The organism is Streptococcus pseudopneumoniae (assembly GCF_001074565.1).
GTDB lineage: Bacteria > Bacillota > Bacilli > Lactobacillales > Streptococcaceae > Streptococcus > Streptococcus pseudopneumoniae_J.
The window spans coordinates 1-57,671 of record NZ_JUQX01000018.1; the positions used below are offsets into that span (position 1 = coordinate 1).

Annotated in this window: 57 protein-coding genes and 2 pseudogenes (1 of these 59 running past the window's edge); 14 read left to right on the forward strand and 45 right to left on the reverse strand. The window is 42.0% G+C overall.

Going from position 1 to position 57,671, the window contains the following annotated elements; translation table 11 throughout:
• Nucleotides 1–26: 26 nt before the first annotated feature.
• The 8 genes and pseudogenes from ADI74_RS01700 to ADI74_RS01735 form a co-directional block, all read right to left on the reverse strand.
• A complete protein-coding gene (locus ADI74_RS01700; protein WP_049536644.1) occupies nt 27–431 on the reverse strand; it encodes a YbgA family protein in 405 nt (134 codons plus the stop codon).
• Nucleotides 432–744: 313 nt separating this feature from the next.
• A complete protein-coding gene (locus ADI74_RS01705) occupies nt 745–1,515 on the reverse strand; it encodes a Fic family protein (RefSeq protein ID WP_049536645.1) in 771 nt (256 codons plus the stop codon).
• A 165-nt stretch (nt 1,516–1,680) separates the two neighbouring features.
• Nucleotides 1,681–1,956 (reverse strand): annotated as a pseudogene (locus ADI74_RS01710) (HigA family addiction module antitoxin); the annotation flags it as partial.
• A gap of 88 nt (nt 1,957–2,044) precedes the next feature.
• Nucleotides 2,045–3,046, reverse strand: a complete 1,002-nt coding sequence (locus ADI74_RS01715) for a hypothetical protein (protein ID WP_049536649.1) — start codon at nt 3,044–3,046, stop codon at nt 2,045–2,047.
• Nucleotides 3,039–3,668, reverse strand: a complete 630-nt coding sequence (locus ADI74_RS01720; RefSeq protein ID WP_049536651.1) for a hypothetical protein — start codon at nt 3,666–3,668, stop codon at nt 3,039–3,041. Before ADI74_RS01720 ends, ADI74_RS01715 begins: the two co-directional genes overlap by 8 nt.
• A gap of 19 nt (nt 3,669–3,687) precedes the next feature.
• Nucleotides 3,688–4,896: a restriction endonuclease subunit S gene (locus tag ADI74_RS01725; protein WP_080980330.1), complete on the reverse strand. Its 1,209-nt coding sequence runs from the start codon at nt 4,894–4,896 to the stop codon at nt 3,688–3,690.
• A pseudogene (locus ADI74_RS01730) lies at nt 4,889–6,493 on the reverse strand (HsdM family class I SAM-dependent methyltransferase). The gene ADI74_RS01725 and the pseudogene ADI74_RS01730 overlap by 8 nt, the downstream one beginning before the upstream one ends.
• Nucleotides 6,493–9,555, reverse strand: a complete 3,063-nt coding sequence (locus ADI74_RS01735) for a DEAD/DEAH box helicase family protein (protein WP_049536652.1) — start codon at nt 9,553–9,555, stop codon at nt 6,493–6,495. Before ADI74_RS01735 ends, ADI74_RS01730 begins: the two are co-directional and overlap by 1 nt.
• A gap of 211 nt (nt 9,556–9,766) precedes the next feature.
• Here ADI74_RS01735 and ADI74_RS01740 point away from each other — a divergent pair, with 211 nt between their 5' ends.
• Nucleotides 9,767–10,384: a TVP38/TMEM64 family protein gene (locus tag ADI74_RS01740; RefSeq protein ID WP_000076172.1), complete on the forward strand. Its 618-nt coding sequence runs from the start codon at nt 9,767–9,769 to the stop codon at nt 10,382–10,384.
• 41 nt (nt 10,385–10,425) lie between these two features.
• Here the strand turns inward: ADI74_RS01740 and scrK are convergent, their stop codons facing one another.
• Together scrK and ADI74_RS01750 are read right to left on the reverse strand one after the other, a co-directional pair.
• Nucleotides 10,426–11,313, reverse strand: coding sequence for a fructokinase ScrK (gene scrK / locus ADI74_RS01745; RefSeq protein ID WP_049536653.1), 888 nt, complete (start codon nt 11,311–11,313; stop codon nt 10,426–10,428).
• A gap of 158 nt (nt 11,314–11,471) precedes the next feature.
• Nucleotides 11,472–13,358, reverse strand: coding sequence for a sucrose-specific PTS transporter subunit IIBC (locus ADI74_RS01750; protein ID WP_049536655.1), 1,887 nt, complete (start codon nt 13,356–13,358; stop codon nt 11,472–11,474).
• 381 nt (nt 13,359–13,739) lie between these two features.
• Between ADI74_RS01750 and ADI74_RS01755 the strand changes: the two genes are divergently transcribed.
• Together ADI74_RS01755 and ADI74_RS01760 are read left to right on the forward strand one after the other, a co-directional pair.
• Nucleotides 13,740–15,194, forward strand: a complete 1,455-nt coding sequence (locus ADI74_RS01755) for a sucrose-6-phosphate hydrolase (protein ID WP_049536656.1) — start codon at nt 13,740–13,742, stop codon at nt 15,192–15,194.
• Nucleotides 15,175–16,140, forward strand: a complete 966-nt coding sequence (locus ADI74_RS01760) for a LacI family DNA-binding transcriptional regulator (RefSeq protein ID WP_049536657.1) — start codon at nt 15,175–15,177, stop codon at nt 16,138–16,140. The genes ADI74_RS01755 and ADI74_RS01760 overlap by 20 nt, the downstream gene beginning before the upstream one ends.
• A gap of 34 nt (nt 16,141–16,174) precedes the next feature.
• Here ADI74_RS01760 and ADI74_RS01765 read toward each other — a convergent pair whose 3' ends face one another.
• The 25 genes from ADI74_RS01765 to ADI74_RS01885 form a co-directional block, all read right to left on the reverse strand.
• Nucleotides 16,175–17,449: a hydroxymethylglutaryl-CoA reductase, degradative gene (locus ADI74_RS01765; RefSeq protein ID WP_049536658.1), complete on the reverse strand. Its 1,275-nt coding sequence runs from the start codon at nt 17,447–17,449 to the stop codon at nt 16,175–16,177.
• The gene (locus tag ADI74_RS01770; RefSeq protein WP_009729851.1) at nt 17,449–18,621 is read right to left on the reverse strand and encodes a hydroxymethylglutaryl-CoA synthase; all 1,173 of its coding nucleotides are present in this window, start codon (nt 18,619–18,621) and stop codon (nt 17,449–17,451) included. Before ADI74_RS01770 ends, ADI74_RS01765 begins: the two co-directional genes overlap by 1 nt.
• 118 nt (nt 18,622–18,739) lie before the next feature.
• The gene (locus tag ADI74_RS01775) at nt 18,740–19,195 is read right to left on the reverse strand and encodes a threonine/serine exporter family protein (RefSeq protein ID WP_000176910.1); all 456 of its coding nucleotides are present in this window, start codon (nt 19,193–19,195) and stop codon (nt 18,740–18,742) included.
• A gap of 1 nt (nt 19,196) precedes the next feature.
• A complete protein-coding gene (locus tag ADI74_RS01780) occupies nt 19,197–19,955 on the reverse strand; it encodes a threonine/serine exporter family protein (protein ID WP_000344546.1) in 759 nt (252 codons plus the stop codon).
• An 85-nt stretch (nt 19,956–20,040) separates the two neighbouring features.
• Nucleotides 20,041–21,930 (reverse strand): Stk1 family PASTA domain-containing Ser/Thr kinase, encoded by a 1,890-nt coding sequence (pknB, locus tag ADI74_RS01785; protein WP_049536661.1) that lies wholly within the window; start codon nt 21,928–21,930, stop codon nt 20,041–20,043.
• Nucleotides 21,927–22,667, reverse strand: coding sequence for a Stp1/IreP family PP2C-type Ser/Thr phosphatase (locus tag ADI74_RS01790; protein WP_000401533.1), 741 nt, complete (start codon nt 22,665–22,667; stop codon nt 21,927–21,929). Before ADI74_RS01790 ends, pknB begins: the two co-directional genes overlap by 4 nt.
• Nucleotides 22,668–22,682: 15 nt before the next feature.
• Nucleotides 22,683–23,996: a 16S rRNA (cytosine(967)-C(5))-methyltransferase RsmB gene (gene rsmB / locus ADI74_RS01795; RefSeq protein ID WP_049536833.1), complete on the reverse strand. Its 1,314-nt coding sequence runs from the start codon at nt 23,994–23,996 to the stop codon at nt 22,683–22,685.
• A complete protein-coding gene (gene fmt / locus ADI74_RS01800) occupies nt 23,989–24,924 on the reverse strand; it encodes a methionyl-tRNA formyltransferase (protein ID WP_049536663.1) in 936 nt (311 codons plus the stop codon). Before fmt ends, rsmB begins: the two co-directional genes overlap by 8 nt.
• 12 nt (nt 24,925–24,936) lie before the next feature.
• The gene (locus ADI74_RS01805; RefSeq protein WP_049536665.1) at nt 24,937–27,333 is read right to left on the reverse strand and encodes a primosomal protein N'; all 2,397 of its coding nucleotides are present in this window, start codon (nt 27,331–27,333) and stop codon (nt 24,937–24,939) included.
• Between the two features lie 65 nt (nt 27,334–27,398).
• Entirely contained in the window at nt 27,399–27,713 is a 315-nt protein-coding gene (gene rpoZ / locus ADI74_RS01810; protein ID WP_002874282.1) for a DNA-directed RNA polymerase subunit omega, read from the reverse strand.
• Between the two features lie 24 nt (nt 27,714–27,737).
• Nucleotides 27,738–28,364, reverse strand: coding sequence for a guanylate kinase (gmk, locus tag ADI74_RS01815; RefSeq protein WP_000775041.1), 627 nt, complete (start codon nt 28,362–28,364; stop codon nt 27,738–27,740).
• A 134-nt stretch (nt 28,365–28,498) separates the two neighbouring features.
• Entirely contained in the window at nt 28,499–30,112 is a 1,614-nt protein-coding gene (locus tag ADI74_RS01820) for a ribonuclease Y (RefSeq protein WP_033606008.1), read from the reverse strand.
• 134 nt (nt 30,113–30,246) lie between these two features.
• Complete coding sequence (locus ADI74_RS01825) at nt 30,247–31,932, reverse strand: P-loop NTPase fold protein (protein WP_049536667.1); 1,686 nt, start codon at nt 31,930–31,932, stop codon at nt 30,247–30,249.
• Nucleotides 31,933–32,133: 201 nt separating this feature from the next.
• Nucleotides 32,134–32,388, reverse strand: coding sequence for a Txe/YoeB family addiction module toxin (locus ADI74_RS01830; protein ID WP_049536669.1), 255 nt, complete (start codon nt 32,386–32,388; stop codon nt 32,134–32,136).
• Between the two features lie 3 nt (nt 32,389–32,391).
• Nucleotides 32,392–32,646 (reverse strand): type II toxin-antitoxin system Phd/YefM family antitoxin, encoded by a 255-nt coding sequence (locus tag ADI74_RS01835; protein ID WP_192833023.1) that lies wholly within the window; start codon nt 32,644–32,646, stop codon nt 32,392–32,394.
• 132 nt (nt 32,647–32,778) lie between these two features.
• Nucleotides 32,779–33,876, reverse strand: a complete 1,098-nt coding sequence (locus tag ADI74_RS01840) for a nucleotidyltransferase (RefSeq protein ID WP_049536672.1) — start codon at nt 33,874–33,876, stop codon at nt 32,779–32,781.
• 9 nt (nt 33,877–33,885) lie between these two features.
• On the reverse strand, nt 33,886–34,626 hold the full coding sequence (locus ADI74_RS01845; RefSeq protein ID WP_049536835.1) for a class I SAM-dependent DNA methyltransferase: 741 nt from the start codon (nt 34,624–34,626) through the stop codon (nt 33,886–33,888).
• A gap of 205 nt (nt 34,627–34,831) precedes the next feature.
• Complete coding sequence (rsfS, locus tag ADI74_RS01850) at nt 34,832–35,185, reverse strand: ribosome silencing factor (protein ID WP_049536674.1); 354 nt, start codon at nt 35,183–35,185, stop codon at nt 34,832–34,834.
• Complete coding sequence (gene yqeK / locus ADI74_RS01855; RefSeq protein WP_049536676.1) at nt 35,186–35,779, reverse strand: bis(5'-nucleosyl)-tetraphosphatase (symmetrical) YqeK; 594 nt, start codon at nt 35,777–35,779, stop codon at nt 35,186–35,188. It abuts the gene before it with no gap.
• Entirely contained in the window at nt 35,779–36,408 is a 630-nt protein-coding gene (locus tag ADI74_RS01860) for a nicotinate-nucleotide adenylyltransferase (RefSeq protein WP_049536677.1), read from the reverse strand. The genes yqeK and ADI74_RS01860 overlap by 1 nt, the downstream gene beginning before the upstream one ends.
• Nucleotides 36,409–36,458: 50 nt before the next feature.
• The gene (gene yhbY / locus ADI74_RS01865; protein ID WP_000060169.1) at nt 36,459–36,770 is read right to left on the reverse strand and encodes a ribosome assembly RNA-binding protein YhbY; all 312 of its coding nucleotides are present in this window, start codon (nt 36,768–36,770) and stop codon (nt 36,459–36,461) included.
• Nucleotides 36,771–36,983: 213 nt separating this feature from the next.
• Nucleotides 36,984–38,090: a ribosome biogenesis GTPase YqeH gene (gene yqeH, locus ADI74_RS01870; protein ID WP_049536682.1), complete on the reverse strand. Its 1,107-nt coding sequence runs from the start codon at nt 38,088–38,090 to the stop codon at nt 36,984–36,986.
• A gap of 2 nt (nt 38,091–38,092) precedes the next feature.
• Complete coding sequence (locus ADI74_RS01875; protein ID WP_000963744.1) at nt 38,093–38,620, reverse strand: YqeG family HAD IIIA-type phosphatase; 528 nt, start codon at nt 38,618–38,620, stop codon at nt 38,093–38,095.
• 14 nt (nt 38,621–38,634) lie between these two features.
• Complete coding sequence (locus ADI74_RS01880) at nt 38,635–39,543, reverse strand: magnesium transporter CorA family protein (protein WP_049536684.1); 909 nt, start codon at nt 39,541–39,543, stop codon at nt 38,635–38,637.
• 57 nt (nt 39,544–39,600) lie between these two features.
• A complete protein-coding gene (locus tag ADI74_RS01885; protein ID WP_049536686.1) occupies nt 39,601–40,161 on the reverse strand; it encodes a mechanosensitive ion channel family protein in 561 nt (186 codons plus the stop codon).
• Nucleotides 40,162–40,310: 149 nt separating this feature from the next.
• On the opposite strand from ADI74_RS01885, the gene sstT reads away from it, so the two are divergent.
• The gene (gene sstT / locus ADI74_RS01890) at nt 40,311–41,522 is read left to right on the forward strand and encodes a serine/threonine transporter SstT (protein ID WP_049536687.1); all 1,212 of its coding nucleotides are present in this window, start codon (nt 40,311–40,313) and stop codon (nt 41,520–41,522) included.
• A gap of 49 nt (nt 41,523–41,571) precedes the next feature.
• Nucleotides 41,572–42,525 carry an aromatic acid exporter family protein gene (locus tag ADI74_RS01895; protein WP_049536688.1) on the forward strand — a complete coding sequence of 318 codons (954 nt, stop codon included), beginning with the start codon at nt 41,572–41,574 and terminating at the stop codon, nt 42,523–42,525.
• Nucleotides 42,526–42,755: 230 nt separating this feature from the next.
• On the opposite strand, the gene ADI74_RS01900 is transcribed toward ADI74_RS01895, so the two are convergent.
• Together ADI74_RS01900 and ADI74_RS01905 are read right to left on the reverse strand one after the other, a co-directional pair.
• A complete protein-coding gene (locus ADI74_RS01900; protein ID WP_049536689.1) occupies nt 42,756–44,300 on the reverse strand; it encodes a peptide chain release factor 3 in 1,545 nt (514 codons plus the stop codon).
• 143 nt (nt 44,301–44,443) lie between these two features.
• The gene (locus tag ADI74_RS01905; RefSeq protein WP_049536691.1) at nt 44,444–45,136 is read right to left on the reverse strand and encodes a TIGR02206 family membrane protein; all 693 of its coding nucleotides are present in this window, start codon (nt 45,134–45,136) and stop codon (nt 44,444–44,446) included.
• A gap of 165 nt (nt 45,137–45,301) precedes the next feature.
• Between ADI74_RS01905 and gatC the strand changes: the two genes are divergently transcribed.
• The 9 genes from gatC to nusB all read left to right on the forward strand — a co-directional run bounded on the left by gatC (nt 45,302) and on the right by nusB (nt 52,627).
• On the forward strand, nt 45,302–45,604 hold the full coding sequence (gatC, locus tag ADI74_RS01910; RefSeq protein WP_000705420.1) for an Asp-tRNA(Asn)/Glu-tRNA(Gln) amidotransferase subunit GatC: 303 nt from the start codon (nt 45,302–45,304) through the stop codon (nt 45,602–45,604).
• Nucleotides 45,604–47,070, forward strand: coding sequence for an Asp-tRNA(Asn)/Glu-tRNA(Gln) amidotransferase subunit GatA (gatA, locus tag ADI74_RS01915; RefSeq protein WP_049536692.1), 1,467 nt, complete (start codon nt 45,604–45,606; stop codon nt 47,068–47,070). The genes gatC and gatA overlap by 1 nt, the downstream gene beginning before the upstream one ends.
• Nucleotides 47,070–48,515 (forward strand): Asp-tRNA(Asn)/Glu-tRNA(Gln) amidotransferase subunit GatB, encoded by a 1,446-nt coding sequence (gene gatB, locus ADI74_RS01920; protein WP_001008635.1) that lies wholly within the window; start codon nt 47,070–47,072, stop codon nt 48,513–48,515. Before gatA ends, gatB begins: the two co-directional genes overlap by 1 nt.
• Before the next feature lie 57 nt (nt 48,516–48,572).
• Nucleotides 48,573–48,968, forward strand: a complete 396-nt coding sequence (locus ADI74_RS01925) for a hypothetical protein (RefSeq protein WP_049536694.1) — start codon at nt 48,573–48,575, stop codon at nt 48,966–48,968.
• Between the two features lie 98 nt (nt 48,969–49,066).
• Entirely contained in the window at nt 49,067–50,023 is a 957-nt protein-coding gene (locus ADI74_RS01930) for a zinc-ribbon domain-containing transport protein (RefSeq protein ID WP_049536695.1), read from the forward strand.
• Nucleotides 50,024–50,031: 8 nt separating this feature from the next.
• Nucleotides 50,032–51,159 carry an SPFH domain-containing protein gene (locus ADI74_RS01935; protein WP_049536696.1) on the forward strand — a complete coding sequence of 376 codons (1,128 nt, stop codon included), beginning with the start codon at nt 50,032–50,034 and terminating at the stop codon, nt 51,157–51,159.
• Nucleotides 51,160–51,240: 81 nt separating this feature from the next.
• Nucleotides 51,241–51,801, forward strand: a complete 561-nt coding sequence (gene efp / locus ADI74_RS01940) for an elongation factor P (RefSeq protein WP_000568640.1) — start codon at nt 51,241–51,243, stop codon at nt 51,799–51,801.
• A 21-nt stretch (nt 51,802–51,822) separates the two neighbouring features.
• On the forward strand, nt 51,823–52,212 hold the full coding sequence (locus tag ADI74_RS01945) for an Asp23/Gls24 family envelope stress response protein (protein WP_000510585.1): 390 nt from the start codon (nt 51,823–51,825) through the stop codon (nt 52,210–52,212).
• Complete coding sequence (nusB, locus tag ADI74_RS01950; protein ID WP_000203659.1) at nt 52,205–52,627, forward strand: transcription antitermination factor NusB; 423 nt, start codon at nt 52,205–52,207, stop codon at nt 52,625–52,627. Before ADI74_RS01945 ends, nusB begins: the two co-directional genes overlap by 8 nt.
• Nucleotides 52,628–52,675: 48 nt before the next feature.
• Here the strand turns inward: nusB and ADI74_RS01955 are convergent, their stop codons facing one another.
• The 8 genes from ADI74_RS01955 to accC all read right to left on the reverse strand — a co-directional run.
• Nucleotides 52,676–53,401: a CPBP family intramembrane glutamic endopeptidase gene (locus ADI74_RS01955; RefSeq protein WP_049536698.1), complete on the reverse strand. Its 726-nt coding sequence runs from the start codon at nt 53,399–53,401 to the stop codon at nt 52,676–52,678.
• A gap of 185 nt (nt 53,402–53,586) precedes the next feature.
• The gene (locus ADI74_RS01960; RefSeq protein ID WP_049536700.1) at nt 53,587–54,309 is read right to left on the reverse strand and encodes a CPBP family intramembrane glutamic endopeptidase; all 723 of its coding nucleotides are present in this window, start codon (nt 54,307–54,309) and stop codon (nt 53,587–53,589) included.
• Nucleotides 54,310–54,326: 17 nt separating this feature from the next.
• A complete protein-coding gene (gene briC, locus ADI74_RS01965; RefSeq protein WP_049536836.1) occupies nt 54,327–54,512 on the reverse strand; it encodes a biofilm-regulating peptide BriC in 186 nt (61 codons plus the stop codon).
• Nucleotides 54,513–54,706: 194 nt separating this feature from the next.
• The gene (locus tag ADI74_RS01970; protein WP_049536701.1) at nt 54,707–55,432 is read right to left on the reverse strand and encodes a CPBP family intramembrane glutamic endopeptidase; all 726 of its coding nucleotides are present in this window, start codon (nt 55,430–55,432) and stop codon (nt 54,707–54,709) included.
• A gap of 18 nt (nt 55,433–55,450) precedes the next feature.
• Nucleotides 55,451–55,633, reverse strand: coding sequence for a hypothetical protein (locus ADI74_RS01975; RefSeq protein ID WP_049536703.1), 183 nt, complete (start codon nt 55,631–55,633; stop codon nt 55,451–55,453).
• A gap of 155 nt (nt 55,634–55,788) precedes the next feature.
• Nucleotides 55,789–56,556 carry an acetyl-CoA carboxylase carboxyl transferase subunit alpha gene (locus ADI74_RS01980; RefSeq protein ID WP_049536705.1) on the reverse strand — a complete coding sequence of 256 codons (768 nt, stop codon included), beginning with the start codon at nt 56,554–56,556 and terminating at the stop codon, nt 55,789–55,791.
• A complete protein-coding gene (gene accD, locus ADI74_RS01985) occupies nt 56,553–57,419 on the reverse strand; it encodes an acetyl-CoA carboxylase, carboxyltransferase subunit beta (RefSeq protein WP_049536707.1) in 867 nt (288 codons plus the stop codon). The genes ADI74_RS01980 and accD overlap by 4 nt, the downstream gene beginning before the upstream one ends.
• Nucleotides 57,420–57,454: 35 nt before the next feature.
• On the reverse strand, nt 57,455–57,671 hold the end of the coding sequence (gene accC, locus ADI74_RS01990; RefSeq protein ID WP_049536708.1) for an acetyl-CoA carboxylase biotin carboxylase subunit. The gene runs 1,151 nt beyond the window's last position; the window shows 217 of its 1,368 coding nt (coding positions 1,152–1,368); its start codon lies off the right edge, out of view; its stop codon occupies nt 57,455–57,457.

Consider the following 57,671-nt stretch of genomic DNA (forward strand, 5'->3'; position numbering starts at 1 on the left):
GACGGGGAAGTTGTGAAATCAAAGCCTCATGCCAAAGTCTCATGGGAGTCTCCTTTCAGCAAGGTAGAATTTTGAAGATAGCTATTTGGGTAACGTTCAAGCAACTCTCTCGTCTTAGCAATCAAGTCTTGCTTGGAAGCCTGACCAAAGCGGTAGCGATCCAGCAAGAGCATATAGTCTTTGCGCTCAGTATCTGTCGCTTTCTTTTTGAAGTAGCCCCAAATATGCTGAAAAGCATTGCAAACCTGACCTCTATGCTCTGGGATTTGACAGGCACGGTCAATCAGTTCTTGAACATGACTCACCTCCACCACTTCATTCTTGAGATATTGGCGAATCTCATTGTAAATATTGCTGGAATGGCTCAAAACGAGATATTTATTTCTAGCCCAGAGTTGCTGACATTGGGATTTTTGGTTAGTTTGTTCCATGTTTCTCCTTACTTTCTATCAGTTTCCAGGAAATATGGAAACAAAGTTGTATCTTAAAAATGAGCGAATTATGAGCGAATAAAGAGTGTTTTTTGTAGTTCCTGATTTTTCTAATAAACCTTGATTTACAAATAGTTGGAGATAGCGACGAATGGTTGTTGCACTCAAGCCTGTCAATTCTTGTGCTACTGCATTTATTATCTGGTAATGCTCTACAAGATAAGACTCTAACCCATTCGCCCCATACGACCATTCCCATTTTCAAAAGAGGGAATAATTTCTAACTCAAAATGCACAATAAACCGTTCATCTCTTAGTCTATTTCTAAATCATGTTGGCCACCTAATAAGAGATTTTCAAAAAATCGTTCCAGATATTCTGTTTTTTTCTGGAAAAGCTTCGCGTTATCAAGAACAAGAGCATCTCGAAAATACTTTGCATTTTCTTGGAAGGGTTTGTTGTCTACTTGAAATCCCATAGTTCTAAGGTACTTAATCAAAAATACGGTTATGGTTCGAGTATTTCCTTCTCCAAAAGGATGAATTTGCCAAATACCTGAAATAAAAGTCTTGATATGCTTCACTACTTCAATATCAGATTTTCCTTGATAGTCAAATTGACTTTCCTGCTGAAAATCATAGGCCAAACTATCTGCTACCGTACGAAAATCATCATAAATGACACTGTCTCCATTTAAAACAGCCTCATTTTTTGTAATGTTATAAGAGCGGTATTCTCCCAAGGGAATACCTTGTGGCAGGAGGCCAAAGAAAAGCTCTTTATGAATCAATTTCAATGTTGTTGGAGCAAATTTAAAGGCATTAGAGGACAAGAGTTCCACAATTCTCATGGCAACAAGATCTGCTTCTTTTGTGCTATCATCTATCTCTTGGTGATAAGTCGTCACTTGGTCATAAACTTCTTGATAAGTCAACTTTCCTTGAGAATTTTGCTCTGCTAGCTCTCTCATATACGGCGACGGCTCTAGATTATCTACCTTTTGTAAACCAAATCCCGTTTCCCATAAGTCTAACTTGGTCTGATAAGAGAGGCTGGGATTATCAATTTCATAAGTCGGTGTCATGGTTTTCCTTTCTAGACAAAACTTTAAGTAAAATCTTTATATTCTATTCTACCATATTAGACTAGCTAGATTTTCCTGTAAATTGTCGTTTCTTATAAAACTATCTCTTGATGTGAATAAAAGACTGTATCAGGAATTTATTACTCGGAGTCTTAGACAAGCTCATTTTTGCTTTACAATCTCCGCAATTTTTACATCATAGGCATTTTGAAGATTGAGCCAAGTTATTATCGAAATACTAGTAACCTTTGCTAACTTCCGAGCAATATCATTGCTAATTGATTCCTCACCATTCACTAATTTACCGAGCTTCATTTCAGAAATTCCTAAACGCTCTGCAAATTCTTTTTGCGTTACGTTATACTCTTTAATCAACTCCTCAACATACTGACCTGGATGAAAAGCAATCAGGTCTTTGTATTCAACAATTTTATTAGTCATAGTGATTGCTGACCTCCTCTATTTTTAGGATTTCGATTCTCATTAATTCAAGATAGGACTCTAAAGTTGATTTTGTTGTAGTGTAGAACTAAAAAAAAGGTAGATCAATTTGGTTATTAAGAATTTTTTCTACAATCTGATTATTAAGTAAAGCCACAAATATTTTTATCTGATTTCCTGATACGGTGATCTTGTTATTTTCAAATTTTGGAATATCTTCCAGAATATATTTATTACCTTCATCGCTAACATGATTTTGTAGACTATTTATTGCATCAAGTAATTTCCCACTAGTGATTTTATTTATAGTTTTGTTTCCATGCCCACTATAAAATGATAATGATTTTGATAAAGCATCATTATCAGTAACAATATTCATGATTGAATCAATATCATCTATTTGGACTTCGACTTGATCCGCTGTTAACAATAATTTATTTGAGTCACTGGTATTAAATCTATTGAGAACATTTTTAGCATACTCATTTATGTGTGCCCTAAGTTGAAATTGCTTATCAACTTTAAAAGCATCATAAATCCTAATTGAGTAAGTGTTATTATTTTTCTTAGAAATCATACATATAAAATTCGACATAGGTAATTCCAAACTATCAGAAATTTCATGTATAATCATATCAATGCCATCATTAAAGCCTACTCGTTGTTTAAATTTCAAAAATAATTTATCCTTTACTATTAATTTTTTTACATTTAATGTTGTAATCAAGATAAATTCTTCCCCATTCTCAGTATAATGATACAGAGCAAGAGTAGGTTTGAAGGGGTTCTCAGAGTCTAAATGATTAATATCATCTATACTTTTCAAACGTGAATCTGAGGCTGAATAATCAATATCAAAAAGGTCAACCAGCTTATAGTAGGGACTTTGGCTCGTTAATTCTTCAATGAAGAACCTTTTAGAATTATCAAAAATCCCTAAATCATTTATTTCTTTTAATCTTCTGTTACTTGGAAATTCTATCTTCTCTTCTATTTTTATTAACTCTTCATCTGCAGTATTTAAATACTTCCCGATAACTCTATCTTCAGTTACTTCGGCTAAAACAACTCTTTTTAACACTTTACTCATCTCCAATTTCTTCACCAACAATACCAAGATTACTATCTGTGACTGTTCCTAAATAAACAAAATTTATATTTTTACCTAATAATTTTTTTAAATCTTGTTTTTGAACAAATAGTAGTAAATCTTGATTATCTTTCTTTCCTACAACTAACGAATAACCAAAGAGCATTAGGGGAACATTAACAAATAGTTCATTTGAGTTCCAGAAAAAATAACCCAAAATTATTTGAATCAGTAAAACTCCAATAATTCCTGTTATAGGAGCTTCCGGAACCGAAATTGTCGTAACTACAGGTAATAATACTCCTAAAATGAACTCCCTGCTTCCATTATTATAAGAGTACCCTAATCGACCTTTTTCTGAGTTAATTCTCAAATATCCCCTGCTCTCTGAGATCTTACGTTTTACATAAAATAATGAACTTAGTGAGCAAAAAGAGAATATAATTAATAAAATGAAGGCTATCTTTTTTGTAGTCACTAATACTTGAACATCAGGAAAAAATTTTCCATTTGTCTCTACATATTGAACATACATAATTATAATAAGAAATAAATAGCTTAATAAAAACGATGAGATAAAGTATGCTAATTTAAACTTTTTACTAACATTATCATTAAACATTTAAACCACATCCTTTCCCCTACTCCACCTTCACCTGTCCATTCATCAGCATTGGCAAGAGCCAATCACGCAGTTGGGTAAGTTCTTGATTTTGCACATTATTGTGTAAAACTTGGGTTCTAATGCTATCAGTAATTTCCCCGAATTTTTGTATATACATTTTTTCAAATGGAATCTGGAATCCAACCATTATATCAGGCGACACCCTTTTATGACTATTTGATGTTCCTGTTGCGAATCGTGTGCAATATTCAATAAATCCTTTACTAGTTGCAACTTGGTATAAAAAATTTTTCTCAGATCGATTAAAAGTTTTCCATACAATAAACTCTGTTGATGATATTGCATTTTCTTCTAAGTTATAAACAACTCGATTAAACCATGGGTTAAGTTTTGAAACTAATAAGTCACTTTTTTCAACTATAAATTTATTACTTCTAATAGTTTCTCCAAGCTCATATGAGAAAGAACCTGAAACATCATATTCTGGTATACTATAATATTTAAATTCTTCTTTAGGAGTTTTCATTGGATTTATTGTCTCTCTACCAATTTCAAGCAATGAAGACAACTTCCCCACTCCCCACCCCTCTGGGATTTCGCGTTTGAGCTCTGGGTGATAGACCATCTTTCCGCCTGATGATTTGTAGGGTTTGCCATTCTGGTCTGGGAAATCAAACTGGACAAACCAGTAGTCATAGAGGGCCTTGCCCATGGTTTCCAACTCTTGGTTGATTTGGTTGTTGATTTGGATTTTTTTATCTAAAGCACCCAAAATATCTGTTATTTGATTTTGTTGTTGGATTGAAGGAACATTCGGTATCTTAGTGTCTCTTAAATTATCGTTATATAATCTTTTTATGGTACTTCCATTTGTGGTAATAAAAGGATTTGTTTGTAAAAAATAATAAAGAAACTGATTTGTTACCTTTGATTCATCATTTTCTATCCATACTATATTGGAATCCTGAAAATAAGAATCTTCTCCATCAAATATTACTGTTTTCCCAATTGTTCCTGCAGCAGAAATTAAAATATCACCTTTTTTAGGGTATGAATATTTTTCTTTGTATTCACGATAAATTTTTTCATCAATATAGACTGTCGGAGTACCACCAAACGTTGAGATTTTATAAAAAGGGATTCCTGAAAATTCATTTGTCTGAGATTTCAATATTCTCTTACACATTAAGATTTTTCCAATTTCCCCTAGCCTTATACTACTCATACTTCAACCCCTTCATTTGCTCTGCAATCTCCTGTTCCAATGCATGCGATTGCTGGAAGAGGTCGGTGAGTTTGTTTTGAAAGGCAGTCATCTTAGCTTCAAACTCTTCTGCTGTGATATCCACATAGTCGATTTTGATGTCAAAGTACTGGCCTGCGCTGAGAGAGTAGTTTTTCTCCTTGATGTCCTCATAAGAGACGGTGACAGAAAAGTCCTCGATGGCTTCTTTCTTGATAAAGGTCTCGACGATCTTCTGCTCTTCCTCAGGAGATAGCACAGTCTTTTGATTCTTGCCTTCCTTGACCTTGGTTCCGAGGTTTGAGGCATCGATGAGGACGACATCGCCCTTGTTTTTCTTATCGATAAAGAGGATAGAGACGTTGGTACCTGTCGTCGCAAAGATATTAGACGGCATGGAAACGACACCCGCCAGCATTTGATTGTCCACCAAATGTTGACGGATAGCCTTATCAATCCCTGACTGGGCAGTGATAAATCCTGTCGGCAGGACAACAGCTGCTTGACCATCTGGCTTCAAGGAGTAGATGATATGCTGTACAAAGAGCTCGTAAATCGCCATCTTGTCCTTGGACTTGGCTGGAACCTTTGGCACTCCTGCAAAGAAACGCTCACTGGCTTCTGGCAAGGTCTCTACTTGGTCACGCCACTCTGAAAAGTCCAGCTTAAAAGGAGGGTTGGAAACGATATAGTCCATTTTTTCAGGATGACGGTTGGCGATGATGGTATTTCCCTGTACGATATTATGGATGGAATGTTGCAGTCCATTCAAAATCAGGTTGAGACGGAGGAGATTAGACGATTTTTGCGAGATATCCTGACTATAGACAGTGGTCTTATCCACACCGATACGACTAGCCAGGTTCATGAGCAAGGTTCCAGAACCAGCTGACGGGTCATAGATCCGCACGTTTGATGGTTGGTCATTTCCCACAAGGATATCAGCGATAATCTTAGCCACAGAGTGAGGTGTATAGTACTCAGCATACTTACCACCGCCATCTTTGTTGTAGTCCTTAATCATGTACTCAAAGAGGGTAGAGAAAAAATCGAAACCTTGTGAAAAGATGGTCTCATCGAACTTCACTCGAGTAAGGAGATTGATGATAGCTTTTGCCACCTCATTACGCTTACTACTATCTAAGATGGTATCGGTAATCAGACGCTCATCAAAGAGACGAATGGCCGTATCTCCGTCTGTATGAACAGAGAAAATATCGTTATTATCAATGGCGATTTGGTTGAGGGTATTTTCAAAAGTTTCATAGAAAGTCGCCTCGTTTTGCTGACGGTGAAGCGTTTCGATCAACTGATCTGGCTTGAGCCAAGCCGTACTGGTACCGATATCCTCCAATAGCCAGTCATAGTCATCTTCACTCAAGGTCAACAAGTGCTCATAGGTATTAACTTCATCTAGGCACTTTGCCTGATATAAAAACTTATCATTTAAAAATTTTTAGAGGAAGGACTGGGTGAGGAGTTTATACTCCCCCGCTTCCCCTCCTAGTCCTGCATGGGTAAAGACGGCTTTCAAATCATCTACCAAGTCTTGGACTTGGACCTTGTACGTTTCATTCATTAGTGTTGGTATTCCTCTTCATATCCTTCAAATAGCGATTCAACCAATCTATCAAAATCTTGTTTGGCCATATTGTTAGCTGATTGGTTTTTCTTCATTTCTTTTCGGGCTTGCTCGCGAATCATTCGCTTTAGATATTCCTCATTATCTAGAACCCCTTGATTTTGACCGATTCTATAGTCTAATTTAACCTTAGAACCTTTGATAACATGGTAAATAGCAGGAAATTCACTGACCACAGTCGAGTTGGTCACATGCTTGTAGGAACGAGCTGCCATCTCATCTCCATTAAAGTTCATGGTTAAGCGTCTCATACGAGTATGATAGTCCTCCACGGACTTAAAGAGTTCTTCGTAGTCTTTTTGGGTTTCTTTGATATTTTCCATGGTGAAGCCTTCTTGGCCATGTATCAGGTGTTTTTTCATGATGCGCTGGAATTCTTCGTAGAGAGTGATCCACTCAGGATCCTTTTCATCACGTTGTTTTTTAATCCCACTTGCAACTCGACGTTTCAAATCTTCCAGGTCATTGGCTGCTAGACGAAGTTCTTCTTCTGCAATCTTGACAAAGCTAAAGCTAGTTTCAGACATAGCCAAGTTTAGAAGAGTTCTGCTTGAAAACTCATCTGGTTTGTCAATCAAGGACAAGGTTAGTAAGCGTCTGGAGAGGATATTGAGCAAGGTTGCTATCTGAACGATATCAATCTCTTGAAGCAGATGTTCATAGCCTAGTAAACGAGCGACATTGTAGTACTGCTTGATAGACTCTAGGGCCTTACGAAGGTCATTTAACTGCTTTCTATCCTTAATATCATTGATAACTTGAGAAAAGTATTCCAGATTTCCCGTCGGATAATCGATGAGAATCTGCTCGGTCTTACTTAACTCTTGGGCAATCTCATCCGCTGGAACAAAGAGAGAGCCAAAAACATCCTCGCCATTTTCTCCAGTTAGAGTAATGTCGTATTCTTGATTTAGCTCTTCTAGATAGGCGCGGTTGGTCTTGTCAAACTCCTTGGAAATATCCGCAAAGTCGATGACATAGCCAAAGAGGTAGTCCTTATAAGGACGATTGACACGGGTTAGTGTTTGTAAAAGGTTGTGAGCCTTGATCTTGCGTCCTAGATAGAGGCGCTTGAGACGAGGTGCATCAAAACCTGTCAGGAGCATAGAATAGACGATGATAAGGTCAATTTTACCTTCCTTGTAGGCGTCCACCTTGTCCTTCTTCTCTTCCTTGTCTCCCTCATCATGGAGGATGAGAGCGGAAGTCAGGGTGGTTGTTCCAGCCTTTCGTCTTTCTTCTAGTTGCTTTTCAAGCTCACGCGCCTGCTTGGACGAGTCACAGACAATCATGCCCCCGATGGTCTGGTCATCAAAGATCAAATCACGCGCTCGATTAAAATCTTCAATGATAAAATCAAGCATGGGCTCTACATAATGAGGATGAGCAAAGATATCTTCCTTGGACAGGTCGCCTCGTTGGATTTCTTCATTGATAGATCTGAGATTGTCCTTATAGGAGGTCTCGATATCCTCTCGCATCAGGCGTAGGGTAAAGCCGTCATCGATAGACTGGTTGTAGTAGTATTTGTGGATGTAATCTCCAAAGATATCTCGCGTGGTCGCATGATTTTCCTTGGTCTTGCCATCTTTCTTGTAGGTGATGAGGGGCGTTCCTGTCAAGGCAATCTTAATGGCCTTGGTATCTGCCTGATAGAGATTTGGTAGATAGGAACCTCGTTCATTATAAGAACGGTGGGCTTCATCGATAAAGTAGATATTTTGGCGATTGAGGTCATAGCCCGATCGGTCAGTCAGGTCTGAATCATCCTTAAACTTCTGGATATTAACCACAGCTACGTCATAGCCGTCTTGCTTTTGATTGAGCTCTTGAGGGTTATTGATGCGCTTGACTCTAAGACCTCGTTTGGTAAATTCCTTAAAAGCTTGGTCAGCTAGGTCTAAGCGATCCACGACAAAATAGAACTGAGGTACAATCCCTTGTTTTGAAAAATAATGAGTTAAATAGCGGATATTGAAATACGCCAAGGCAGTCTTACCAGAACCTTGTGTATGCCAAATCATGCCTTTTTTGACGCCTTTTGCGATGGTTTCTTCGATAGCACGTGTCGCGAAATACTGAGGATAGCGCATGACGTGCTTCTGCAGTTGCATCTGACCGTCCTTGCTTTCTTCTTCTACATAGACCAGACCAAAACGAAGCATAAAGAGCAAGCGTTCTTTGCTATACAAAGAAGAGAGAAAGGCATTGCAAGGTGTATCATGGTGCAAGTTTGTTGTAAACTCTGGCTGAGATTTAAGGGCAAAGCGTTTCATATCTTCTAGGACAAAGTCGATTTGGTCCTCTGTTAAGGTTGCAAAAGAACGAATAAAATCTGCTTGTCGTTCTTCTTTAAAAGCATTAAACTTGGTTTTTGAGTAGGCATTTGAACCGTAAAAGGAACCTTGTTTTTGCCGCCCTTGTCCACTGATATAAGGCAAATTATCAGAAAGGGCAATGAGCTGGGTAATATTGTTAAAACGACGGAATTTACGGTTTTCAAAACGGTATCTGGTTCTGTCCTGCTCTGACTGGATGCCTGTCTTACCATCTCGGATCGCATTGGGCTGTTTAACTTCAATATAAGAAAGGGGCAAACCATTGATAAAGATGACAATATCTGGACGGAACTCATCCTGACCATTTTGACAGGTTACTTCCAGTGCCAGATGGAAGGTGTTTGCTTCTGGGTGTTCCCAATCAATATAAATGGCATCTTCCTGACCTTGCAGACGTTTAAAGAAAGAACGTCCCAGATCATTTTGGTCTAGTTCCAACTTGATATTAGCCAGTTCTCTCTCAAAGTCATCCTCTGTCAAGTAGTTGTTAAATTTTAAAAATTGCTCCTTAAAAACAGATACGAGGATATTGGTATCTAGATCTCGTTCTACAATCTCCCTCCCATTACGGGGAAGATAGGTATAGCCCATACGCATGAGATGTAGAGTTGCTGGGATTTGTACCCTGGTTAGTTCAGAAAAATCTTTTCTCTTTGCCATAAAAACTTCCTTTTACTAGTCAGAATTGTCTTTTTTTACCAACAATACCTTTCAGACTATCTCTCCAATTTACCAAACACTTAGTTAGCTATTATTATATCATATTCCAAGCAGAAAACGCCTTCCCAATTCTACTTCCCTCTCAAAATCCATATAGTTTTTCTCCTCAAAATATGGTATAGTAGAATCATACTATCTATGAGGAGTTTACATGTCACAGGATAAGCAAATGAAAGCTGTTTCTCCCCTTCTACAGCAAGTCATCAATATCTCATCTATCGTCGGGGGAGTCGGTACCTTGATTTTCTGTATTTGGGCCTATCAGGCGGGTGTTTTACAGTCCAAGGAAACCCTATCGGCCTTTATCCAGCAAGCTGGGATTTGGGGACCACCTCTCTTTATCTTTTTACAGATCCTACAAACCGTTGTTCCGATTATTCCGGGAGCTTTGACCTCAGTGGCTGGGGTCTTTATTTACGGCCACATTATCGGAACCATCTATAACTATATCGGTATCGTGATTGGCTGTGCCATTATCTTTTACCTCGTCCGTCTCTACGGAGCTGCCTTTGTCCAGTCCGTCGTCAGCAAGCGCACCTATGACAAATACATCGGCTGGCTTGATAAGGGCAATCGCTTCGATCGTTTCTTTATCTTTATGATGATTTGGCCAGTTAGTCCAGCTGACTTTCTCTGTATGCTGGCTGCCCTGACCAAGATGACCTTCAAGCGCTATATGATTATTATCATTTTAACCAAGCCCTTTACCCTAGTGGTTTATACTTATGGTTTGACCTATATCATTGATTTCTTCTGGCAGATGTTTTGAGAATAGAAAAATCCGTTTGGTTACCCAAACGGATGCTTTTTTTATTTTGCGACGCTTTTAGCGAGGACAAAGTTCCCAAGTGTTGCGGAGCCATTTCCTGCGACCGCTGGAGTCACGATATAGTCACGCACGTCTGGTACTGGTAGATAGCCGTTGAGAAGAGCTGTGAATTTCTCACGTACACGGTCCAGCATGTGTTGCTGGGCCATGACGCCACCACCAAAGACGATCACATCTGGGCGGAAAGTCACTGTAGCATTGACCGCAGCTTGAGCGATATAGTAGGCTTGGACATCCCAGACAGAGTTGTTGAGTTCGATGTTTTCACCACGAACACCTGTACGGGCTTCGAGACTTGGACCAGCCGCAAAGCCTTCCAAACAGCCCTTGTGGAAAGGACAAACACCGTTAAATTCCTTCTCCTCGTCCATTGGGTGTTTGGCTACATAGTAGTGACCCATTTCAGGGTGACCTACACCACCGATAAACTCACCACGTTGGATGACACCTGCACCGATTCCTGTACCGATAGTGTAGTAGACCAAGTTTTCGATACGACCCCCAGCATTGTTACGGGCAACTACTTCACCGTAGGCAGAGCTGTTTACGTCTGTGGTGAAATACATGGGTACATTGAGGGCACGGCGGAGAGCTCCAAGCAAGTCTACATTTGCCCAGTTTGGTTTTGGAGTCGTTGTAATAAAGCCATAGGTTTTTGAGTTTTTGTCAATATCGATCGGACCAAATGATCCGACAGCAAGACCTGCAAGATTATCGAATTTTGAAAAGAATTCGATGGTTTTATCGATAGTCTCGATAGGAGTTGTTGTAGGAAATTGTGTTTTTTCTACAATGTTAAAATTTTCATCTCCGACAGCACAGACAAACTTTGTACCGCCTGCTTCTAAGCTTCCGTATAATTTTGTCATGATAAACCTCTTATCTTTATTTTCTCTATTATAGCATATTTTGAAGAGCTACATTTCTCTATATTTTAGATTTTCCTCTGTAAATCTTACCATCTAAGTAAAAACGAACAAACATGACATTTGTTCGTTTTGTTTTTAGATTTGATTTTCGAAGAGGACTAGGCTTTCACTTCTATGATCGCATCGCCCTTGACAACTGAACCAGTTGCAACTGGTGTCACAGAAGCGTAGTCTGCTGTGTTGGTTACGATAACCATTGTCGTATCGTCGAGACCCGCTGCAGCAATTTTAGCAGAGTCAAAAGTTCCAAGAACATCTCCAGCCTTGACTTTATCACCTTGGGCAACTTTTTTGTCAAAACCTTCGCCGTCCATAGACACTGTATCAATACCAACGTGGATCAAGATTTCAGCTCCATTAGCTGTCTTCAAACCGTAAGCATGGCCTGTGGCAAAGGCGATAGATACTTCTGCATCAGCTGGTGCGTAAACCACACCTTGGCTAGGTTTTACAGCGATTCCTTGTCCCATTGCACCACTTGAAAAGACTGGATCATCAACATTCTCAAGAGCAACCACGTCACCAACGATAGGAGTTTGGATTGTTTCATTTTGAGGAGCTACTGGAATGTTACCAGTTGTTTCTTCTTGGACCAAGCGCTCTGTCGCAACTTCAGTAGCAACCTCTTCTTCGTCCTCGTAACCAAACATGTAAGTAAGGGCAAAACCAAGAACGAATGATACAGCTACCATAAGAAGGTATTGAAGCAATTGACCGTTACCAACGTACAACATTGTACCAGGGATGATGGTGATACCATTACCAGTACCAGCAAGTCCAAGGATAGAAGCCAATCCACCACCGATAGCACCAGCAATCAATGAAAGGAAGAATGGTTTACGGAAACGCAAGTTCACCCCGAAGATAGCAGGCTCTGTAATACCGAGGAAGGCAGAAAGAGCAGCTGGGAAAGCAAGTGTTTTCAGTTTAGGATTTTTAGTTTTGACACCAACGGCAACAGTTGCAGCCCCTTGAGCTGTCATAGCTGCAGTGATAATGGCGTTGAATGGGTTGGCATGATCGGCAGCAAGCAATTGCACTTCAAGCAAGTTGAAGATGTGGTGTACACCTGATACGACAATCAATTGGTGAACCCCACCAATCAAGAAACCACCAAGACCAAATGGCAAACCAAGAATCGCTTTTGTACCGATAAGGATGTAGTTCTCAACAACATGGAAGACTGGTCCGATGACAAAGAGTCCAAGGATAGACATAACCAAAAGTGTCACAAATGGTGTCACCAAGAGATCCAAGACATCTGGAACCACCTTGCGAAGTGCTTTTTCAAACTTGGCTCCGACCACCCCGATGATGAAGGCTGGAAGAACGGAACCTTGCAAACCAACAACAGGAATAAAGCCAAAGAAGTTCATAGCTGTTACTTCACCACCTGATGCTACTGCCCAAGCGTTTGGAAGCGAACCAGAAACCAGCATCATACCAAGGACGATACCAACGGCTGGATTTCCACCGAATACACGGAAGGTTGACCATACAACCAAACCTGGCAAGATGATGAAAGCTGTATCTGTGAGGATTTGGCTGTAAATGGTAACATCTTCTGGAAGTGTCATTCCGAGAGCATTCAAGAGACCACGAACACCCATGAAGAGACCAGTTGCCACGATAACTGGGATGATTGGCACGAAAACGTCACCGAAAGTACGGATAGCACGTTGGAACCAGTTTCCTTGTTTAGCAGCCTCTGCCTTCATGTCTTCTTTAGAAGATGTTGGCAAGCCAAGTGCAACCACTTCGTCGTACATCTTGTTTACTGTACCAGTCCCAAAGATGATTTGGTATTGACCTGAGTTAAAGAAAGCTCCTTGAACTTTATCCAAGTTCTCAATCACTTCCTTATTGATTTTCCCTTCATCTTTGACCATGACACGTAGACGGGTCGCACAGTGGGCAACACTGTTGACATTTTCACGTCCGCCAAGGGCTTCGATGACCTTTTTTGCAATATCCTGATTGTTCATTTGCAAAAATCTCCTTATAAAAATTTTGTTCTTGTTTGAAAGCGATTTTATTCGCCCTACGACTATTATTTTATCATCTTTCTAAAATATGTCAAGCGTTTTGCAGAATTTTTTTATTTTCCTTCTCTTCTTTATCTCCGTTTATGATAGTTTTTGACTGAGTTCTTCTATTTACTCATAAAAATATCCTTAAATTAGAGGATTCAAAGCTTTTATTTTTCAATTTCTTTCATTTTTTCGTGAAAATTTGCCCGATTTCTTCCACTTAATTTCTGGCAATCGTTTGACATATTTTTCTCTTTTTTAACATAAAAGGCTTGCTTTTTTTGCCGAAAACGTTTACTATTAATAATAGAATAGAACTTATGGAGGAAAGATAAAATGGAATGGACAACTGAGCGTCGTTATAGACCCTATGAAGATTGGACGCAAGAAGAAATTCAACATATAAAGGAAAAGATGGCACAATCTCCATGGCATACTCATTACCATGTTGAGCCTAAAATGGGGCTTCTCAATGATCCAAATGGCTTTTCTTATTTTGATGGCAAATGGATTCTCTTTTACCAAAACTTCCCCTTTGGTGCAGCCCATGGGTTGAAGTCTTGGGTGCAGCTTGAAAGTGATGATCTAGTGCACTTTAGAGAGACTGGAGTCAAAGTTTTGCCAGATACTCCATTGGATAGCCACGGTGCTTACTCTGGTTCTGCCATGCAATTTGGCGATAACTTGTTCTTGTTTTATACTGGAAATGTCCGTGATGAAAACTGGATCCGTCACCCTTACCAGATTGGTGCTTTGATGGATAATGATGGCAAGATTACAAAGATTGACAAGATCTTGATTGACCAGCCAGCAGACTCTACTGACCACTTCCGCGACCCGCAAATTTTTAACTTTAAAGGTCAATATTATGCTATCGTCGGTGGACAGGACTTGGAGAAAAAAGGCTTCGTCCGTCTCTACAAGGCTGTGGACAATGATTATACAAACTGGCAAGCAGTTGGCGACCTTGACTTTGCTAACGACCGTACTGCCTACATGATGGAATGTCCAAATCTGGTCTTTGTAGGGGAGCACCCTGTCCTTCTCTACTGTCCACAAGGATTGGATAAGGCTGTTCTAAACTATGACAATATCTATCCAAACATGTACAAAATCGGGGCTTCCTTTGATCCTGAAAATGCCAAAATGGTAGATGTGTCTCCATTGCAAAATCTAGACTATGGTTTTGAAGCCTATGCAACGCAAGCCTTCAACGCTCCGGATGGACGTGCACTAGCAGTAAGTTGGCTTGGATTACCAGATGTTTCCTACCCATCTGACCGTTTTGACCACCAAGGAACCTTCTCATTGGTCAAAGAACTCACTATCAAAGATGGCAAACTCTACCAATATCCCGTCTCAGCCGTCAAAGAACTTCGTTCTTCTGAAGAGGTCTTCTCAAATCGTACTCAAACCAATAACACCTATGAACTCGAGCTCAACTTGGAGGCCAATAGCCAAAGCGAGATTGTCTTGCTCGCTGACAAAGAAGGCAAGGGGCTTTCAATCAACTTTGACCTTGTCAATGGACAATTGACAGTGGATCGTAGTCAGGCTGGTGAACAGTACGCCCAAGAATTTGGTACAACTCGTTCTTGTCCTATCGATAACCAAGCTACTACTGCCACTATCTTCATCGACAAGTCAGTCTTTGAAATTTTCATCAATAAAGGAGAAAAAGTATTTTCTGGTCGTGTCTTCCCACATGCGGACCAAAATGGGATCCTCATCAAGTCTGGAAACCCAACTGGAACTTACTATGAATTAGATTATGGTCGCAAAACTAACTGATGTCGCAAAACTTGCAGGCGTCAGCCCTACTACCGTCTCACGGGTCATCAATAAAAAGGGTTATCTATCTGAGAAAACCATTCAAAAGGTTAATGAAGCCATGCGAGAACTAGGCTACAAGCCCAACAATCTGGCTCGAAGTCTCCAAGGCAAATCTGCTAAGTTGATTGGACTCATTTTTCCAAACATTAGTCATGTCTTTTATGCTGAGTTGATTGACAAGTTGGAACACCAGCTCTTCAAAAATGGTTACAAGACCATCATCTGTAACAGCGAACACGATTCTGAAAAGGAAAGGGAATACATCGAAATGCTGGAGGCCAATCAGGTAGACGGTATCATTTCTGGAAGTCACAACTTGGGAATCGAAGACTACAATCGTGTGACAGCACCGATTATTTCCTTTGACCGAAACCTATCGCCAGACATCCCTGTCGTCTCCTCTGATAACTACGGTGGCGGGGTCCTCGCAGCCCAAACTCTGGTCAAGACAGGCGCCCAGTCTATCATCATGATTACAGGAAATGACAACTCGAACTCACCAACTGGGCTGCGCCATGCTGGTTTTGCCTCTGTTCTCCCGAAAGCGCCTATTATCAATGTTTCGAGTGACTTTTCTCCCGTCAGAAAAGAAATGGAAATCAAGAATATCTTGACCCATCAGAAACCAGATGCTATCTTTGCTTCAGATGATCTGACAGCCATTTTGGTTATCAAAATCGCTCAGGAACTGGGAATCTCTGTTCCTGAAGAGCTCAAAGTCATCGGCTATGACGGGACTTACTTTATTGAGAACTACTACCCTCAACTCGCGACCATCAAGCAACCCTTGGAAGAGATTGCCCACCTCACTGTTGATCTTCTCTTGCAGAAGATCGAAGGACAGGAAGTCGCGACAACTGGTTACTTCTTACCAGTCACATTATTACCAGGAAAAAGTATTTAAGTACAAAAAACTCAGACGAATGCGTCTGAGTTTTTTATGATCGTAAATTTTCCAGATAGCGCTGGGCTGTCTCTAAGTTAAAGGTTTTGTCTGCAATAAGGCGCTCAACGAGGGGAGCAACCTCGGACTCACTAGCACCTGCTAGGAGAGCGAGGGATTTGGCCTGTAGTTTCATGTGGCCTTGCTGGATGCCCGTACTGACCAAGGCTTTGAGGGCCGCAAAGTTTTGTGCAAGACCGATGGACACGATAATCTGAGCTAATTCCTTGGCTGAAGGATTTCCCAGTAGTTCATGACTAAGAGCTACACGGGGGTTGAGACCGATAGAGCCACCCTTGGTCGCTACAGGCATAGGTAGAGTCAGCTCACCGACCAATTCTTCTCTTTCCATGTCCAGCGTCCATTGACTAAGACCTTGATAGCGTCCATCTCGACTGGCAAAGGCATGGGCCCCAGCTTCGATGGCACGCCAGTCATTACCAGTGGCAATCAAAATGGCATCAATACCATTAAAAATCCCTTTATTGTGAGTAGCTGCTCGGTAGGGATCAGCCTGTGCAAACTGGCTAGCCAAAGCTATTTTCTCCGCAATTTCTCGTCCTTGGTCCCTTTGAGGGTTCAAATGGCGAAAGGCGATACGACAGCTTGCAGTCACCAGAGAATCGGTCGCGTAGTTGGACAAAATTCCCATAAGACTCTGTCCCTGACTGAGTTCTTCTAAGACTGGTTTCAAGGCTTCCAGCATGGTGTTGAGCATATTGGCTCCCATGGCTTCCTGAGTATCGACATGGAGATAAACAACGAGAAAGTCTGTTTCACCTTTGATCTGCTCTACATGCAAATCACGCGCCCCGCCACCACGTTTGACGATAGAAGGATAGGCTTGATTGGCAAGTTCCAAGAGCTCCGCCTTCTTGCTGGCAATCTTCTCTTGCGCTTGTTCAGGATCAGCAACTTGATAAAGGGCTACCTGACCAATCATCTGACGCTCATGTACTTGAGCAGTAAAGCCACCTGCTCGCTTGATGATTTTACTTGCATAGCTGGCCGCAGCAACCACTGAGGGTTCTTCTGTCACATAGGGAACTGTGTAGTCCTGACCGTTCACCAAAAGCTCTGGAATGATAGAATAAGGCAGAGAAAAAGTTCCCACTACATTCTCACTCAGCTGATCTGCAATTGCCAAGCTGATTTGTTCATCCTGCTCCAGACTGGTTTGCTTTTCAGGACTAAGGAGCGCCTGAGCTTTCAGTAACTCAAGGCGCTCATGGTATGACTTTTTAGAAAATCCATTCCAACTTCTCTTCATTATTTTTCAACCTTGCTATAACGACGTTGGTGGTCGAGAATTTCAACCAAGGCATAGTCTTGATTTTCAAAACCTGCAAACTGGGCTGAACCAGATTCATCCAACTCTACCTCTTCGAAGAAGACTTTTTCATAGTCTTCAACAGACAATGCTGTACGTTGCTTGAGTTTGCTCAAGCGATCCTTATCAAGGTAAGTTTCATAACCTTCTACCAGTTCTCCACTAAAGAACTCTGAAACCGCTCCACTTCCGTAACTGTAGAGGACAATTTTATCTCCAGCCTTCAAATTTTCTGCATTTTCCAAAAGGGAGAGAAGCCCAAGGAAGAGGGAACCTGTGTAGATATTCCCAATCATCTGACTGTAGAGAATGGACTTATCAAAGTTTTCTTGCAGACTATCCTTTTTTTCCTGAGACAAAGTCTTATCCATCATCTTGCGCAAGCCTTTTAGGGCCAACTTAGGATAAGGTAAGTGGAAGCAGATGGCCGAAAAATCATTCATAGTCCAATCATAACGTTTCTTGTATTCATCCCAAGTCGTCGTAAGACTGTCAAGATATTGCTGAGTTGAGTATAAGCCGTTTACATAAGGAGTGGTTGAATAGTTTGGGCGCCAGAAATCCATAATATCACGCGTTTGGGCAACATTATCATTGTTAAAGGCCATGGTACGCGGATTTTGCGTAATCAACATCGCCACACTCCCAGCTCCCTGAGTTGGTTCACCTGGAGCCGCTACACCATACTTGGCAATATCGCTAGCGATGACCAAGACCTTGGACTTTGGAGAATTTTCCACATGCAACTTGGCATAATGGAGGGCAGCTGTTGCTCCGTAACAAGCTTCTTTGATTTCAAAACTGCGAGCGAACGGCTGGATACCTAATAGACCGTGAACAAAGACCGCTGCTGCCTTACTCTGGTCAATTCCTGACTCGGTCGCCACGATGACCATATCGATTTCTTCTTTTTCTTTATCTGTGAGGATAGAGTTGCTTGCACTGGCAGCTAAGGTGACAACATCCTCAGTCAATGGTGCAATGCTAATTTCGTTTAACAAGAGTCCCTTGCTAAATTTTTCGGGGTCAACTCCTCTTGCTTCTGCCAGGTCTTGTAATTTCAAGACATATTGACTGGTCGCAAAACCAATCTTATCAATACCGATTGTCATATTTACCTCTGTTTTTTCATTCATTGTAAAAAATCGTTCTATTCTATTTTATCACAAATAGGAACAAATGAGAGAAAAAAGACCTGATTCAACAAATCAAGTCTTTGCTTTGACAGCATTAGGAGGATATGCCTCGCTGTTTTCGGATATAGTAATAAAGCTTCAGAATCACTGTTCCACTGGCCATCCCGATGGAAATGACCAGAGCCAACATAACTACTAGTGTTGCACTGGTAAGGGCATGACTGTAATCGCCTGTCACAAAGAAGGCTGTCGTTCGATAGGATAGATAACCGGGCACCAAGGGGGCAAGAATGGCCAAGACAAAGACCACTGCTGGCGTCTTATAGACAATACTTAAAATTTGGCTGATACAAGAACCAACCACCGCTGCAATAAAGGTCGCAACAATAACATTGGTTGGTTCTTTGAGCACGAGGTAGAGGAGCCAGACACCCATTCCCAGAACACCACCAGGTAGGAGCATGGAGCGCTGAACATTTAGTACGATTAGAAAGGTGATAATGGCGAGTAAACTCGCCACTGCTTGGAGTAAAATACTTGTTAGAGTCATCTTATGTCATCAAAACCAGGGCGACGGAGGTGCCGGCCCCTAAAGCGAGGGTAATGAGCAAGGATTCAAACATCTTGCTCATACCAGAGTTGATATGGTTGGTCATGATATCCCGAACTGCATTTGTCAGAGCAATCCCTGGAACAAAAGGCATGACGGCTCCCGCTATGATCAAGTCTGCCGTCGAAGGAAATCCTGTATAGCGGGCCCAGAACTGGGCAATCAATCCAAAAACAAAGGCACCCGCAAAGGCGGTTACAAAAGGAATGCGGACAAACTTCTCTACATAGAGAGAAAAAGCAAAACCAAGTAAAGTCGCAATGGCTGCACCAAAAGCATCATAGGTATTCCCCCCGAACATAATCGAGAAAAAAGGGGCACTGAGAGTTGCTGCAATAGTCACTTGGAACTTGGTATAAGGAAGAGCTTGATTTCTGATTTCCTTTAGCCTTTCAAAAGCCGTAGAGAGATCAATCTGCCCTCCGACAAGCTCCCGTGATACTTGGTTCACATCGCAGACTTTTTCGATGTTGTAGGAGGAAGAAGTTACTCGTTTCATACGAGAAATATTGGTATTCTCAATAGAAAAGAAAATAGCTGCTGGCATGGCAAGAACGTTGCAATCCACTATTCCCTGTGAATGAGCGATACGGATCATGGTGTCCTCCACCCGATAAATCTCCGAACCGCTTTTTAAGAGAATAGTTCCAGCTAGCATAATCACATCAATGACGGCATTCAACTCTCTCGATTCGTCCATTTTCTCCTCCTTTTCTGCTTCCTATATTTTATCACAAAAATCAATGAAAAAAAATCTTTGTCATGAAATCATGACAAAGATTCGTTTAATCTCGAGAACTTTCACGGGTTCCTTCACTATTTGATTGACTAGTTGAAGGAGTGTTTCCTTGTTGGTTCCCCTGATTTGGAGTTGTAGAAGAACCTTGGTTTCCACGTTGGGCAGGATTAGAAGATGAAGTTGATGGTGGTGTTTTTGGTTTGTAGATGGAAAGTTTGATACGCGTACTTGCGAGATCAACCAGCTCTCCTGCTCTTGGCGTTTGACTGACAACAGTTCCTTCTGCCGTTCCTTCAGGAGCAGTCGATACTTCTACAACCTCAATATTTGCTTCCTTCACACCGACAATCTGAGTCAAGTTATTCTTTGTAAATTCGAGACTTGAACCGATGTAGTTCGGCATGCTGACACTAGTCACCTTCTTAGCTACTGTTAAGGTAATCGTAGTGGCTTTTGAGAGATCATAAGTCGAACCCGATGCAGGGGTCTGTCTGAGGACGGTTCCAGGTTCGCTTTCATTGGATTCTTCCTCTTCCATCTTGATTAGATTTTCAGGAACCTTCTTCTCCTTGAGTTCAGCTACAACTTCCGTATACTTGCGTCCAACGTAATTGCTCAATTGGAAGGATTGCTTCCCAGAAGAAACGATCAAATTGACCTTGGTTCCTTCTTTTCGGCCGCTACCAGCTTCTGGATCCGTTCGAATAACTCGTCCTTCTGCTACTGTATCGCTGGCCTCTGACTTTTCTTCACCGGCTTCAAACTTGGATTTTTTAAGAGCTTCCTTAGCCTCTGCAACGGTTTGTCCAGCTACGTTAGGAATAGCAATCGTTGCTGGTGTTCTTGACAAAATCCAGACCAAAGAGGCTGCAACCAATAGAAGACTGGCCAAAAGAATCATATAGCGAGCCTTAAACTTCCGTTTCTTGGCTGGCTTTGGCGCTGGAGCCGGCTCTGCCACTGGTTGAGTTGGTTTCTTTGGCTGAGGGCGTTCTTCTTGCACCGGAGCTTTAGGAATCGATGTCAGTGTACTTTGTGGAACTTTAGGTAAAGTCTTCGTGTCTGCCTTACTCGCATCGTCAAAGACCAATTTCGGTTCATTCCGACGATTATAAGACAAGCTAGTTGACAAGTCCACATACATTTCAGAAACAGACTGATAACGGTCTGATAGCTTCTTAGCAGTTGCCTTGATGACAACATTTTCCAAAGCCTGAGGGACAGATGGGTTTTCAGCAATGACGGACGGAAGTGGCTTCTGGAAATGCTGGAGGGCAATCGTAACCGCGCTATCTCCATCATAAGGGATATGTCCCGTCAGCATCTCATAGAAGATAATCCCCATCGCATAGATATCGCTCTGGAAGGTCGCTTTTGAACCACGCGCTTGCTCAGGTGACAAATAATGAACCGAACCCAGCATCGAGTTGGTCTGGGTCAGACTCGTCTCTGCAAAGGCCACTGCAATCCCAAAGTCAGTAACTTTAGCAGTTCCATCTGGTGTCAAGAGGATATTTTGAGGTTTCAAATCTCGGTGAACAATTCCTCTAGCATGAGCTAAACGCATAGCCAAAAGAATCTGTCCCATAATCCGAACCGCCTCTTCATTTGAAAGAGGATAGTGTTCTTTGATATAACGCTTGAGGTCAAGTCCTGCTACGTATTCCATAGCTAGGTACTGTTGGCCATCTTCCTCACCGATATCTGTTATCCGGACGATATGAGGATGGTCCAGATCCGCCATAGCCCTCGCTTCCCGCTGGAAACGTGCCACAGCAATCGGGTCCGTCTGGTAGTTGGTCCTCAGGACCTTAACTGCCACCTCTTCCCCATCTAGGATCAAATCCTTGGCCAAGTAAACATCTGCCATGCCTCCTCGACCAATCTGCTTGACAATCCGATACCGCCCGGCAAAAATCTTGCCGATTTGGATCATTCTGCCGCCTCCTCGTTCATGTAAACAAGGGCAACCGTAATGTTGTCTAAACCTCCTGCATTGTTAGCGAAACGAATGAGGGTGGCCGCCTTGTCTGCTAGGGAAATATCACTGGTTACAATATCATAAATTTCGCTTGCCGAAATCATATTGGTCAAACCGTCACTATTGAGCAAGAGATAATCTCCTGACTCCAGTGTAATCATCCCAAAATCAGGCTGGATTTCATCTTTTTGTCCGATAGACTGTGTGATGATATTCTTTTGAGGGTGAGTTTCTGCCTCTTCTGGAGTCAATTGACCAGCCTTGAGCAATTCATTAACCAAGGAATGGTCACTCGTCAACTGGTGGTATTCTTCTCCACGAATCAAACCGATACGAGAATCTCCAATGTGAGCATAGATGGCTTGGTTGTCAATAAACGCAACAGCTTCTAGCGTTGTCCCCATGCCTCTGTAGGCTTCGTCCTGACCTAGTTGATGAATTTTTTGATTTTCAATCTCCAGGTAGTGGGCAAACCACTCACGAACTTCATTGACTGAGTTAATTTGGGTATCCACCCAATCTACACCGAGGTCTGTTACCGCCATCTCACTAGCGATATTTCCTGCACGGTGTCCTCCCATCCCGTCAGCCAAGATGATCATAGTGCGTCCTGCTCGGTTGACAAAGTGATTGACATAGTCCTGATTATTTGTCCGTTTCTGACCAACATCTGTTAATAATGCTATTTCCATTGTGTCAGTTCCTTCCTATTCTGATATCTTGCGAAATTGGCTAATAAAGAATCCATCACTTCCATGCAATTCAGGAGTAATCAGGATGCAGCCATCTTTCAGGATATCTTTACATTCGTGTTCTAGTTTAACCTGCTCGAACTCGGGATGACTTTCTAAAAATGCCTCAACGACTTGAAAGTTCTCCTCAGAGACAATAGTACAGGTACTATACGTTATTATACCACCTTTTCGTAGTGTTTGACAAACACTACCTAATATTTCCAGCTGAATTTCTTGTAAGGATGTGAAATCTGCTGTTTCTTTATTGTATTTGATATCTGGTTTGCGGCGCAAGAGACCGATTCCAGAACAAGGGGCATCTACTAAAATCTTATCAAAAGAGTCTTTTTCAAAAAACTCATGCACTTTTCTGGCGTCCAATTTTTGCGTTTGCACTCGATCCGCCACCCCCAGACGTTGGGCGTTTTCTTGGATCAAGTCCAACTTGTGATCATAAAGATCCAAAGCCGTCACCTTACCAGATGCGAGGTAAGAAGCCATATGGGCTGTTTTCCCACCCGGAGCCGCACAGGCATCTAGAACCTGCTCATGGCCTTGCAGATCAAGAGTGGGAGCAACCAGTTGACTGGACTCGTCTTGGATGGTAATAGCACCCTCTGAAAACAAATCATGACCTGCAAAGTGGCCTTGCTCCTTGACCAGACCAAAAACAGCCAAAGGTGAATCACTCGCCTCTAACACGGCTTTGATTTCCTCCTTTCGACTCAAGTCGGTCACTCGGATGCTGGCTTTGTTGCGCACCAAGAGGCTTTCAAAAATGGCTTGGGCTCGCTCTTCACCGTATTCTTCCTTGAGTTTAGACACGAGCCAAACTGGGAGAGAATAGGCAATGGAATCACGCTTGTTTTTGCGTTTGATGCTGTCAACATCTGGCCAGCCTTCTCGCAAGATACGACGAAGGACGGCGTTGACCAATTTTTCACTACCTTTTTTACGGGCTTTGGCTAGCTCTACCGCTTCATTGACCACAGCATGGTCAGGCACCTTATCTAGAAAACGGACTTGGTAGACGCTCATGAGAAGAAGAACATAGAGCCAGTTATCTAGCTTGTCTCTGTCTTGAATAAAGTGGGACAGGTACCATTCCAGAGTCAGTTTGCGGGCTACCGTTCCGTATACAATCTCTGTCACCAAACCCTTGTCTGCTGTTGAGAGTTGACTCCCTTTGAGGTGTTTATTTAAGGCAATATTTGAATATGCTTGGTTGACAAAAACATCCTCTAACACTGCTAGAGCTAGACTTCTAGCCGTTTCTACTTTAGTCACCAAATCGTTCTCCTACAGTCAATGTCCGTCCCACTCCGTTGAGGAAGGAAGCAATGTCCATCTTAGGCTTACCTGCTGGCTGCACTTGCTTGAGAGATAAAGCTCCTTCAGCCGTTGCAACGATTAATTCCTTTTTACCAATAGAGAGGATCTCCCCTGGATTTCCCTGACCTTCTACTGGTAGGGCTTCATAAATCTTAAAGCGATCTCCCTTAAGGAAAGTATGGGCAACAGGCCAAGGATTCATCCCACGGATTTGGTTGAAGAGTTGACGGTTGATTTTAGTCCAATCGAGTTTCTCTTCTTCTGGCTTAATATTTGGCGAGAAAGTGACTTGACTAGGATCTTGTGGTTCAGGTTTGATCTCCCCAGCAATATAGGCAGGTAGAGTATCCAAAAGCAAATCACGACCTACAATCGCTAATTTCTCAAATAAGGTACCGACATTGTCCTCATCTGTAATAGGAATACTACGGCGGGAAATCATGTCTCCTGCATCCATTTCTTTAACCATTTCCATAATGGTCACACCAGCTTCCTCATCCCCTTGAATCAGGGCATAATGAATGGGAGCTCCACCACGGTGTTTGGGAAGAAGGGAAGCGTGAACATTGACCGCAAAGTCCATGCTATCAAGAAGTTTGCTTGGGAGAAACTGCCCAAAAGCAGCGGTCACAATCCCATCCGCTCCTAGATTCATAATAGCTTCCAGCTCTGGGCTCCCAGATAATTTTTCTGGTTGGTAGATAGGAAGACCTGCTTCTTTGGCAGCTTGCTTGACTGGGGTTTCTTGGATCACTTTTTTACGGCCAACAGCGCGGTCTGGCTGGGTCACAACAGCTAGAATCTCGTAACGGTCGTCTGATATCAACCCCTTCAAAACTGTCGCTGAAAAATCGGGAGTTCCCATAAAGATTAATTTTGTCATTTCTTCTCCTTCTTATAAAAATTGCTGCGGCTCATGGTCAATACTGAGACGAAGCTCGCTATTTTCCCGTTCTTGAGTCAAGGCCAAAACTCGATTGAGAGTTGGACCCAGCTCATCTTCTAAACGGTATTTAATCAAAATCTGGTAATGATAAAGGTTGTGGGTACGGGCAATGGGTTTTGGTGTTGGTCCAAGGATTCTACTAGTTTCCGATAAACCTGAGCGCAAAATTCCCATAACTTCATAGGCACGTTTGACAACCTCTTCTTCTTTCTTGTGAGAGAGGGTAATTCCAATAGTGAAATAATAAGGCGGATAGCCGAGTTGGCGTCTGATACTCATTTCATAGGCATAAAAGCCTTCGTAGTCCTGTTCCTTTGCAAATCGAATGGCATAGTGCTCCGGATTGTATGACTGAATCAAGACCTGCCCAGCTTTTTCCGCACGACCTGCCCGACCAGCCACCTGAGTTAAGAGTTGGAAGGTTCTCTCAGAAGAACGAAAATCAGGTAGATTCAAAGCCGTATCCGCATTGAGCACTCCAACCAAAGTCACATTTGGAAAATCCAAGCCCTTGGCAATCATCTGAGTTCCCAGCAAGATATCTGCTTCGCCTTGACCAAACTGGTCAAGAAGAGCTTGGTGACTGCCTTTCTTGCGAGTCGTATCCACATCCATCCGTAGAATGCGGGCCTGAGGAAAGAGTTCTGCCAGCTCATCGTAGGCTTTCTGAGTCCCTGTACCGTAGTAGCGAATGCTGCGACTCTGACAGTTAGGACAGACATGAGGAATTCCTTTCGAAAAGCCACAGTAATGGCAGTTCATGGTCTTGGTATCCATGTGGAGAGTCAGAGAAATATCACAGTTGGGACAGCTATCTACCGTTCCACACTCCCGACACATAACAAAGCTAGAATAACCCCGACGATTGAGCATAAGGACTACCTGCTCTTTTTTATCCAAACGGTCTTGGATGGCTTCTAGTAAAGGGGGCGTAAAGTTTGACGTCTCATTCTGCCCGATATAGTCACGAAAGTCAATCACTTGAACCTCGGGTATCGTAGCCAAAGGATTGGCCCGTTGGGTCAGACGTAAGTGTTGATAGACCCCTTTTCCAGCACGCGCACGGCTCTCTAAGCTCGGTGTCGCCGAACCAAGGACCAGGGCCGCTTGATTGTACTGGGCCCGTAGAATGGCGACCTCTCTGGCATGATAACGGGGATTGCTGTCTTGCTTGTAACTGGCTTCATGCTCTTCATCGATGATGATGACACCTAGATTTTTCAGCGGAGCAAAGATTGCTGATCGAGCGCCAACGACAACTTGAGCATCTCCACGCTCGACCTTGCGCCATTCGTCGTACTTTTCACCATTGGACAGGCCTGAGTGAAGAATGGCCACTTCCTCGCCGAAACGAGCAATAAAACGCTCCGTCATTTGTGGCGTCAGAGAAATCTCAGGTACCAGTAAAATAGCCGTCTTACCCTTATCCAAGGCTCCTTGGATAATCTGCAAGTACACCTCAGTTTTCCCACTTCCTGTAATCCCTTGAAGGAGAAATGGAGGCTGTTGACTGCCAATAGCACTGACAACGGCATCACGCGCCTGTCTTTGCTCTGGGTTCAGCTCCAAAGGTCTACTTGCTTCAATGCCTTCAAAATAAACAGCTGAGCGTTGCACTTCCTTTTGGACTATGGACACAGCACCTTGTTCCACAAAGAAATTGACTTGTTCGCGTGAGTAGGATTCTAACAAACTAGCCAGAGGAGCACTTTCAGGATGAGACAGCAAATAGTCTCTCAGCTCTGCCTTTTTCTTAGCACGCGTAGAAATCTCAATCTGCTCTAGTCTATTAGCATCAACCTCATACCAAGACTGAGTCTTGACTTTCTTTTGATCGACTGCCTGGTATTCTAAGCGGAGCAGACCTTTTCTGGTCAAGCGCATCATTTCTGCCTGCTTGGCTAAATCTAGAGATGAAAAGGCTAGCGAATCTCCTGAACCGAACAAGCGCTCTCGGTCTGCCTGGCTCAGACCTCCCAGAGGATAGAGAATCTTATCATAGCTGGAGTTTAAAAATCCCGGCAACATGGCTTTTAGGATGGAGATTTTGTAAGAAAAGACAGACTTGCGTAACTCCTCTGCCAACCAGAGTTGCTCCTGGGTCAAGACTGGAGAAAAGTCTAGGACTTCTGCAATCTCTTTCAAGTCCTGATCTGTCACTTCTTCATCCGACTGGGACTCCAAGCCCAACACAATTCCTTGGATCAAACGATTGCCCTTACCGAAGGGGACATGGACCCGCATACCGACTTCCAGCATGTCTATAAATTCCTCAGGGACCTTGTAACTGTAGGGCTGGTCCGTCTGCATCAGGGGAACATCCACTATAATTTTTGCGATAGCCATTTTCTCACCTCCTTCTTGTCAGTAAATTATTGCAATAGAAAAAATAAGATTGAGTCCCCCCAACCTTAAATTTTTTCACCATCTTCTTTTTCTTTAGCGATTTGCTCTTTGATTTTCTTTTCTTCTTCTTCTTTGCGACGTTTTTCTTCTTCGATACGGAGACGAACCGCTTCACGTTTTCCTTCTGGATCTGGGTGAATGGTTACATTTCCTGACTCGATTTCTTCCAAAGCGCGAAGAGTTGATTTTTCAGACTTAAATTCTTGAGTTGCCGGCGCGCCTGCTTCTAGTTCGTGGGCACGCTTTGCTTCCAAGATTACGAGTGAATATTTTGATGGTACCTTGTCTAGCAAGGTATCGATAGAGGGTTTTAACATCATTTGCTTGTACCTGTTTCCTATAGTTTATCGAGTAGTTGGAGATTTTGGCAACATCTCCTGGTAGTGACCAATGACACGGTCCACACGGAAGTGTTCTGCTTCGATCACACGCTTGACACGTTCAGCAGCGAGGGGCACCTGATCGTTGACAATGGCATAATCATACTCACGCATGAGGGCAATTTCTTCCTTGGCTTTTTCGATTCGTTGGGCAATCACTTCAGCGCTATCTGTTCCACGACCTACCAAACGATCCTGCAATTCATCCAAATCTGGTGGTGTTAGGAAGATAAAGACAGCATCTGGAACCTTTTTCTTAACCTGAAGGGCTCCTTGAACTTCAATCTCAAGGAAGACATCGATTCCCTTGTCTAGGGTTTCGTTGACATAGGTCAGAGGAGTTCCATAGTAGTTACCGACATATTCTGCATATTCCAACATCTGACCTTGACGGATTAGCTCTTCAAACTCTTCACGAGTACGGAAGAAATAGTCCACCCCGTCCACTTCACCAGGACGTTGCGCACGCGTCGTCATCGATACAGAGTATTGAAATTGATTCTCAGAACTCTCAAAAATCTCTCTTCTAACCGTTCCTTTCCCAACTCCTGAAGGACCAGAAAAAACGATTAGCAAGCCTCGGTCTGCCATTATGTCTCCTTTAGTTAGTCTGTGAAATAAAGTGAAATTTCTCTCGGATACTGATGATAGCGTCAGTTATCCTTCTACAGTCTTTCTATCTAGTGTAACAAAAAAGCAGTAATATTTCAACTGCTCTTTCTTATTTATTTAGCATAATCTACTGCACGAAGTTCGCGGATCACGGTTACCTTGATATTTCCTGGGTAATCGAGATTGTTTTCAATTTTCTCACGAACTTTGTGAGCCAAGATTGTGACTTTGTCGTCTTTGATTTGTCCTGGATTTACCATGATACGGATTTCACGTCCTGCTTGAAGGGCAAAGCTATTTTGCACTCCTTCAAAGCCATTTGCTATTTCTTCCAAATCATGGAGACGCTTAATATAGCTTTCAAGAGACTCGCTACGAGCACCTGGACGCGCTGCACTCAAGGCATCTGCTGCAGCAACGATAACTGCAATGACGCTTTCGGCTTCCACATCGCCGTGGTGGCTAGCAATGGTATTCACCACAACTGGGTGTTCCTTGTACTTACGAGCCAATTCCGTACCAATCTCAACGTGGCTACCTTCAACCTCGCGGTCAATAGCTTTCCCGATGTCGTGAAGGAATCCAGCGCGACGGGCAAGAGCTGCATTTTCACCAAGTTCACTGGCGATGATACCAGATAACTTAGCAACCTCAATCGAATGACGTAAGACATTTTGTCCATATGAAGTACGGAACTGCAAACGTCCCATGATCTTCATCAAGTCTGGATGGAGGTTTGGCGCACCAATCTCATAGGCAGCAGCCTCACCGTATTCACGGATTTTATTGTCAATCTCCTGACGGTTTTTCTCCACCAACTCCTCGATACGAGCTGGGTGGATACGGCCATCCTTGAGTAACATTTCCATGGTCATACGAGCAATTTCACGACGAATCGGATCAAATCCTGACAAGGTTACCACTTCCGGTGTATCGTCGATAATCACATCAACCCCTGTCAAACTTTCAAAGGTACGAATGTTTCGACCTTCACGACCGATAATGCGCCCCTTCATGGTATCGTCTGGTAGGTGAACTGTAGAGTTTGTTGACTCCGCTACATACTCACCAGCGATACGCTGCATAGCTTGAACCAAGATATCTTTCGCAATCTTGTCTGAACGTTCCTTCACTTCTTGCTCAGCCTCACGAATGCGGCTAGCAATTTCCTTGGTCAAGTTTTCCTCTGTCTGAGCCAAGATAATATCTCGAGCCTCAGTCTGGGAAAGGGAACCGATACGTTCAAGTTCAGCTTCTTTTTGTCTTTCGACTTCCTCTAATTGCTCTTCACGTGCATCAAGGTTTTTTGCTCTATCAGAAATACTTTGTTCTTTTTGTTCAAGTGTTTTTTCTTTGTTCGTCAAATTGTCGTCCTTACGGTCAAGGCTCGTAGCTCTCTCTGTCAAACGACTTTCGATTTGCTTGAGTTCCTGACGTTCTGACTTAAATTCAGCGTCCACTTCTTCACGGTATTTTCTGGCTTCCTCTTTGGCCTCCAATAGTGCTTCTTTTTTAAGAGACTTGCTTTCGCTCTTGGCTTCATTTAGTAATAAATCCGCTTCGCGCTCAGCTTGTCCTCGTAAATTAGTTGCTTCTTGTTCAGCATTTAGAAGCATCAACTCTGCAGCCTCTTGAGATGATTTCATCTTAGCTGAGATGCTGACATATCCAATGACTAAACCAATGATGACGGCAAAAACAGCAATCGCAAGTGTCATGATTTCCATGTTTTTACCTCATTAAATTTGTTTATCGAATGACATACATTCCTTAATATTCTATCATAAAAAACCGATTTCCACAAACCTAAATTGAAGAGTTTCTATTGAAATTTAGACAAAGAGCCACCTACTTCTAAACTCTATTGTATTAATTTATCTAGCGGAATATGATTAATTGTGATTTGCCCTTTTGATTCTAAAGGTAAGCATTTTTTTATAAAGTTTTGACATTTCGCGTCTTTCAATTCATCTATGTTAATCACTTGATAATTATTTTTTATTCTATCATTTAAAATATCATAATAAATTTCAACTAAACAGCCCTTTGTTCGGCCACAAAGTATGTCATGAGCATCATAATACACTTTGTGGCCTGTTTTTGATATAAATAGATTCCTTAGCCCCACTTCCCATAAACATGATAACAATTGAAAATAATATATAGGTTCACGAATGTAATTAAAATCAAAATATATATCCTCCTCTGAAGTAGGCAAAGAATCCAAAGAACTTAAACCTACAATCTTCTCTAACATTTCAAAATGAAAATATGCGTCTAACTCATAGGACTGGTCATACTCATCTATTTCATAAATACCACCAAAAAATTCAAAAAATGATACTAGAATACTATCAGTTCCCATGCGTCCATTCATGCAATCAACGATATAATTTGATATCTTACTACCAGAATATGGTAGAAGCATATTCGTTGTATAATCACTCTCAATTATGTTTGAAAGTTCTTCTAATGATTTCTGGAACTCTCTTAAACTTGGTTTTTTTAGTTTTGAATCTTTATTTTTATCTTCTACAACTCTTTCATCTATATCTACATAATAAATTTTAAAAATCAATGACAGAATTTTCCCAAGATCATCATCTCTCAATTTACTCTTTTTCAAAATGTTATCTATGACTTCCTCTGTAGGTACCATTCTATTATGATTTAACTTAAATTTATTATCAATGAGATTTTTCTTTGTTGATTTTATTTCCTCACTATTTAAAATTACAATAATTTTAAATCTTTTATTCTCAGAAAGATAGTCAATATAACCCAATAAATCATTATAATCTGAAGGGTTATCTGATGTTTCTGCATATGAAACCCGTTCAAAATCATCAAAAATAATGATAGAATCTCGCTTCATCAAATCCGTTCCAACTGTTTTAAAGAACCATTTAAAAACTCCTCCAACAAGTGGAATAAAGTCCAAATTTCCGAGTATAGATTGTTTTTCTATTTCATTGATCAATATTTTCTCGGCTTGCTCTCTTGTTTTTATTCCAAAGCAGGAAATATAGTAGATTTCTTTCTTTTTGTAAATTTGATTTTCAAAAAACGTCTTTATAAAAAATGTTTTCCCACTCCCCCAAGAACCATCCAACCAGAAGACATTATGAATAGAGTCTGGACTATTTAAAAATTCCACCAGATGAGTTTGAAAAGGATAGTCATATTCTGGAAATAGCTCTGGATCCAGTTTCTTATAACTAACTTTTTTAAAAATTATGTCTAAAAACCAGAATAGTATTGTTGGTATAGTCAATGCTAACAATATTATTGCACGATTCTCATATAACATTGAAATAATATCTTTTAAAAAATTATAATTAGATACAAATTTATAAATAGGTAAAGCAAAGCGTTTAAATTGTTCAATCTCAAGTGCAAGATACAGTACCCATATACTAGCTATAAATATTTTGTACCACTCAACGACTCTAACATTACTACTCCATGATGGCCTTTGAAATGGATATTTCAGTAGCCGTTTAAAATTCAGAAAAAAATTAAGAATCCTCGTCATTATATTTTTCATATATCCCCCTTTTAATCTATATTATCATGATTATACCACAAAATAAGAGTTATAAAGCGGATTCAAGGGATAAGAATCTAGTTATTATGCTAAAAATTTTTCACTGATTTTTAACTTAGGAAGTCTATCATTTTCCAAAAATTTTATCTTAAATCTATTCATTAAAATCCCTAAAATAAAAAAGCCTACCTTTCCGTAGACTTAGTAGTGATCTTTGAAGGACAAGAAAACGATGTTATCCCCATCCATCATATAAATCAAGCGATTTTCTGCATCAATACGACGTGACCAGGCTCCTTGGTAGTCATACTTGAGTGGTTCTGGTTTCCCCATTCCTACAAAAGGATCGCGTTGAATATCCTTGATTAGCATGTTGATTCTTTTTAATGTCTTCTTATCTTGGTTTTGCCAATAGCAATAATCCGCCCAGGCATCTTCTGTAAATTTGAGCAGCATTTCTCACTCCTCAATCACATGCGCCTGAGTACTTCCTGCTCGGACTTGAGCCATTCCTCGCAAAACCTTGTCAGAAAGTTCCTTATTTTGAGCGATTCTCAGGGTTTCCTGAATACTGTCCCATTCGCTCTTTGAAAGGACTACAATATCCTCATCTGGATTTTTATTGACCACCGTTAAAGGCTCGAATTCATCATTTACCTTCTTCATGTAGTCTTTTAAATGATTTCTGAATGTTGAGTAAAGGACCGCTTCCATAACCATACCTCGTTTTACCTCTTTTCCACTATTATACACAAAAAGAAAGAAATTGTCAGGAACTTGTACAAGATTTTTCTTTTCTATCTATTTATTCGAAAATCTTCTAAAAAAGCCCACTTTTCAGTAGACTTAGTTTGTTTCTATTCTAATGGGCACCCTGCCGAAATTCTGCTCTGCGATGCTTGGCTGTCCTAGTTGGTAGATCTGATCTGCCTTTTGAGTCATAGCATCCCAAGGTTCTTTGCCAATTCGGCTGACTAGTTGGACTTGGTCTTTCAGAGACTTAAGATGTTGTCTGCCTTTTTCGGTAAAGCCAAGGACATGGATGGCTTCTGGCAAGTCGCTTTCTCTGGCCTGCACCAGGATATAGGTCAAGAGGCGTCTGACACGCGCTTTGGTGTATCGCTTAGTGGCAACCGCCTCGACCAATTCCTCCACAGACTGGGCTGTTTTGATAGCATTCTTGATGCGCACAGCCATTTCTTGATTGACCTGATAGATGGTTGTTAGGTCTGGATTTGACAAAATTTGATAGCGGAGCAAGGGAAAATAATCATCCCAACTCACCTTACTCGCCTGCTCAAAGAAGTCAACAGAAGGCATAAAGCGTTCTAAGAAATCTTTGTCCCTCTGGTGCTGACGGAGGGCTGTCGCCGAGGCGAAGTCCACATCCTTGTCCACAGAATGATAACCTGCCCCCTGACGCTGAATCGGATGCAGTTTGATGTTGCGTCCTGCAACCGCCTTGGCATAGGCCAGAGCAAGGACATGATTAGGCGTATTGCCTGAAAAATCAAGACCTGCAAATTCCTTCCACATGGCTTGGGTTTTCTGGGGATAGGAGAGAGAGTCAGGCATATTTTCCACAAAATTCTCCATCTCACTACCTTGATTTGTGTATAAATCAGCGATTTTTTGGTAATCCAGAACTTCTTCTGTCCCAAAAGCGAGGCTATCAATGCCCAACCGAGCCAAGATATCCACAGCTCCTTGGCCAAAGAAATCCGCCGCCTGAACACTGACTAAAAAGGGCAATTCTACTACCAAATCTGCTCCATTTTCCAGCGCCATCTGGGCTCGCGTCCACTTATCTACAATGGCTGGTTCTCCTCGCTGCATGAAATTTCCAGACATGGCCACGATTTTCAGGCCCTCCACCTGTTCCAGCAGGTATTTATGCCCATTATGAAAAGGATTGAACTCCGCGATAATACCAGTGATGGTCATAGATTTCTCCTACTTCTGAGCAACGAAAAACCAACGTCTACTTGTTTCTGTTGGCTCCTTGTCCTCAAAGTCCGCATAGAGTTTGAAGGACTTAAATCCAGCCTGTTCCAGCAAAATATCATAGGTCAAGACCTCGTAGGTTCGTTCCTCATGCACTTCATCGTGGCGACTAAAGGAACCGTCAGCCTCCTTGACGAAAAAGGTCAACTCATGCACGATGGAGTGAGGTGCAGCGTCCTCGTAGGTATCCCAGAGCATGGCAAAATCTTCTGCATTTTCATGGTAAGAATAGCCTGGGAAAACCTCATCTGTCTGGTAGGTCGAATGCACATCAAAGATAAAGACACCATCTTCGTTGAGGGCATTATAGACTTCTTTAAAAACGTCGCCTACTTCCACCTCATCCTGCATGTAGCAGATGGAGTCCGAATAACACGTAACAAAGTCGTACTTACCAGCCCTGGATAAATCCAGCATATTGCCTTCAATAAAATTAATCTTTCGCTTGGCTGAAGAAGCCCTCTTCTCTGCAATCTTCAGCATATCCGCGCTCAAGTCCAGTCCAGTTACATCAAAACCAGCCTGAGAAAAGCGCACAGACTGGATGCCTGTCCCACAAGCTAATTCCAAGAGTTTCTTTCTCTCCTTGGTCTTAGGCAAATGACGCAGCGAAAAATCCGTCCATTTGTCGTATAAACTATCATCCATCACAGCATCGTAAACAGCCGCAAAAGTTTCATAAGTCGCCATAATTAAGATACAAAGAGCGTTAAAAGCAAAGAGAAAATAGGAAACTTTCTGCCGTATCATCAGATACAAAGGAAGTTACTCTTTTTCTCACAGCTTTTAGCTCGTGTTCAGTTTCAAGATCAACCAAACACGACGCCCTCACCTTTCCATCAATTTCTTTTAAAATAAGCAAAGAAACCCAGTTGATTGCAACTGAGTTCATCTTCTACGCCAAAGTTTCAGATAAATCTACTAAATTCGCCTCATGCCATAGTTTTTCTAGGTTATAGTGGGCACGCATTTCTTCTGAGAAGATATGCACAACGACACCGCCAAGGTCCAGCAAGACCCAGCCTCCAGCTGCATCACCTTCGACATGGCTGCCTTTAACACCAGCTTGAGCTACTTTTTCACGGATATTATCAGCGATAGCGTCTAACTGACGGCTATTCATCGAGCTCGTGATGACAAAGTAGTCTGTAACACTGGTCAAATCTTGTACATCAAGTGCGAGGATATCCTCCGCACGTTTCTCATCAGCCGCTTTCACGACTAGTTCTAGTAATTCTTTTTCGTTCATTTAGTCCTCTTTCAAATAGTGCACAAAGGCGTTATAGGTTTCAAGGGTTTGGGGATAGATGGGAAATCCCTGATGAGCCAGATGCTCCACGGTACGTGCTGTTTCGTAGGCCACTGCCTTATTGAGTGATAGACTTGCAATTTCACGCGCCACATCTACGCCTGGAAAGGCACGATTGTGTTCGATATAATCTGCGACGTAGATGACCTTATCTAGCTCGGTCATCTGACCAGCCCCGACTGTATGGATTTCAATGGCTCGCAGGATTTCAGAATCTTGTAAATCCAAGTCTTCTTGAAGCTTGTAAATTCCGACCATGCCATGCCAAACATTATTGCCCCAGTTTTTGAGGTCGGGGTCTAACTGGTAACGGTCAATCAAGTCTTGAAATTCCTTATCTGACAACTTTTTAGCATAGTCGTGGAGAAGTCCTGCTAGACCTGCTTTCTCACTATCCACACCAAAGTGCTGAGCCAGTTCTATGGCTGCACGCTCCACACCCAAGCAATGGGTTAAGCGTTTTTCAGGTAGAAGCTCTGCCATTTTTTCCAACAAAGCCTCACGGGAGCAGTTGATATAGTCTTGATAGCCCATCAGTAGAGCCCCTCCTTATCGATGTAGTCTAGCACTGGCTGAGGTAGGAGAAAGTTGGGTTTCCGACCTTGGGCAAGGAAATCTCGCACCATACTAGATGAGATATCCATGAGCGGAACATCCACCCAGATGACTGGATAAGAAGTTCCTGCCTTGTAGCGTGGTCGCTGGACTCCCACAAACTGAACCATGTCGACTAGTTCATCAATCCGATACCACTTAGGTAGATAGTCCACCATATCCGCACCGATAATGAAGTAATAATCCGTATCTGGATGTTGCTCTGTCAAAATCTTCATGGTGTCGTAGGTGTAGGAAATGCCCTTGCGCTCTAGCTCAATGGTTTCAATGGCTAGACCTTCGATCCCCTCAATCGCCAATTCAAGCATCTTGAGACGGTGGTGTTCAGGGATGGTTTCTTTTTTGTCTACATGAGGTGGCTGGTATTCAGGCATGAGCAGGACCTGGTCCAGTCCTAACTGTTGTCGTACTTGGTCCGCCACAATAAGATGGGCATGGTGAACGGGGTTAAAATTCCCTCCTAAAATCCCAACTTGTTTGCGTTTTTTCTCCTTGATTTCTGGCTCCAACTCTACCTTGGTAAAGGGAGTCAATAATTCGATTGCCATAGGCTCGTTTTCCTTTTATTCTCTGTAAAAACAGTTGTTTGGAGTAGGTTTTAGATTTCTTTAACTTTCTTGGAAATCTTGCGATTTTCTTTCTTGCTGGATTGCTTAAACAAGATCAAGATACGTCCGATTTTTTGGACTGTATCCACACCGATTTCTTCTTCCAAGATTTCAGCTACTTCGTGGATATTTTCATCTGTGTTTTGCAAGAGCGTTACCTTGATTAATTCACGGGCATCAAGAGCTTGACGGACGCTAGTTTTTATTTGGTCGTTGAGACCATTTTTCCCGATTTGGATGATGGGTTTGAGGGTATGTGCCTGGCTGTTGAGGAAGGCACGTTGTTTTGATGTTAATGACATAATTTCTTAAAAAGAGTTTCTTTTTATACTTTTCTGAAGTGGTGACGGACGTCAGCAAAGTTCTTCGAACTTTCATGACTAAAATTTGAGCCCAAGGTCTCAAATTTTCCGCAGTTGGTACAATCACTTGTACCAACTAACACCACGGCGAAAAGTATTCTCTATGGGCTCGCAATGCTCGCCCAAGTCTAGATGACCCTTTCCTTTCTGTGTTTAGATAATTGCTTTTCGTGTGACGACGGCGACGCCTTCTGGTGCCCAGACGGCGACTTTGGCGGTGCCTGTTACGCGGATCCAGCCTAGGCCTGAGATGACTAGGTCGGTTTTGTCCTTGATGGTAAAGACATGTTGGACTAGTTTTGGAAAATCTTCTTTTTCCTTGCTATTTGGTGGTGTCAAAAGGGTTCCACGGTGCTTGTCATAAAAGGTACTAGCGCCTTCAAGCTTGGTACGGTGGAGTTTGAGTTCGTTGTCAAAGAAGGCTGTGAAACCTTGCTTTTCTCCGGCTATGAAATCAAATCGTCCCAAGCCACCTAAAAATAGGGTTTGTTCAGGATTGAGCTGATAGGTTTTGGGCTTGATTTCCTTTTTAGGGCTGACATACTTGAGGTTTTTAGCCGTCAAGTAGTGGGCCATCTGGTGGCGGTGGATAATCCCTGGTGTATCGTAGATATAAGAACCGTCGTCAAGCGGAATCTCAATCTTGTCCAAGGTTGTCCCTGGAAAGCGTGAAGTAGTGATGACATTTTGGTCACCCGTGATTTCTTGGATAATGGCATTGATAAGAGTTGACTTTCCAACGTTGGTCACACCGACCACATAGACATCGCGGCCCTTACGGTAGTGTTCAATCTTGTCAATGACTTCCTTAATGGCATGTTTGTTTTGGGCTGAAGTCAGGACAACATCCACAGGACGAAGCCCTTCTTCGTGGGCACGCTCCATCAGCCACTGGCTAATCTTGCCCGGCTTAACTGACTTGGGCAGGATATCTTTTTTATTTCCGACCAAGAGGACATCATTGCCCGATACAAAACGTGGCAAGCCCGTGATGACAGAGCCATTAAAGTCAAAGATATCAATGACATTGACTACCAAAGCATCACTGTCTCCCACCTCGTGCAAGAGTTTGAGGAAATCATCGTCCGTCAACTGGACATCTGTGATTTCATTGTAGTGACGGAGACGGAAACAACGTTGGCAATAGACTTCCCCTGTCTCCAAACCTTTTTCGAGTGCCGACTGGGGAGTAAATCCAAGACCAGCCTTGTCTGTCGTCTGAATGGTTGCTCCACAACCAATACAGAGAATTTCTTCCATAGTTAGATTCCTTTTTTATATGTAATCGGTCCGTACTTTTCCGTTATTTTTCGCATCACACGGCGCTCGCGAGCTCGGTTAATCTGCGTTTTGATGGAGTCGTGTTGGACCAAGGGTTTGACCAAGATTGAGCGAATACCTGCACGGTGCGCTGCTCGTATATCTGTCATGAGCTGGTCACCAACCATGACCACTTCATTTTTCTCATAGTGGAATTCTTTCATGGCACGGTCAATTCCAAAGGTGAAGGGTTTAAGAGCCCAATAAACGTAATCAATCCCAAACTTTTCAACTGCACGTTGAACCCGTTTTTTGGTGTTATTTGAGACTACGATGATGCGAATACCTGCATCCCGAAGGTCATGTAGCCATTGCTTCATCTCTGGTGTCCCATCAGGGTTGTTCCAAGCAATGAGGGTATTGTCCAAGTCGACCAAAACAGCCTTGATTCCCTGCGCCTGCAGGCTTGGGACTGTCAGATCATAGACTGCTTCCACAGCAAAATCTGGCATATAGTTTTCAATCGCCATTCTGGCTCCTTTTCTTAACTTTTTTTCGCAATTTTTCTCAAAATCAATGACAAGACCAGCCATAAGACCGCACTAGCCAAGCTGATGTAGACCCAAGCATAGGGCTCATCTGTGAAGGGGAGGGGAACATTCATCCCGAAAAAGCCCGTCACTACTGCCAAGACTGCTAGTAAAACTGAAATGATGGTCAAGGTTGTCAAGTTATCATTCAGGTTGTTGTTTAGGATATTGTTGTAAGAGGCTGATAGTTGTTGCAGAACTTGAGAGATCAAATCGGTCATCGAAACCAACTGATGAGCCTCAATCATGGCATCATCAAACTGTTCTCTCTCAACTTCGTTAAATCTGCGATAAAGGGCATGTCCTTGGATATGTTCTAGCAACATGCGATTCTGCTTGGCTGCCGCTGTCAGATAGACCATACCAGTCTCCAAGTCGGAAAGGGCAAAGAGGTTTTTCTTAGTCGTTCGCTGACGCAAGAGGCCATTGACCTCATCCTTACTCTTATCCATCTGTTCGATGACAGGATAGTAGGCATTGCTGATGATTTCCAGACTAGCAAAGAGAAATTTGTAAATAGAAAGCATATCATGACTCTCTAAATAACGTGTCATCTGTTCAATCACATAGGCATTTTTCTTATTACTAATCGTAATCAAGCGCTGATGTTCCACGATAAAGGTCATGGGAAAGGCTTCATAGTATTCCTTGTCCTTTTTCAAATCCAATACATTGTAGATAAAGGTGACGGTTCCACTTTCGCGGTGATAGTCCATGTGGGCACGCTCATTTCTATCCAGAGCGTATTCGATGGTTTCCTTGTCCAACCCATAGATTTCAGAGAGATCTTCTAGTTTTTTCAATTTCCCCAAATCTAAGTTAATCCAAGTGCATCCATTGCCCAACTGCTTTTCTACAAACATATTTTCTCCTTTACCAAACTCCTTCTATTGTACCACAAATCTACCAAAATGGCAGACCTACTCTGTGCGGGAAAAGTTGCTGACAACAGTGATATTTCGGTTAGGAACAAAGTGAAGGGCTTGGTCCTCACTTCGAAGTTGGGTCGTACGGATTCCGACACTGACAACCTTGCCAGATACGGTAATCGGTCCATTTGTGAGAACAACTTCGTCGCCCACATCGAGCTGGCGTTCAAAGAGGATGAAAAAGCCATTGATGACATCGGATAGAAAACCTTGCGCCCCCATCCCAATGGCAACCCCAGCAATTCCTGCCCCAGCAAGGAGGCTGGAAACTGGCAAACCTAAAATGGACAGGATACAGTAGATTAAAAAGAAATAAAGGGTATAGTTAAAGATATTTTCAAGCAAACGAGAAATGGTCTTTTGTCTACCAGCATCTCGATTTGAGAATTTAAGCGAGGGCTTGACAATCTTTCGGACAGTCGCATGGAGGATCTTTTTGGCTATATAAAATAGAAGGATAAGAATCAAAAGAGAGATCAACTTGGTCAAAAGATTCTCTAATAGGCCTGTGAGATCCAATTTGTCAAGATAACGTTGAAAAAATTCTTGCATACAAAACTCCTTTTTTCTATTATACCATAAAATGACCAGTCTCATTTCTTTCATAATTATTCAGCTATTATTCTAAATTCTAAAAAAGACTTGCCTATATGGCATATTTATACTATAATCATAAACAATACACTTTGAAGGAGGCCGCTATGAAACGAATCATTAGAGCCTGGAAAAAGGCTAGCCTGATCAAACGAATCCTCATTGGTATGCTTTTAGGTGCTTCATTAGGAATCTTCTTTCCTAGTTTTACAGGAATTGGTCTACTTGGCGATCTCTTTGTAGGTGGACTCAAGGCTATTGCGCCAATCTTGGTCTTTACCTTGGTTGCCAATGCTCTTTCCCAACATCAGAAAGGGCAAAATACCAATATGAAGACTGTCATCCTCCTCTACTTGATTGGGACTTTCGCTGCTGCCCTGACAGCCGTTCTGGCCAGCTTTCTACTGCCGGTTCAGATTGCCTTGACCAGTGCCAATACAGAAGTGACCGCTCCTGATGGCATTACCCAAGTTCTCAGCAATCTCCTGCTCAAACTGGTGGACAATCCCATAAATGCCATTGTCCAAGCCAACTATATCGGAATCTTATCATGGGCAGTCGTCTTTGGTCTGGCTATGAGGGAAGCTAGTAAGAACAGTAAAGAATTGCTCAAGACCTTGTCGGATGTGACCTCTAAAATTGTCGAATGGATTATCAATCTAGCTCCCTTTGGGATTTTAGGCTTGGTCTTCAAGATCATCTCTGATAAAGGAATTACCAGCCTTGCTAACTACGGAATTTTGCTAGGACTCTTGATTGCTACCATGGCTTTTGTGGCCCTTGTCATCAATCCCCTCATTGCCTTTCTCTTTATGAGGAAAAATCCCTATCCCCTTGTTTTGAAATGTCTACGTGTCAGTGGTATTACAGCCTTTTTCACTCGTAGCTCTGCTGCCAATATCCCTGTCAATATGAAACTCTGTCAAGACCTGGGACTGAATCCTGACACCTACTCTGTTTCCATCCCGCTTGGGTCGACCATCAATATGGCTGGCGCTGCCGTTACCATTAATATCCTGACCCTGGCTGCTGTTAATACGCTAGGGATCTCTGTAGACTTTGGAACCGCTTTTGTCCTCAGTGTAGTGGCTGCCATTTCTGCCTGTGGGGCATCTGGAATCGCTGGAGGATCGCTTCTCCTTATTCCTGTCGCTTGCAGCCTCTTTGGGATTTCCAACGACTTGGCTATGCAAGTTGTCGGAGTCGGTTTTGTGATTGGAGTCGTGCAAGACTCCTGCGAAACAGCCCTGAACTCTTCAACAGATGTCCTCTTTACAGCGGTTGCCGAGTATACTACAAACCGAAAACTTCGCCCCTAGTCCCTGATTCCTCGTTAAACCCTCGATTCTATTAGTTTAGGAAATTTTCATGTCCCTCACTCAACGTACGACAAAACTGATCTTAGCGACCTGTCTCGCTTGTTTTCTCGCTTATTTTTTAGATTTATCATCAGCAGTTTCAGCTGGAATTATCGCCCTATTAAGCCTCTCCGACACGCGCAGAAACACGCTGAAGTTAGCTCGAAACCGCCTCTTTTCCATGATCCTAGCGCTCGCTATCGGTGTTCTAGCCTTTCAGCTGACGGGCTTTCACATCTGGAGCCTGGGCCTCTATCTGGCTCTCTATGTCCCTCTTGCTTACAAAATGGGCTGGGAAATCGGCATCACCCCTAGCAGTGTCTTGGTCAGTCATCTCTTGGTACAGGAGTCTACCTCTCCAGAGCTCTTGCTTAATGAAGTACTCCTCTTTCTCATCGGGACAAGCTTTGCTCTGTTGGTCAACCTTTACATGCCCTCTCGTGAGAAAGCCATCCAAAGCTACCACCTTCAGGTCGAAGAAAAGTTAAAAGACATCCTGCTTCGCTTTAAATACTATCTGTCAAGAGGAGACGGGCGCAATCAAGCCCAACTCGTTGACGAATTAGATAGACTTCTTGATGAAGCCCTCCACCTGGTTTATTTGGATCACTCAGATCATCTCTTTCACCAGACGGACTACCACATCCACTACTTTGAGATGAGACAGCGACAAAGTCGCATCATGCGAAATATGGCCCAGCAGATTAATACCTGCCATCTGGCCGCAAGTGAGAGTTTGATCTTGGCCCAGCTCTTTTCTAAGATTGCTGCCCAGCTAAGCCAGACCAATCCTGCTCATGACCTACTTGATGACATCGAACGCTATCTGCAAGTCTTCCGCAATCGGAGTCTCCCGAAAACACGTGAGGAGTTTGAAACCCGTGCTACCCTCCTGCAACTACTACGCGAAGCCGAAACCTTTATCCAGGTCAAGGTCGATTTTTACCAGAAATATGGAAACTAAAACGCAAAGAACCTCAGAGAATTCACTAAAGGTGAACACTTCTGAGGTTTTTGTTTTTCTTTAATTCCAATTATCTTTACTGTGCAGAGATTAGTCCAGCCTACCTTATTCTATGCAGAATTTAGAGAGTAATTAGAAAAATCTTTTGCCTAGTGGAGCGCCTAGCCAAGTTCCATAGAAACTTGGCGTTAGTTACTTAGATTGTTACACAATCAAGTAACTTTGGCGATTTACATCTTCTCTTCCAACTCTACGTCTGGATATTTATCCGCAAACCAGCGTAGGGCAAAGTCATTTTCAAAGAGGAAGACTGGTTGGTCGAAGCGGTCTTTTGCCAAGATATTTCGACTTGAGGACATCCGTTCATCCAAGTCCTCAGGCTTGATCCAACGAACGGTCTTTTTACCCATTGGGCTCATGACTACTTCTGCATTGTACTCGCCTTCCATGCGGTGCTTAAAGACTTCAAACTGGAGTTGTCCCACAGCGCCTAGCATGTATTCGCCTGTTTGGTAATTCTTGTAAAGCTGAATGGCTCCTTCTTGCACTAATTGTTCAATCCCCTTGTGGAAGGATTTTTGTTTCATGACGTTCTTAGCAGAAACTTTCATGAAAATTTCAGGGGTGAAGGTTGGCAATGGTTCAAATTCAAACTTGTTTTTTCCAACCGTCAAGGTATCCCCAACCTGATAAGTACCAGTATCGTAAACCCCGATAATATCTCCTGCAACAGCATTGGTCACATTTTCACGACTTTCCGCCATAAACTGAGTCACATTCGATAGTTTGGCACCCTTACCAGTACGAGGCAGATTGACACTCATACCTCGCTCAAATTCACCCGATACGATACGGACAAAGGCGATACGGTCACGGTGACGAGGATCCATGTTGGCTTGGATTTTAAAGACAAATCCTGAGAAATCCTTGTCATAAGGATCCACCATTTCGCCATCTGTTTTCTTGTGGCCATGTGGTTCAGGAGCAAACTTAAGGAAGGTCTCAAGGAAGGTCTGAACCCCAAAGTTTGTCAAGGCTGAGCCGAAGAAGACTGGTGTTAATTCACCCGCTAAAATAGCTTCTTCTGAAAACTCATTCCCAGCTTCTTGAAGGAGTTCGATATCGTCCTTAACCTGAGCGTAGAAAGGATTGCCTCCAAAGAGCTTGTCACCATCTTCTAGACTGGCAAAACGCTCATCCCCTTTATAGAGCTCTAAACGTTGGTTATAGAGGTCATACAAGCCCTCAAAAGCTTTCCCCATCCCGATTGGCCAGTTCATTGGATAACTTGCAATACCTAGGACTTCTTCTAGTTCTTGCAAGAGATCTAGTGGTTCACGGCCATCACGGTCCAGCTTGTTCATAAAGGTAAAGACTGGAATGCCACGGTGCTTTACAACCTCAAACAATTTCTTGGTTTGGGCCTCGATACCCTTGGCAGAGTCGACGACCATGACTGCAGCATCCACCGCCATCAAGGTACGATAAGTATCTTCTGAGAAGTCCTCGTGCCCTGGGGTGTCAAGGATGTTGACGCGCTTGCCATCATAGTCAAACTGCATGACAGATGAGGTTACCGAAATACCACGTTGTTTCTCGATATCCATCCAGTCAGACTTGGCAAAAGTCCCTGTTTTCTTTCCTTTTACCGTACCAGCCTCACGAATCTCGCCCCCAAAGTAGAGCAACTGCTCAGTAATGGTTGTTTTCCCCGCGTCCGGGTGAGAAATAATGGCAAAGGTACGGCGTTTCTTGATTTCTTCTTGAATAGTCATAAGTTCTCTTTCTTTGATTTTCTATTTTTAGTTGTTTCAGTAGTTAAGAATGATTTTTACATTGGATTTTACTATTCCTTTCAACTCTCCATTATATCGGATTTTGGGGAGTTTTTCAATTGCTCATCCGATGAAAAGGCAAGCTAGAGCACAGATTGCGCCTGATTTCTCTTTTTCCACCGTTTCTTGAACAAGATATCAAAGAGAACAAGAGCCAGTGAAAGGATGGCCGACACAAGGAGGTACTTTAGCCATAGAGGAGCATTCGAGATAAACGGTGTATCTCTTAAGAGACCATAATTTCCACCCGTCACCTGATTAACCCCAACTAGAAAGAGATTGAGGATAAAGGTATAGGCTACAATCATATATTTCTTGAGCAAGGTCTTATCATAGTGATTCATCAAGTAAACCAAGGAATTCACCAAAAGGGCATAGTGGCCAATCAAAAATGAAAAACTGGTAATATGAGGAAAATCATAGGGGTCAAAAACGGGGTAAACCAAAGCAAAGACCGCTCCACTTGCTCCTAAAAGGGCAGAATATTGCTTGCTCCGCCATTTATCAGGCAAGAAAACCACCGCAAACATAGCCAAACGACAATGATAAAATGGAAGGCTATTAGAAAATGGAATCCCAAAACCAACATACCAACTATATAGGGCTAGCAACTGGAGAATCTGAATCCACTTAAACAAGCGGACAAATTTCGGATTTTGGTGATAAGCAAGTGCTCCATAAATACAAAGCACTAAAAGAAGCATCATAGCCCCATACCAAAAGAGTGGAATAGGAGGAGGAACCGTCTGAGATCTGGTGATAAATTGATGGAACATATTTTTATCCTAACTCTTATTTTCTCTATTCTCTAGTTTAACCATTATAGCGAATTAAAAGCGATTTTTCAATTTCTATTTCTTTTCAGTTTGGCTCCCTTATTTATAGGAAAATATGGTAAAATAGAACAGACTAAAAATCATCATTTCACGAAAGGATGCAAGATGAAAATTACGCAAGAAGAGGTAACACACGTTGCCAATCTTTCAAAATTAAGATTCTCTGAAGAAGAAACTGCCGCCTTTGCGACCACCTTATCTAAAATTGTTGACATGGTTGAATTGCTGGGCGAAGTCGACACAACTGGTGTCGCACCTACTACGACCATGGCAGACCGCAAGACCGTACTCCGCCCGGATGTGGCCGAAGAAGGAACAGACCGTGACCGCCTGTTTAAAAACGTACCTGAAAAAGAAAACTACTATATCAAGGTACCAGCTATCCTAGATGATGGAGGAGATGCCTAATGACTTTTAATAACAAAACGATTGAAGACTTGCACAATCTCCTTGTCTCTAAGGAAATTTCTGCAACTGAATTGGCCCAAGCCACGCTTGAAGATATCCAGTCTCGTGAGGAAGCCCTCAATTCATTTGTCACCATCGCTGAGGAGCAGGCTCTTGCTCAAGCCAAAGCCATTGACCAAGCTGGAATTGACGCGGATAATGTTCTTTCAGGAATTCCGCTCGCTGTTAAGGATAACATCTCTACAGACGGCATCCTCACAACCGCAGCCTCAAAAATGCTCTACAACTATGAGCCTATCTTTGATGCGACAGCCGTTGTTAATGCCAAAGCTAAAGGTATGATTGTTGTCGGAAAAACTAACATGGACGAATTTGCCATGGGTGGTTCAGGTGAAACTTCTTACTATGGTGCCACTAAAAATGCTTGGGACCACAGCAAGGTTCCTGGTGGATCATCAAGTGGTTCTGCCGCAGCTGTAGCGTCTGGGCAAGTTCGCTTGTCACTTGGTTCTGATACTGGTGGTTCTATCCGCCAACCTGCTGCCTTCAACGGAATCGTTGGTCTCAAACCAACCTACGGAACAGTTTCACGTTTCGGTCTCATTGCCTTTGGTAGCTCATTAGACCAAATTGGACCTTTTGCGCCAACTGTTAAGGAAAATGCCCTCTTGCTCAACGCTATTGCCAGCGAAGATGCCAAAGACTCGACTTCTGCTCCTGTCCGCATTGCAGACTTTACTTCAAAAATCGGGCAAGATATCAAGGGAATGAAAATTGCTTTGCCTAAGGAATACCTTGGTGAAGGGATTGACCCAGAGGTTAAGGAAACCATTCTGAATGCCGCTAAACACTTTGAGAAACTTGGCGCTATCGTCGAAGAAGTCAGCCTTCCTCACTCAAAATACGGTGTGGCAGTCTACTACATCATCGCTTCATCAGAAGCTTCCTCAAACTTGCAACGTTTTGACGGTATCCGTTACGGCTATCGTGCAGAGGATGCGACCAACCTTGATGAAATCTATGTAAACAGCCGTAGCCAAGGTTTCGGTGAAGAGGTTAAACGCCGTATCATGCTGGGTACTTTCAGCCTTTCATCAGGTTACTATGACGCATACTACAAGAAGGCTGGACAAGTTCGTACCCTTATCATCCAAGATTTCGAAAACGTCTTTACGGATTACGACTTGATTTTGGGACCAACTGCTCCTAGTGTTGCTTATGACTTGGATTCACTCAACCATGACCCAGTTGCCATGTACTTGGCTGACCTTTTGACCATCCCTGTCAACTTGGCTGGTCTTCCAGGAATTTCTATTCCTGCTGGATTTGCTCAAGGTCTACCTGTTGGTCTGCAATTGATCGGTCCTAAATACTCAGAAGAGACCATTTACCAAGCTGCTGCTGCTTTTGAAGCAACAACAGACTACCACAAACAACAACCTGTGATTTTTGGAGGTGATAACTAATGAACTTTGAAACAGTCATTGGACTTGAAGTCCACGTAGAGCTCAACACCAATTCAAAAATCTTCTCACCTACATCTGCCCACTTTGGAAATGACCAAAACGCCAACACTAACGTGATTGACTGGTCTTTCCCAGGAGTTCTGCCAGTTCTCAATAAAGGTGTTGTTGATGCTGGTATCAAGGCTGCTCTTGCCCTCAACATGGACATCCACAAGCACATGCACTTTGACCGCAAGAACTACTTCTACCCTGACAATCCAAAAGCCTACCAAATTTCTCAGTTTGATGAGCCAATCGGTTATAACGGCTGGATTGAAGTCGAGCTAGAAGACGGTACGACTAAGAAAATCGGGATCGAACGTGCTCACCTAGAGGAAGATGCTGGTAAAAACACCCACGGTACAGATGGCTACTCTTATGTTGACCTCAACCGTCAAGGGGTTCCCTTGATTGAGATTGTATCTGAGGCTGACATGCGCTCGCCAGAAGAAGCCTATGCTTATCTAACTGCCCTCAAGGAAGTCATCCAGTACGCTGGTATTTCTGACGTTAAGATGGAAGAAGGTTCGATGCGTGTGGATGCCAACATCTCCCTTCGTCCTTATGGTCAAGAAAAATTCGGTACCAAGACTGAGTTGAAAAACCTCAACTCCTTCTCTAACGTCCGTAAGGGTCTTGAATACGAAGTTCAACGCCAAGCTGAAATCCTTCGCTCAGGTGGTCAAATTCGCCAAGAAACACGCCGTTACGATGAAGCTAACAAGGCAACTATTCTCATGCGTGTCAAAGAAGGTGCTGCTGACTATCGCTACTTCCCAGAACCAGACCTACCACTCTTTGAAATCTCAGATGAGTGGATTGAGGAAATGCGAACAGAATTGCCAGAGTTTCCAAAAGAACGCCGTGCGCGCTACGTATCTGACCTTGGCTTGTCAGACTACGATGCTAGCCAGTTGACTGCAAACAAAGTCACTTCTGACTTCTTTGAAAAAGCTGTTGCCCTCGGTGGTGATGCCAAACAAGTCTCAAACTGGCTCCAAGGTGAAGTTGCTCAATTCTTGAACGCTGAAGGTAAGACACTGGAACAAATCGAATTGACACCAGAAAACTTGGTTGAAATGATTGCCATCATCGAAGACGGTACTATCTCTTCTAAGATTGCTAAGAAAGTTTTTGTTCACCTAGCCAAAAATGGCGGTGGCGCGCGTGAATACGTGGAAAAAGCAGGCTTGGTACAAATCTCTGATCCAGATGTCTTGATTCCAATTATCCACCAAGTCTTCGCCGATAACGAGGCTGCTGTTGCCGACTTCAAGTCAGGAAAACGTAATGCAGACAAGGCCTTTACTGGTTTCCTCATGAAAGCAACTAAAGGACAAGCAAATCCACAAGTCGCCCTTAAACTACTTGCACAGGAATTGGCCAAGTTGAAAGAAAGTGAGTAATTTACTCTTTAAACACTTTTTTCTACTTTTAAAACGAGAATGAGACAAGGGGAATGAATGAACAAATTTTTACGATTGCTATTTGTCTTAGTCATCGTCGCTATGTTAGGCGCTTCTATACTACAAATTTTCTTTCCATCATACATGGGAAGTCACTCCGGGTACGGAATATCTGCTGGTTGGCAACGAGAAATTGGAATATGGAATTTAGCTGTATTGATTATTATTCTCGCTATCAATATTAAATACGATTGGTTCTATCTACGAATCGCACTTCTTGCTCTCATTATTGGCGGAATTGGAATAGGAACAAATCACTTACTCAATTATATGGAGTATCACTCTCCTGTAAATGCTATCGGTGCTTTTGAAAATTACTTGCTAGCAATAGGATGGATTGTGGGATGGCTCATCGAACGCCATTCCATAAAGAAGCTAAATGCTAGTAAATAACGCCTAGTATATCTTAGATGATTTTTAAAGGTTATTAAATAGTTTAATAATCATTCGAATTCAGAAACTACCTTTTCAATCATATAGTTAGGAGACACATGAAAAAGTTTTACGCTCTTTTAATGACCTGTTTATTACTTGTTTTTCTATCCGTGCCTCAAATCGTTGATGCGGGTGTCGGACATTCCAGAAGTGGAGGGAGTAGCCGCAGTAGCTCCAGAAGTAGCAGCCGCTCAAGTGGAGGTGGAAGTCGTTCTGGTGGCTCATCCTACCACTACTACCGCTCTGGATATGGATCATCCTCTGACAGTTCTGCTAGCTCTCCCTATCTAGGATTTATGTTCATATTAGTCGGAGGAATCATACTAGTTGTTATCGTTAAATCCTTGCAGAATAAGTCTGGAGATTCGAGTTCAACCTACACTAGTAATGATTATCAAACGCTCCATCGTCGAGTTGAACATAACACACTGGCCATTAGTCGTGTGAAATATGGGGATCCAAACTTTGACGCGGAAGCCTTCACATCTTGGGTTAAGGAAGTCTACCTTAAATTGCAGGTTGCCTGGACTGAAAAAAATTGGAACTCTGTCCGCGCTTTGGAAAGTACCAGTCTCTACTCTCAACATAGCACCCAACTCGAAGACCATATTCGAGCTAAAACAACCAATGTTTTAGAGAAAGTTTGTATCGAAAATGTTCGCATCAAGGAGTTCATTGAAAATCCTGACGGAAACGACACCTTAGTGGTGATCCTGTCATCTACCTTGCGTGACTATGTCATTGACGATGAGACTCGCCATGTCCTTGAAGGAGATCCTAAAAAAGATCTCTTCACTGTGTATCAATTGAACTTTATCCGTCAACACGGTAGCCAAACGCAAGCAGTCAATCCAGACCAAGTTGTGAGCGACCACTGTCCAAACTGTGGCGCCCCATTGAAAATCTCTGCAGTTAGCGAGTGCGACTACTGTGGTGCCAATCTCTCTCGCAGTCCAAACCAATGGGTACTCGATACCTACGATGTTGTGGATGAAGACGAACTATATAATTAGGAGGAATTATGGGATTTATACGTGCAGCCTTATCAGCAGGCTTAAATAGTTTTAATGATAGTAAATTCAAGGAAGCCATCGTCCTTCCAGACAATGTCTCTGGCGACGCCTTGGCCATCAAGGGACAATTACTCACTAAAGACCCAGATGGACGTTCTCGTCACAGCAATCAAAATACAGGCCTCTTGTCAGATGGCAGTGTGGTTATCGTTCCTCAAGGTTATACCGCTGTTTTGGTAAACAATGGTACCTTCCTTGGTGAGGTCCTTGAATCTGGTAGCCACGAATGGCAAGCTGGTGATAACGCCTGGCTCCTTGAAAAAGGTGGTATAAAAGGCACTTGGGAAAACTTTAAAAACCGTTTCTCTTTTGGTGGACAAGTCATCACCCAACAAGAAATTATCTTTATCCGCATGCAACCCATCGCGGGCAATAAATTCGGCACACAAAATGCGGTCGAATATTTCAGTGAACGTTACCAACAACTGCTCAACATCCGTTTCTATGGCTTGTTTGATGTAAAAATCGCGGATCCAGTTCTCTTCTATGTGAGCTCTGTTAGTCAGCAAATTACAGATAACCAACCATATACCCTTCAGGATGTTGCTCAAGGAACGCTCCGTCAAAATATTGCACCGAAAATTGCGATTGCCATCGCCAAATATACCAACGAAAACAAGGTTGATATCTATAGCCTCAATGCCAACCAAGACACCTTTAACGAACTCGCTAAACAAGAGGTCAACAAGGTTTGGACAGGTCTCTACGGGATTGAAGCAACCAATATCTTGCTTGAAGATCTCAGCTACGACCAAGAAAGTCTTGATATCGTTCGCAAGCTTGATAGTGAGCTCGTGGCAATGAAGTACAACACGATTGAGATTGAAGAACGCCGCGCTCGTAACGAAGCCCTCATTGCCGCAGCCTCAAATGAAGGGAATGGCAATGGGATGAACATGTTTATGGGAATGAATCTTGGCCAGACTCTCGGTGGTCAACTTAGCCAACAAGCCCAAACCCAAGCACCAACTCAAAATGCTGGGCAAGCTACTAGCAAGAATTTTTATATCGAAGTTGATGGGAAATACGTTCTCGTCACCAAAGACGAAGATGGAAATATCGTACCAGTCAACTAATCAAGCACCTTCTGACATTTGAGTAATGTCGTCTTTTATGGTACAATAAAGAGTAAATTATTTTATTAAAGAGGTAAAAACATGATTGAAGCAAGTAAATTAAAGGCTGGTATGACCTTTGAAACAGCTGACGGAAAATTGATCCGCGTTTTGGAAGCTAGCCACCACAAACCAGGCAAAGGAAACACCATCATGCGTATGAAATTGCGTGATGTCCGTACTGGTTCTACATTTGACACAAGCTACCGTCCAGAGGAAAAATTTGAACAAGCCATCATCGAGACTGTCCCAGCTCAATACTTGTACAAAATGGATGACACAGCTTACTTCATGAATACAGAAACTTACGACCAATACGAAATCCCTGTAGTCAACGTTGAAAACGAATTACTTTACATCCTTGAAAACTCAGATGTGAAGATCCAATTCTACGGAACTGAAGTGATTGGTGTCACAGTTCCTACTACTGTTGAATTGACAGTTGCAGAAACGCAACCATCTATCAAAGGTGCTACTGTTACAGGTTCTGGTAAACCAGCAACGATGGAAACTGGACTTGTCGTAAACGTTCCAGACTTCATCGAAGCAGGACAAAAACTCGTTATCAACACTGCAGAAGGAACTTACGTTTCTCGTGCCTAATCTCTAGAAAGAGGTCATTCTATGGGAATTGAAGAACAACTTGGCGAAATCGTTATCGCCCCACGTGTACTTGAAAAAATCATTGCTATTGCTACTGCAAAAGTAGAGGGTGTTCACTCTTTTTCAAACAAATCAGTATCTGATACCCTTTCAAAACTTTCACTCGGCCGTGGAGTTTATCTAAAAAACGTGGACGAAGAACTCACAGCTGATATCTACCTCTACCTAGAGTACGGAGTAAAAGTTCCTAAGGTAGCGGTTGCTATCCAAAAAGCTGTCAAAGATGCTGTCCGCAACATGGCTGATGTAGAACTAACTGCTATCAATATCCACGTCGCAGGTATCGTTCCAGATAAAACACCAAAACCAGAATTGAAAGATCTATTTGACGAGGACTTCCTCAATGACTAGTCCACTATTAGAATCTAGACGCCAACTCCGTAAATGTGCTTTTCAAGCTCTCATGAGTCTTGAGTTCGGTACGGATGTCGAAACTGCTTGTCGTTTCGCCTATACTCATGATCGTGAAGATACGGATGTGCAACTTCCAGCCTTTTTGACAGAGCTAGTTTCTGGTGTTCAAGCTAAAAAGGAAGAACTAGACAAGCAAATCACACAGCATTTAAAAGCAGGTTGGACCATTGAGCGTTTAACGCTCGTGGAGAGAAACCTCCTTCGCTTGGGAGTCTTTGAAATCACTTCATTTGACACCCCTCAGTTGGTTGCTGTTAATGAAGCTATCGAGCTTGCAAAGGATTTCTCAGATCAAAAATCTGCCCGTTTTATCAATGGACTGCTCAGCCAGTTTGTAACAGAAGAACAGTAAACAAAAAAGTGTTTGACAATTATCAAACACTTTTTTCTTTGCCTTCCACTATCTAAAAAAACGATAATAGATTAAATTAGAAAGAAATAACCAGATGAAGTCTGCATGGATGAGAAAATTTATAAAACTATGGCACAGAATGGTGATTTTTAGACTCTTTGTCCAACGGTAAACTAAAGCAAAGAAAAGACCGGAAAAACTATAAACCATCAAACTGATAAGGTCACGATGGGACAATACCAAATGACTGAGCCCAAAAATAAGAGCAGATAAGATGACATCCAAGTAATATTTGGACTTAGGAAAGAAGGAATTCATAAAATACCCTCTATGAACTAGTTCCTCCAATATAGGACCCAAAATGACAACTGAGATAAAAGAGAAGCAAGTCGTTAAAATAGTAGATTGCTCACTGAAGGATAGGACCGAAAGAAGGTCTTCAAAGATATAGTGATTATTAATGAAGCGACTAAACTGTAAGTAAAAAGCACTTAACAACTGGCGGACAAAATAAGCAGCCACTAAACTAACTAAAAGGTAAAAGAATCTGGATTTCTTCGAGCCCTTTTTTTCAAAAATATAGAGCATTTTTTTCTTTTTTAGCCAATAGATAAATAGTCCTAAAAGAGCTAGTTGCTCTACTGCTACAATAATAGAATAGCCATCCATACCCCAGACAAACATCTTAGCCAGATAAAGACTGCTGAAATCTAGTAGATAAATTGATAGAAATACCAGTAATGTATAGATTCCCAAATGACCTAGTTTTTTCATACTTACTCCAAAAAATCTTTGTTGACTTATTTTTATAGCATAAGTATCCTTTATTATATTAACAGTTATTTTTAAAAAAGTCAATTTTTCATCCTGAATGGTTGCTTTATCCATTGAAAAACAAGAAAGTGATAAAAAAGATTTCTCTATCTTCCTATCAAATTAGAAAAAGTGTTTGCCTTCCACTATCTAAAAAAATGATAATAAATATAATTGTAAATAAAAATCCAGATAGGTTTTACATGATTGAGAAAGTTAAAAAAACTATGACAGAGAATCGTTAATCTCAGATTATCGGTAGAACGATAAACAAGAGCGAAAAAGAAACCAATCAGACTATAATATAATAAACTAATTGGGTCTCGGTGAGATAGTATCAAATGACTAAGTCCAAAGATAAGGCCTGATAAGATGACATCTAAATAGTACTTTGACTTAGTAAAGAAGGTGTTCATAAGATACCCACGATCGAGCGTCTCTTCCAAAATAGGACCAATAACGACAGTTAAGATAAAACTAAGAACTGTAGATAGAAAAGTTGGTTGACCATTTGAAAGAATCAACGCAAAATAGACATCATGAATATTCCGATGATTAATCAAATGAGCAAAACGTGCCCAAAAATTACCGAGTACCTGATGAACCACATAAGTTGCAAATAAGTAGAAGACAAATGACCAGTTCCAGCTCTTTTTCTCAAAGATAAAGAGCATCTTTTGCTTTTTTAACCACCAAATTAGTAGAAGGAAACTTCCTACTAATCCCATTGTTAAAACAAGAGAGTAGACATCAGCTCCTAACCCTAAAATGATCGCTACATACAAACCAATTGTTTGTGGTAAATAGGTAGATAGTAAAATAATAAGAAAAAATATTCCAAATTGTCTTAGTTTCTTTGTGTTTCTCATCGTACTTTTTTGAAAGATTATCCTGCTCGGAAGCCGTACTTCCAAGCATCTCTATAAGAATTAAGTGCACCTTGCCCCATATAGGGAGCAAATTCTCTATAATATAACCATCTACCATAACCATCTTCCCAAATAGCAAGACCGCCTGAGATTTGGTCTAAGTCTTCTGACGAAAGAACAGTAAATGTTTCTGTACCTGCCATTGCAAGTACATCCTTAAAATTATTTTTTGTAACCTTACATCTGCAGTATAGATCTTATTTGTCTATTTTATTGTCCATCTCCTCAACTGTCAATTTTTCTGCCTGAATGGTTGCTTTACCCATTGAAAAACAAGAAATTGATAAAAAATATTTCTCTATCTTCCTAGCAAATTAGAAAAAGTGTTTGACTTCCACTATCTAAAAAAATGATAATAGATATAATTATAAACAAAAATCCAGATGGGCTTTGCATAAATGAGAAAGTTGAAAAAACTATGGCACAGGATAGTAATTTTTAAGTTCTTTGTCCAACGGTAGACAAGGGCATAGAAGAGACCGCCTAAACTATAAATAATCAAACTGATAGGATCTCGGTGAGTTAGGATCAAATGACTAAGTCCAAAGATAAGAGCAGATAGGATAACATCCAGATAGTACTTGGACTGGGGGAAAAAGGTATTCATAAAGTACCCTCTGTGAATCAGTTCCTCTAATATAGGTCCGATGACTACTGTTAAACTAAAACTGAGAACAGTTGATAGAAAAGTTGGTTGCCCATTGGAGTATAGAATCGAAAGAAGGTCTTGAAAGATATACTTGTTATCAATTAAGTGATGAAACTGTAATTGAAAAGCATCCACCAATTGACGATCAAAATAAGTAGCCACTAGACCAACTACAAGGTAAAAGAATCTTGACTTCTTTGAACCCTTTTTTTCAAAAATATAGAGCATCTCTTTCTTTTTGAGCCAGTAGATAAATAATAGCAAAAGAGCTATTACTTCAACTGTTAAAAAGATAGAATAGCCATCTATCCCCCATCCTAAAAACTTAGTTAGATGCATAATCCCTAACTCTGGTAGATAAACCGATAAAAATACCAGTAAGATAAAGACTCCCAAATGCCCTAGTTTTTTCATACTTATCCCTTTAATTTATCAATAGGCAATACCATAAGCACGTCTAGTCGCATGATTCAGTATTGTACTCCACTCTGTCGCTAAACTATATGTATATGGCGAATCCCAATGTCTATCATCAACCAACCAAATCATGCCACCACCTGAAACTTGATCTAAGTCTTCAGATGGAAGAACTGTAAATGTTTCTGTACCTGTCATTGCAAGAACCTTCTTAAAATATTGTTGTAGGCTAACATCTACAGTATACTTCTTTTTTATCTATTTTATAGTCCATCTCCTCAACTGTCAATTTTTCAACCTGAATGGTATTTTCTATAAAAAAATGAGACCTTCCTAGTCTCATTTAGTCATTCTTAGTATTTTCTAAACCGTTGGTAACGTTCTTCGAGGAGCTGTTCCAAGGCTAAACCTTGCAAGCGTTCAAGCTCTGCACGCAATTCATTTTTAACGCATCCTAGCAGTTCTTTACTTGACAGCCCTGCCTCTGAGATTACCTTGTCTACAATTCCCATTTCTAGAAGTTCATGTGAAGTGATTTTCATCAATTCCGCTGCTTCCATAGCACGACTTCCATCCTTCCAAAGGATAGAGGCAAAGCCTTCTGGACTGAGCACGGCATAGATCGAATTTTCCAGCATCCAGACACGGTCAGCAACGGCTAGTGCTAATGCACCTCCAGACCCTCCTTCACCGATAATAATCGCGATGATTGGAACCTTGAGGTCGCTCATTTCCATCAGGTTTCGAGCTATTGCTTCCCCTTGTCCACGTTCCTCAGCTCCAACACCTGGGTAAGCTCCAGCAGTGTTGATGAAGGTTACAACTGGACGACCAAATTTTTCTGCCTGTTTCATCAAGCGTAGAGCCTTGCGATAACCTTCTGGATGGGGTTGCCCAAAATTTCGTTTGAGATTGTCATGAAGACTCTTCCCCTTTTGGATACCGACGACTGTGACTGCTTGGTCACCTAACCAGCCAATTCCACCAATAACCGCACCATCATCTCGGAAAGAGCGGTCTCCATGCAATTCGATAAACTCATCAAAAATTCCATTGGCAAAATCAAGTGCGGTCAAGCGACTCTGCTCGCGTGCCTCTCTGACTATTTTTGCAATATTCATCCGCGACTTCCTCCATGCAAACTCACTAATTTAGCAATTGTTTCAGGCAATTCTCTCCGTTTGACAATTGCATCCACAAATCCATGTTCAAGCAAAAATTCTGCCTTTTGGAAGTCATCCGGCAAAGTCTCTCGAACTGTATTTTCGATAACACGACGCCCAGCAAAACCAACCAAACTCTGTGGCTCCGCTAGGATAATATCACCTTCCATAGCAAAAGAAGCGGTCACCCCACCTGTTGTCGGATCGGTTAAAATAGTTAGGTAAAAAAGTCCTGCCTTGGAATGACGTTGAACTGCCGCAGAAATCTTAGCCATCTGCATCAAGCTCATAATCCCTTCTTGCATACGGGCACCGCCAGAAGCTGTAAAAAGTACAACTGGCAACTTTTCAACTGTCGCATACTCAAACAAGCGCGTGATTTTTTCACCCACAACGGTTCCCATAGAAGCCATGATAAAGTTAGAATCCATGATCCCAAGGGCAACTTTTTGTCCCTTGATGCTAGCTGTACCAGTCAGGACTGCTTCATCCAAACCTGTCTTTTCACGCATTGTTGCAAGTTTTTTCTGATAGCCAGGAAAGTTTAATGGATCTTGAGTTTCAATACCCGTAAACATCTCCACAAAGCTGTCAGAATCAATCGTCAAATTCAAGCGTTCCTGAGCTGAAATACGGAAAGTATAGCTACAATGGGGACAAATGCGCTCACTCCCAAGATCCTTTTGATAAATGGTGTGTTTACATCCAGGACACTTAGAGAAGAGTTCATCAGGCACCTCCGGCTTGGCTTGTGGTGCCTGCCTTACGGATCGATTAGGATTGATCCGAATATACTTATCCTTTTTACTAAATAGAGCCATAACTCCCCCTTTTAGTTCTCATACTGTTTGAAAGTCTATTCTTTTTCTTGGTATTTTGGCAAGAAAGTTTCCATCAGGAAGGAAGTATCGTAGTCCCCAGCGATAACCCGACGGTCTGAAATTAGATCCAGCTGGAAATCCGCATTGGTTTGTACTCCTTCAATCTCAAGTTCATAAAGTGCCCGTTGCATCTTCATAAGAGCGTCAAAACGATTCTCCCCATGAACAATGATTTTGGCAATCATACTATCA

Excerpts from the sequence above, each read along its gene's own strand:
- ADI74_RS01700 (WP_049536644.1), bottom strand. The coding sequence starts at position 431 with ATGGAACAAACTAACCAAAAATCCCAATGTCAGCAACTCTGGGCTAGA.
- ADI74_RS01705 (WP_049536645.1), bottom strand. The coding sequence starts at position 1,515 with ATGACACCGACTTATGAAATTGATAATCCCAGCCTCTCTTATCAGACC.
- ADI74_RS01715 (WP_049536649.1), bottom strand. The coding sequence starts at position 3,046 with ATGAGTAAAGTGTTAAAAAGAGTTGTTTTAGCCGAAGTAACTGAAGAT.
- ADI74_RS01720 (WP_049536651.1), bottom strand. The coding sequence starts at position 3,668 with ATGTTTAATGATAATGTTAGTAAAAAGTTTAAATTAGCATACTTTATC.
- ADI74_RS01725 (WP_080980330.1), bottom strand. The coding sequence starts at position 4,896 with ATGAGTAGTATAAGGCTAGGGGAAATTGGAAAAATCTTAATGTGTAAG.
- ADI74_RS01735 (WP_049536652.1), bottom strand. The coding sequence starts at position 9,555 with ATGGCAAAGAGAAAAGATTTTTCTGAACTAACCAGGGTACAAATCCCA.
- ADI74_RS01740 (WP_000076172.1), top strand. The coding sequence starts at position 9,767 with ATGTCACAGGATAAGCAAATGAAAGCTGTTTCTCCCCTTCTACAGCAA.
- scrK (WP_049536653.1), bottom strand. The coding sequence starts at position 11,313 with ATGACAAAATTATACGGAAGCTTAGAAGCAGGCGGTACAAAGTTTGTC.
- ADI74_RS01750 (WP_049536655.1), bottom strand. The coding sequence starts at position 13,358 with ATGAACAATCAGGATATTGCAAAAAAGGTCATCGAAGCCCTTGGCGGA.
- ADI74_RS01755 (WP_049536656.1), top strand. The coding sequence starts at position 13,740 with ATGGAATGGACAACTGAGCGTCGTTATAGACCCTATGAAGATTGGACG.
- ADI74_RS01760 (WP_049536657.1), top strand. The coding sequence starts at position 15,175 with ATGGTCGCAAAACTAACTGATGTCGCAAAACTTGCAGGCGTCAGCCCT.
- ADI74_RS01765 (WP_049536658.1), bottom strand. The coding sequence starts at position 17,449 with ATGAAGAGAAGTTGGAATGGATTTTCTAAAAAGTCATACCATGAGCGC.
- ADI74_RS01770 (WP_009729851.1), bottom strand. The coding sequence starts at position 18,621 with ATGACAATCGGTATTGATAAGATTGGTTTTGCGACCAGTCAATATGTC.
- ADI74_RS01775 (WP_000176910.1), bottom strand. The coding sequence starts at position 19,195 with ATGACTCTAACAAGTATTTTACTCCAAGCAGTGGCGAGTTTACTCGCC.
- ADI74_RS01780 (WP_000344546.1), bottom strand. The coding sequence starts at position 19,955 with ATGGACGAATCGAGAGAGTTGAATGCCGTCATTGATGTGATTATGCTA.
- pknB (WP_049536661.1), bottom strand. The coding sequence starts at position 21,930 with ATGATCCAAATCGGCAAGATTTTTGCCGGGCGGTATCGGATTGTCAAG.
- ADI74_RS01790 (WP_000401533.1), bottom strand. The coding sequence starts at position 22,667 with ATGGAAATAGCATTATTAACAGATGTTGGTCAGAAACGGACAAATAAT.
- fmt (WP_049536663.1), bottom strand. The coding sequence starts at position 24,924 with ATGACAAAATTAATCTTTATGGGAACTCCCGATTTTTCAGCGACAGTT.
- ADI74_RS01805 (WP_049536665.1), bottom strand. The coding sequence starts at position 27,333 with ATGGCTATCGCAAAAATTATAGTGGATGTTCCCCTGATGCAGACGGAC.
- rpoZ (WP_002874282.1), bottom strand. The coding sequence starts at position 27,713 with ATGATGTTAAAACCCTCTATCGATACCTTGCTAGACAAGGTACCATCA.
- gmk (WP_000775041.1), bottom strand. The coding sequence starts at position 28,364 with ATGGCAGACCGAGGCTTGCTAATCGTTTTTTCTGGTCCTTCAGGAGTT.
- ADI74_RS01820 (WP_033606008.1), bottom strand. The coding sequence starts at position 30,112 with ATGGAAATCATGACACTTGCGATTGCTGTTTTTGCCGTCATCATTGGT.
- ADI74_RS01825 (WP_049536667.1), bottom strand. The coding sequence starts at position 31,932 with ATGAAAAATATAATGACGAGGATTCTTAATTTTTTTCTGAATTTTAAA.
- ADI74_RS01830 (WP_049536669.1), bottom strand. The coding sequence starts at position 32,388 with ATGCTGCTCAAATTTACAGAAGATGCCTGGGCGGATTATTGCTATTGG.
- ADI74_RS01835 (WP_192833023.1), bottom strand. The coding sequence starts at position 32,646 with ATGGAAGCGGTCCTTTACTCAACATTCAGAAATCATTTAAAAGACTAC.
- ADI74_RS01840 (WP_049536672.1), bottom strand. The coding sequence starts at position 33,876 with ATGACCATCACTGGTATTATCGCGGAGTTCAATCCTTTTCATAATGGG.
- ADI74_RS01845 (WP_049536835.1), bottom strand. The coding sequence starts at position 34,626 with ATGGCGACTTATGAAACTTTTGCGGCTGTTTACGATGCTGTGATGGAT.
- rsfS (WP_049536674.1), bottom strand. The coding sequence starts at position 35,185 with ATGAACGAAAAAGAATTACTAGAACTAGTCGTGAAAGCGGCTGATGAG.
- yqeK (WP_049536676.1), bottom strand. The coding sequence starts at position 35,779 with ATGGGCTATCAAGACTATATCAACTGCTCCCGTGAGGCTTTGTTGGAA.
- ADI74_RS01860 (WP_049536677.1), bottom strand. The coding sequence starts at position 36,408 with ATGGCAATCGAATTATTGACTCCCTTTACCAAGGTAGAGTTGGAGCCA.
- yhbY (WP_000060169.1), bottom strand. The coding sequence starts at position 36,770 with ATGTCATTAACATCAAAACAACGTGCCTTCCTCAACAGCCAGGCACAT.
- yqeH (WP_049536682.1), bottom strand. The coding sequence starts at position 38,090 with ATGGAAGAAATTCTCTGTATTGGTTGTGGAGCAACCATTCAGACGACA.
- ADI74_RS01875 (WP_000963744.1), bottom strand. The coding sequence starts at position 38,620 with ATGGCGATTGAAAACTATATGCCAGATTTTGCTGTGGAAGCAGTCTAT.
- ADI74_RS01880 (WP_049536684.1), bottom strand. The coding sequence starts at position 39,543 with ATGTTTGTAGAAAAGCAGTTGGGCAATGGATGCACTTGGATTAACTTA.
- ADI74_RS01885 (WP_049536686.1), bottom strand. The coding sequence starts at position 40,161 with ATGCAAGAATTTTTTCAACGTTATCTTGACAAATTGGATCTCACAGGC.
- sstT (WP_049536687.1), top strand. The coding sequence starts at position 40,311 with ATGAAACGAATCATTAGAGCCTGGAAAAAGGCTAGCCTGATCAAACGA.
- ADI74_RS01895 (WP_049536688.1), top strand. The coding sequence starts at position 41,572 with ATGTCCCTCACTCAACGTACGACAAAACTGATCTTAGCGACCTGTCTC.
- ADI74_RS01900 (WP_049536689.1), bottom strand. The coding sequence starts at position 44,300 with ATGACTATTCAAGAAGAAATCAAGAAACGCCGTACCTTTGCCATTATT.
- ADI74_RS01905 (WP_049536691.1), bottom strand. The coding sequence starts at position 45,136 with ATGTTCCATCAATTTATCACCAGATCTCAGACGGTTCCTCCTCCTATT.
- gatC (WP_000705420.1), top strand. The coding sequence starts at position 45,302 with ATGAAAATTACGCAAGAAGAGGTAACACACGTTGCCAATCTTTCAAAA.
- gatA (WP_049536692.1), top strand. The coding sequence starts at position 45,604 with ATGACTTTTAATAACAAAACGATTGAAGACTTGCACAATCTCCTTGTC.
- gatB (WP_001008635.1), top strand. The coding sequence starts at position 47,070 with ATGAACTTTGAAACAGTCATTGGACTTGAAGTCCACGTAGAGCTCAAC.
- ADI74_RS01925 (WP_049536694.1), top strand. The coding sequence starts at position 48,573 with ATGAACAAATTTTTACGATTGCTATTTGTCTTAGTCATCGTCGCTATG.
- ADI74_RS01930 (WP_049536695.1), top strand. The coding sequence starts at position 49,067 with ATGAAAAAGTTTTACGCTCTTTTAATGACCTGTTTATTACTTGTTTTT.
- ADI74_RS01935 (WP_049536696.1), top strand. The coding sequence starts at position 50,032 with ATGGGATTTATACGTGCAGCCTTATCAGCAGGCTTAAATAGTTTTAAT.
- efp (WP_000568640.1), top strand. The coding sequence starts at position 51,241 with ATGATTGAAGCAAGTAAATTAAAGGCTGGTATGACCTTTGAAACAGCT.
- ADI74_RS01945 (WP_000510585.1), top strand. The coding sequence starts at position 51,823 with ATGGGAATTGAAGAACAACTTGGCGAAATCGTTATCGCCCCACGTGTA.
- nusB (WP_000203659.1), top strand. The coding sequence starts at position 52,205 with ATGACTAGTCCACTATTAGAATCTAGACGCCAACTCCGTAAATGTGCT.
- ADI74_RS01955 (WP_049536698.1), bottom strand. The coding sequence starts at position 53,401 with ATGAAAAAACTAGGTCATTTGGGAATCTATACATTACTGGTATTTCTA.
- ADI74_RS01960 (WP_049536700.1), bottom strand. The coding sequence starts at position 54,309 with ATGAGAAACACAAAGAAACTAAGACAATTTGGAATATTTTTTCTTATT.
- briC (WP_049536836.1), bottom strand. The coding sequence starts at position 54,512 with ATGGCAGGTACAGAAACATTTACTGTTCTTTCGTCAGAAGACTTAGAC.
- ADI74_RS01970 (WP_049536701.1), bottom strand. The coding sequence starts at position 55,432 with ATGAAAAAACTAGGGCATTTGGGAGTCTTTATCTTACTGGTATTTTTA.
- ADI74_RS01975 (WP_049536703.1), bottom strand. The coding sequence starts at position 55,633 with ATGACAGGTACAGAAACATTTACAGTTCTTCCATCTGAAGACTTAGAT.
- ADI74_RS01980 (WP_049536705.1), bottom strand. The coding sequence starts at position 56,556 with ATGAATATTGCAAAAATAGTCAGAGAGGCACGCGAGCAGAGTCGCTTG.
- accD (WP_049536707.1), bottom strand. The coding sequence starts at position 57,419 with ATGGCTCTATTTAGTAAAAAGGATAAGTATATTCGGATCAATCCTAAT.